The following is a 56,727-nucleotide window of genomic DNA, read 5'->3' as shown; positions in this document are numbered from 1 at the left end:
AACAATGAAGAACTTGCCCACTCTGGGAAAGAACAAGCACAAGAAGGTCAAATCAAGAAAGAGCACGATCAAAAACGAGTCAATGAACTAGATGATCAAAATGATGAGCGTGATGCCCGCAATGATCGAACCACCCCTGAAAATGTCAGCAGCGAAGAACTATTGCGAGCTGAAAATCCCGATGCAAATAAAATTTCTTCGAATGATCGACGGGATGCAGACCAGCTGAAGCATTACACAGGAATTGAAGATAAATTATAAACGACCATGGATGCCTTCGTCTTCTAGACGAGGCATTTTTTGTTAATGAGACCAAAGAGAGGTTGAAAGACAACCACCTGCACAGTTGACAATTGCTCAACCTCTCATTATAATCCATTAAGATCGCATGGAAAGCAGCAAAGAAATTGGGAGGTGGTCATCAAATGCTTATTTATGCATTGTGTACGACTGTCAAGAAAGTAGAACAGCCGCAATAGGAAACGGAAAATTAGAAAGAAGGCTTTTTTATGATCGAACCTTACCAATTTCATTCAATTAAACATCAAATATACCAATTAGTACGAACGTATCAATCGGTCAATGATCCTCGAACGATCAAAACGGTTGAAACGATGACAAAAGACGCCATAGAACAATTTTTTCCTGAAGAAGAAACAGCGCCACGTGAAATCTTAGCTGCTTTCTTTCAACCAGGGATGACGATCAGTCGCAGCGATGAGCTGTTAACAGAGCTCAAAGAGTACGTCCGACCCTTTCAGGTACCGACAACAAAACAAATTGAAAAAATGTTTCGGAAAGTAAAAAAACTAAAAATACCTGATTTTGCTTCCGTTGATTTAAAAGAGACCACCTATCTTTCTTGGGATGATATCGGTAGTCAAAGCAAGTTTATGATCGTTGCCACTGAACAAGGGTTTACAGGACTTCACGGTCATGTCTCAACCGAGGTCAAGAAAGGAATCTGTCCCTTGTGCCAGCATGAGGGGAATGTCTCGATGTTTCTTTCTTTGACGAAAAGCAATGGCGATGGAACGTATACCAAACGGGGGAACTATATTTGCCGGGATAGCCAACGGTGCAATCAGCAGATGGAACAGCCAGCAAATTTGCATGACTTTGTTTCTTTGCTGCAAATGAAAGATAAATAACGAAATGAAACGGCAGAAAAATTTCTGCCGTTTTTTCAAATTCAAAAAAACAGTAGTTATAACATTATTTAAATTTTGTAATAAATGAACAGAATAAACCACTTTGGCTATTGTACCAACGGATTTCATGTTATAATTAATCATAGAAACCGATGACTTTACGTAAATACGTAAGCGCATAAGAGAGAAAATGAGGTGGAACTATGCAATGTCCAAAATGTCATCATAACAATTCTAGGGTAGTTGATAGTCGACAAGCCGATGATGGACGTGTGATTCGCCGCCGTCGTGAATGCGAAAATTGCGGCTATCGCTTTACAACATTTGAACGTATCGAAGAGGCACCCCTACTTGTCATTAAGAAGAATGGTGCCCGTGAAGAATTCAATCGCGAAAAAATCCTACGGGGTTTGATTCGTTCTGCTGAAAAACGACCAGTGACAATGGATCAAATGGAAACGATCGTCGATCATGTGGAAAGTCGTGTCCGTGCTCTTGGTGAAAATGAAATTTCTACAACACAGATTGGTGAGTATGTGATGGAAGATTTAGTTGATTTAGACGAGATCGCTTATATCCGTTTTGCCAGTGTCTATCGCCAGTTTAAAGACATGTCAGTTTTCTTGAAAGAACTACAAGACATCGTCGAAAAAGCGAAAGAACCACAAGAATAGAGGGGGACAACAAGTGGGCAATAGTTTACCGAATCAATCGTACAAAGTGTTCAAAAGCCGTCCACTTACAACGGAAGGGAAAGACGCCCTCATTTATTTGTATCAACCAATTATTGAAAGTGATGCTTTAGCGTTGTATTTAACACTCGCAAGCGATGTCCAAGCCCAAAGCTTTTCTGGCGAGGAGTCGATGACGACCGTGCATCTAGATATCTTGAATGCCATGAATGCGGGAATGCCTCGCTTCATAAAAGCCAAGCAAAACTTAGAGGGCATCGGCTTGCTAAAGTCTTATGAGAAAGCAGATGCTCAAAACGGGAGCTCGTATCTGTATTGGTTGCAAGAACCGGTCCATCCAGCAGCGTTTTTTCAAGATGAATTGTATGCCTATCTGTTGTTGGAAAGAGTCGGAGAGCGTAAATTTGATCAGCTGGTCAAGCTGTATCAACCAAAGCAGTGTTCCTTGACCGATTATCAGGAAGTGACCCAATCCTTCTCAGCAGCCTATGGGTTAAATACCGCACGTTTTGCTTCACATGAAGAAACGTTACAGGTAGTCAGTGATTCTTTTCAAGAAACCAAAGCGAACTTGGTGCTTGACGAAAAGCAGTTGGATTGGGACTTTCTTTTATATGAAGCGCAGCGTCGGTATATCCGTGCCGCTAATTTCACGCCAAGTTTTCGACAAAAGTTAGTTCTATACCATTCTTTATATGGCTATGATGTGTTAGAATTGTTGGATTTGATGGCGGACAATGTTTCTTTGACAACAGGCGAGGTCGACCAGAAGAAGCTGGAACAAGCTATCATGAAGAAATCACGGCAAACATTCACGAAAACATCAAAAAGAGAAGATCCCCAAGCGGAAAGTCAGTTGCGCCGCTTCAATACCTTAAAACAGAATGGTTTTTCAGAAAATGATGTCTTATTGATTCAAGAAAGTGAGAACAATGCACCGATCGCTTTTCTCAAGGCGATCAAAGCGGAGAAGAACAGTTTCATGACGGATTCAGAACAATGGCTGATCAAGAGCCTTGTCGAACGGTCACCATTGCCAAATAGTGTGATCAATGTTCTGGTTCATTATGTCTTGGTGGTCCAAAACAATGCCGCTTTGTCAGGAAATTATGTGAACAATATCGCCGCCCAGTGGTCAGAATTAAAAATTGGTACGGCAGAAGATGCCATCAAACATGTTCGGAGCCTTGTTCGAAGTGCCAAGGAAAAACGCAGCCGACCACAAACCAGCGGCAAAAAAATCATTCGCGAAGAAAAGCTGCCTTCTTGGGCTGAAAAACCAGTGGAAGAGACAGCCCTAACGCCAGAGCGACAAGCAGAATTAGATAAAAAACTGCAAAACTACTTGCATAAGAAAGCTGGTGACAAGTAATGGAAGATGTAGGGAAAAACTTAGGAAAACTATTGGATAAACGCAATTACCGTGATCAGTTTTCAGCAATGATGGCAGAAGTTTTACAAGATCCTGATGTCAAAGCGTTTATTGCCGAAAATGAAGAGGTATTGACCGAAGCAGATATTCAAAAAAGCTATGCGAAACTGTATGAGTTCGTCCAAGAAAAGCGGAAATTCCGCATCAATGATCCATCCATGATCGCACCGGGCTATGAGCCGCGCTTAGCGTTAAATTTTCATTTTATTGACGTCACCTACGTACCAACGAAAGAGCTACTGGCATATCAGAAACAAGAAGAAATTCGCAGTCGCATCAAAGCGATGGATATGCCTAAAGATATACAAGAAGCAAGTTTTGCAGATTATCAGCAAACGCCTGGCCGAATGGAGGCCATCGCAGCTGCCGTTGATTTTATTAGTGAGTTGACAGCCAATCCACAGGAGTTTCATAAAGGACTTTACTTTGTGGGGAGTTTTGGGATCGGAAAAACCTATCTGCTTGGCGCGATCGCCAGAGATTTAGCGGAGGCAGGCTACACGACGACATTGGTTCACTTCCCGACATTTGCAGTAGAGATGAAGCAAGCAATCGGCAAAGATCAGGTGGGGGATAAGCTGAACGCAGTGAAAAAAGCCCCAATCTTAATGATGGACGATATCGGTGCGGATGCGATGAGCAGTTGGATTCGTGACGAAGTCTTCGGTGTGATTCTACAATACCGAATGCAAGAGCAACTCCCGACGTTCTTTACCTCGAATTTTACTATGCATGAGTTGGAGCAGCATCTTTCAGTAACGCAACGCGGCGAATCCGAACCATTGAAAGCCAAACGTATTATGGAACGTATTCGTTACTTGACACAAGAGATCCAAATGACGGGCAAAAATCGACGAAATGATGCCTAAAAAAACCATTACTGGAGGAAGAAGATGATGAAAAAACAAGTGATTCTAGGCTTGTCCTTAGCAGCAGTGCTGCTGTTAACGGCTTGTGGCAGTCCCGAAAACAACAATGCATCAAGTGGCGATAACACGCCTTCTGAATCAAGTGAGAATGCTAGTTCCGTTGCCAATAGTTCTTCAGAGAGCGAAACAGCGACGGTTTTTACTGGTATTATTCAAGAAGATGCCCGAGCAGGTTCAGATGATACCTTTCAATTATTTTTGAAAGACGTAGCGGCAGTTGAAGATGAGGATCAAGTCGTCCAAAGTTTTCAAAATGATGGGGTCATTCTCCATGTCCCTATCGAGGCCTATTCAGGAGAGATCGAGGAGTTAGTTGAAGGAGACAAAGTCCAAGTGTCGCTGCAAGGCGTCCCGATCATGACGATGTCGATCCCACCGCAAATTCCCGGTAACTCGATTCAAAAGGTTGAATTAGTGAACGATTAATGCAATGTGCGCCTTGGCAATGGCACCACAGTCAAGACGCACATTTTTTTCTATTTATGGAAAGCGTGTTATACTACGAAAGAAGGAGTGACAATATGAACGAACATGCATTATCGGATCGTTTGGCTTGCGTGGGCGAACAAATTCCCGACCAAGCACGTATCGCCGACATCGGCTCCGACCATGCTTATTTACCTGTGGCATTGATGCTGCAGAACAAAATCACTTATGCTGTAGCTGGAGAAGTCGTTCAAGGACCTTATGATTCTGCCAGTAAACAAGTACGTAAAAACGGGCTAACAGAGAAGATCGTGGTGCGCTTAGCAGACGGATTGGACGCTATTCAGCCAGCAGATAAGATCGACACGGTTGTTGTTGCTGGAATGGGGGGGACTTTGATTCGCTCTATTTTAGAAGAAGGCAGCAGAAAAAATCGCTTAGCGGGGGTCAAGCGTTTGGTCTTACAACCGAATGTTGGCGAAAGGACCTTGCGGGAATGGCTCGTTGATCACAATTTTACGATCATTCATGAAGTGCTGTTAGAAGAAAATGACAAAAATTATGAAATCATCGTTGCGGAAACTGGAAAAGCGACGTACACGACCCAGCAATTATTTTTTGGTCCCTTTTTATTAAAAGAAAAAAATCAAGTTTTTTATAAAAAATGGCAGCATGAATTGAAGCAGCGTCAACGAGTGGTCAAAGAGTTAGAGAAAGCCAAAGAACCACCTGCTGAGAAAATGAATGAATTGAAAGAACAAATCGAATGGATCAAGGAGGTACTGGCATGATTTCTGGTCAAGAATTTATCAAACGCTTTGAAGCATATTGCCCATTATGGTTGGCAGAAGAAGGCGATCCTGTTGGTCTGCATGTTGGTACATTAAACAAACCCCTCGAGCGAGTCATGATGACCCTTGATGTCCGTCCAGAAGTGGTAACCGAAGCCATCGAGAAAAAGATCGACTTGATCATCGCGAAACATCCACCGATCTTTCGCCCTTTGAACCGCTTACTGACCGATGATCCGCAACAAAAGATGTTGATGGATCTCGTCAAGCATGATATCGCCGTTTACGCCGCCCACACCAATATGGATATTATTGAAGACGGTTTGAACGATTGGTTTTGTGAACTGCTAGAAGTTGAACCAGATACGTACTTGAAGCAAACCCATCAAGTAAAAATGAAGAAACTAGCTGTATTTACACCTGTTGAATCGGCACCAGCATTGCGAAAGGCATTAGGAAAAGCTGGTGCTGGTCAGCAAGGCAATTACCAAAACACCAGCTATTCATTGATTGGCACCGGTCGCTTTACACCACAGCAAGCGGCGCATCCTGCCATCGGTGAGATTGGGAAAGAAGAACAGGTGCAAGAAGCGAAAATCGAAGTCATTTTTCCAGAAACGATCGAGAAAAAGGTCCTTTCGGCAATGATCGCTGCTCATCCTTACGAAGAGCCAGCTTATGATCTGTATGCCTTAGACAACTTGCCGAAGACCTATGGAATCGGACGGGTTGGCAACCTCGCTGAGCCTCTTTCCATTGATCAGTTTGTCGCACGTGTCAAAGAGCGGTTTGGTTTGACTGCTTTACGGGTTGTCAGTTTTCCTAATGCACCTGAAAAAATTCAGCGAATCGCAATTTGTGGCGGCAGTGGTCAATCGTTTTATTCCGATGCCTTACGCCATCAAGCGGATGTGTACATCACTGGCGATATCAGTTACCATTTCGCCCATGACATGCAAGCCAATGGGTTGATCGCGATCGATCCAGGGCACAACATCGAAAAGGAATGTATTCCTCGGTTTATTGAGAAATTCAATCAGTGGAAAGTAGAAGAGAACTGGGCTGTGACCTTTGTTCCTTCCACCACTTCAACAAATCCATTTGACTATAGATAGGAGAATCTTTTATGTACGAAAATTTATTGCCTCGCTTTTTAAAATATGTCAAAACAGAAACTCGCTCAGATGCGACAAGCACCACAACACCTTCCACCCAAACACAGGTCGCGTTTGCTAAAGAACTGCAAAAAGAACTTGAAGAATTAGGATTAAGCGATGTTCATTACAATGAATCCAATGGTTTCGTGATCGCAACATTACCAAGTAACGTCGATCATGACGTGCGCTCCATCGGTTTTATCGCCCATATGGATACCGCCGATTTTAATGCAGAAAATGTTGATCCGCAGATCATCGAAAATTACGATGGCGAATCGACCATTAAATTAGATAAAGAAGGAAAATACACATTAAACACAAAAGATTTTCCGAATTTAAAAAATTATGCTGGCGAAACCTTGATCACTACTGATGGTACCACTTTATTAGGTTCTGATGATAAGTCAGGTATTGCAGAAATCATGACAGCCATGGAAATTTTATTGAAAAACCCAACGATCAAGCATGGGGAAATCAAAGTCGCATTTGGACCTGATGAAGAAATTGGTGTTGGTGCCGATAAATTCGATGTGGAAGATTTCAATGTTGATTTTGCCTATACAATGGATGGCGGTCCAGTAGGAGAATTGCAATACGAAACCTTCAATGCGGCGCAAGCTGAAATTACGATCCAAGGAAAGAATGTCCACCCTGGAACAGCTAAAGACACCATGATCAACGCCTTGCAACTAGCAGTCGATTTTCAAAATGCGCTACCTGCTGATGAAGTTCCTGAGAAAACCGAAGGGACAGAAGGGTTCTTCCATTTGATGAGCCTTAGTGGTTCAGTAGAAGAAGCGAAAATGGCATACATTATTCGAGATCATGACCGGAGTCGTTTCGAAGAAAGAAAAGCACAATTATTAGCGGTTCAAGAAAGCTTGAATGCCCGCTTTGATGAACCACGAGTGCACGTTCATCTATATGATCAATACTACAACATGAAAGAAATCATCGAAAAAGATATGAGCATCATTGATTTAGCGAAAGATGCGATGAAAGCAGTTGGAATCACACCGATGACAGAACCTGTCCGTGGTGGGACGGATGGCTCGAAAATCTCCTATCTAGGGATTCCAACCCCGAATATCTTTGCTGGTGGAGAAAATATGCATGGACGTTATGAGTTCGTCTCACTACAATCAATGATGAAAGCGACCGATGTGATCGTGAAAATCGCCGAACTGAATGCGCAAGCATAGCAGCAGCTTCTTCATTGAAAGAAAAGAACAACTTTAGGGCTGGGAACTCTTCACGCAGGTCTTGCGTAAGGCCCGGCCTTTTATTAGGATGTGAATAGGATGAAAATTCTCGTATTATACAACGATACAGCGGGGAAAAGTGAAGCAAAAGAAACAGCAGAAAAATTCCAAGCCTATGTGAACGAACAAGGCGATGAGCATCAAGTGTTTTTACAAGCCTCAAATCCCGATGTTGACCCTGAGGATGTTAAAGAGGCAGCCAAGAAACATGCGGTCGATACGATTGTTATTATTGGTGGGGATGGAACGATCCATCATGGGCTGCAAACATTCAAAGAAAAGCTGGATGAGCTGAAGATCGGGATCATTCCTGGAGGAACGGTAAATAACTTCGCTCGAATGTTAGGTATACCAGTCAAGCCAGAAGAAGCGTTTGAGAATATTTTAACAGGGGTTGAACGTCCGATCGATTATGGGATGGTCAATGATCAAGTAATGATCTCGACGATGACCATTGGTCTTTTGGCAGATACAGCAGCAGCAACTTCCCAAGAAGAAAAACAACAGTACGGTCCGATGGCGTTTATGAAACGGTTCATTCATCTGTTGATCAAAAAGAAACAATACAAATTGGAAGTCATCGCTGACGAACGGAAATGGCAGGGGAAAAGTCAATTACTGACGATCGTCATGTCGAATTCAGCAGGTGGGTTTAAGAACTTTGATGAAGAAGCAAAACCTGACGATGGCTTGTTCCATGTTATTCTTTTGCCAAAATTGAATATTTTACGGTTTATTTTGTATTTGCCAAGAATTATTCGGGGTAGAATTGCCAAAGTACCAAGTGTTGAATATTTCACTGCCGCAAAGGTCTCGATCAAGGCGAAAGAAAAAACGGTTCATACTCGGACCGACGGCGATCCAACGGATGATCTGCCAATCGAGATGAAAGTCATCAAGCATGGGTTGACGATGTTGGTACCTGAGGAAGCACAAGAATCAAAATAATGGTCCCTACGATCAATCATATGGAGGAAATGGATGGATGCACTGATTTACAATCCATTGTGGTTTTATTTAATTGCAGTCAATCTTTATCTTTTCTGTCTGATGGGTTATGATAAATATCAGGCAGTAAAACAAGGTTGGCGGGTTCCCGAAGCAAATCTCCTTTTTATGGGGGCGATCGGCGGCGGATTAGGCGGTTTGATCGCGCAAAGCGTGTTTCGCCACAAAACAAGAAAGAAGAAGTTTTATTTCTTTTTTGCTTTCGGCACCGTTTTTGCTATCCTGCTGATGGTCTTTTTTGCATAAATTCGGTTTAACAAGCAAGGAGTTAATATGAAAACTAAAGTGAAGTTCGCCCTTAATTTACTTTTACTAGTAGGCATTCTGGGTGTGATGTATTTTTTTGTCCGTAACTCTATGATGGAAATTTTAGCGGGGCTAAGAGAGACCAGCTTTCTCGTCGTCTTACTGGTTATGGGGCTTGGCACATTGTACCTAGTGATTGAAGGACGAACAGTTAAAGAGATCGCAGTGACTTTTCAACCGGAATTCACCACCAAGGCGGGGTTTCTAACCGTCTGTTACAGTGGGTTTTATCGGATCGTGACGTTTGGCGCGGGCACCTTGATCTCAGAGGTGAATTTTTATCGTAAAAATGGTTTGCAGTTGTCACAAGGGGTTGGGGTCACCACCTTACACATGGTGATGTATAAGTTTGCCATATTGACTTATGCGATCGCTGGGTTGATCATTCAATTCTCGTTATTTTATGACAATGCGCCGAATATGATTTGGGTGATATTGGCGGGGATCGTACTCGTCTTTTTGATCATTGCCGCTTTATTGGCACTTTCTGTCAGTATCAACATTCAAGTCTTTTTTGTGATCGTCAGTAATAAGCTGTTCAAAAGTGCGACATTAAGAGGAATCGTTGACAAATGCAACACCCAGATCTATTCTTTGCGAGAAACGGTCAATGCGATCATTACCGACCGCACCGCTTTCTTACGCATCTACCTTTGGAATCTTTTGAAGATGCTGCCTTGGTACGTGATCCCTTATGTGATTCTTGTCGTGCAGCACCCAGAGATCGATTTCTTGTTGACGTTATCCTTCATCAGCTTTGCCGTCGTCTTGTCCGGGGTGATTCCAACACCGGCAGGGATCGGTTCCTTTGAATTTATTTATATGCTGCTTTTTGGTCCATTAGTCGGCACAGTCGATGCAGCATCTTCTATGCTGTTGTATCGCTTAGCGACATTCATTTGGCCCTTCATTATTGGTTTTGCATATGTAATGAAAGAAAAGCGCAAAGACATTAGCCAAGAGCTGACAGAGCTTAGAAAAGAAAAAGTGGAAAGTTAAAAAAACGCTTATCTTCGAGTAGAGGATAAGCGTTTTTTTTAGTCTTTCAAATCAATGATCCGATCAACAAAGGATTCATAGAATTCAGCTTCATGGGAAACGATCAGAACGGTTCCGGGAAAAGCTGCCAGGGTTTCTTCCAAATTGTTTTTCGTGTCTTGATCGATATGGTTGGTCGGTTCATCAAGAATCAAAAAGTTGCTTTTGATCAGCATCATTTCAGCTAACTTCACTTTTGTCTGCTCGCCACCACTTAATAATTTCAATTCCTCTTGAGCAAGCTGGCTAGGTAATCCCGCACGAGAAAGTTGTCGTCGCAATTCTTTGTTGGTTGCCTTTGGGAAAAGATCCTCGAGGTATTGCAGAGGCGTCTGTAATGGATACTCCCAGTCAAGATCTTGAGAAAAGTAATTAAACTTTGTATGCTGTGGGTAAGAAACGGTTCCTTCAATTGCAGGGATCACACCAAGTATTGTTTTGATCAACGTCGATTTACCGATCCCATTAAATCCCCGAATCGCAATTTTTTCGCCATAGCGGATCGTTAGGTTGATTGGCGATAGTAAAGGCTTTTGGTCATAACCGATCACTAGATTGGTCGTCTCTAATGCCAAGGTCGTAACGATCGGTGCCAAATCAAATCCTAGATGCGGTTTAGGGACATCTTGGGGTGGGGTCAAACGTTCGATTTTTGCCAACTGTTTTTCACGACTCTTTGCCATTGTGGAACGAGAACCAGCTTTGTATTTACGGATATAGCTTTCGGTTTTCTTGATATGCTCTTGTTGTGCTTCGTATTGCTTCATATAACTTTCATTTTGCAGCGTTTTTAGCTTTAATGCTTTGTCTAAATTCCCCGTATACTTAGAAAGCTTGCCAAATTCGATATCAATGATATGGGTCGTGATTTCATTCAAAAATTGACGATCATGAGAAACGACTAAGTAGGTACCAGTAAAGTCCTGTAAAAACTCAACCAGCCATTTGATATGCTCATCATCTAAGTGGTTGGTCGGTTCATCTAAAATCAGCATGTCGGGTTTTTCTAGCAGCATTTTTGCTAAGATCAATTTTGAGCGTTGACCACCACTTAAGGAAGCAAGGGGAGTATCCATGCCGAGAACCGAAATACCTAATCCTTCTGCTAAATCATCGATCAATGTATCCATTTGGTAGAAATTTCCTTGATCCAATTGATTTTGCAATTCACCGGCTTTTTCTAAAAGCTTATCGTCAAGACTTTCGCCATAAGCAGTATAAAGATTTGCGATCTGTTGTTCTTTTTCGAAGTCTTCTGCAAAGGCAGAGCGCAAAAAATCACGGATCGATTGCGTTTCATCAACATTGACATATTGATCCAAATAGCCCATTTTCAAATTTTTCGGAAATTGAACAAAGCCATCGTCTGGGAGAATTTCTCCTGTAATGATTTTGATTAAAGTACTTTTGCCGGCGCCGTTCCGTCCAATCAACCCGACTTTTTCTCCACGGTTGATTTGAACGGAAACATCTTCGTAAAGCAATTTGTCGCCAAATTGTTGGCTAATATTTGTTAATGTTAACATCGTTTCCTCCATATAAAAAAGCTGTAAACAGTAGACGTTACAGCTAAGTAGATAATCTTACTGAATAACTATCGCCAAAGAGCGATCAAAAGGATCAGGAAAATCGATTGTTCCTGACCAATCAGGACCTAGCATACCATTGCGGCTTCCTATCTGTCAATTTTCATGAAAGAATACTGAAAAAAATCTTGATCTTCGAGGGAAATCTTTTGACCATTACTGACCAATATTGTATAATAGAAGAGTAGAAAAAAGGATGCTGCTTGCAGTGTACTAATTTTTCTGACTACCATTTTGGGAGGGAAAAGTATGAACCCAGAAAAAATGACGACTACATTACAGAGTGCCATCGCGGAAGCACAGCAGATTGCCATGACGCGTCACCACCAAGAAATCGATATTCCGCATTTATGGAAGATTTTATTGCAAGCCAATCAATTCGGCCGCAATTTTTATACGGATACAGGTCTTGATGTCGATGCATTTGAAAGAGAAGTCGACCAGCTACTAGATGAACTGCCTTCGGTTGAAGGAGGAAATGTTCGTTATGGTCAATCCATGAGTCAAAATCTGTTTCATCTTTTGTCTGAGGCAGATCAATTAAAAAATGAATTTCAAGACGAGTATCTTTCCACAGAAATCGTCCTTTATGCGTTGATGAAATTGAAAAATCATCCATTGACGGTGTATTTAAAGAAACAAGGAATCACCGCGAAAGAAATCAAGCAAACGATCGAAACATTAAGAGGAGGGGATCGTGTGACCTCACAAAATCAAGAAGAACAATACAAAGCATTAGAAAAATACGGCGTTGACTTGGTCCAACAAGTCCGCAGCGGAAAAATGGACCCCATTATCGGACGAGACGAAGAAATTCGCGACGTGATTCGCATCCTTTCTCGGAAAACAAAAAACAATCCCGTTTTGATTGGTGAACCGGGGGTTGGTAAAACAGCCATTGTTGAAGGATTGGCTCAACGGATCGTGCGAAAAGACGTCCCAGAAAACCTAAAAGACAAAACGATCTTTTCTCTGGATATGGGTGCCTTGATCGCAGGTGCCAAGTTCCGAGGTGAATTCGAAGAGCGTTTGAAAGCCGTCTTACAAGAAGTGAAAAAAGCCGATGGACGGATCATTCTCTTTATTGATGAGATCCACAATATTGTAGGTGCTGGTAAGACGGAAGGCAGCATGGATGCTGGAAACTTACTAAAACCAATGCTGGCAAGGGGAGAATTGCATACGATTGGCGCAACCACCCTTGATGAATACCGTCAATACATGGAAAAGGACAAAGCCTTGGAACGTCGTTTCCAAAAAGTGTTGGTACAGGAACCAACCGTTCAAGATACGATTTCGATTTTACGTGGCTTGAAAGAACGGTTCGAGATCCATCATGGCGTCAATATCCATGACAATGCGCTTGTTGCTGCTGCGACCTTATCTGATCGGTATATCACGGACCGCTTTTTACCAGACAAAGCCATCGATTTGATCGACGAAGCAAGTGCCACGATTCGGGTAGAAATGAATTCGATGCCTACCGAGCTCGATCAGGTCACTCGACGTTTGATGCAATTGGAGATCGAAGAAGCCGCACTGAAAAAAGAATCTGATGATGCATCGAAAAAACGTTTAGGCATTTTACAAGAAGAATTGGCGGAATTGCGTGAAGAAGTCAATACCATGAAAATGCAGTGGGAAACGGAAAAAGAAGAAGTCAATGCAGTTTCCAATAAACGGGCAGAGATCGATAAAGCCAAGCATGAGTTGGAAGATGCTGAAAATAACTATGATTTGGAACGGGCAGCTGTTCTTCGTCATGGGACGATTCCACAACTGGAAAAAGAACTCGCTGAATTGGAAGAAAAAAACCAAGACGAAGGCATTCGGATGGTTCAAGAGTCAGTGACAGAAAATGAGATCGCCTTAGTCGTGGGCCGCTTGACAGGAATCCCTGTTGCGAAATTAGTGGAGGGCGAACGAGAAAAACTGTTGAAATTAAATGAGACCTTGCATCAACGAGTGATTGGACAAGACGAGGCAGTCGATGCCGTCAGTGACGCAGTCATTCGTTCCCGAGCTGGTCTGCAAGATCCAAATCGACCATTAGGTTCCTTCTTGTTCTTAGGACCGACCGGCGTCGGTAAGACCGAATTAGCGAAAGCGTTAGCGGTCAACCTCTTTGACTCTGAAGAGCATATGGTTCGGATCGATATGAGCGAATACATGGAAAAACATTCGGTGTCTCGTTTGGTCGGTGCCCCTCCAGGCTATGTTGGATTTGAAGAAGGCGGACAATTGACCGAAGCCGTTCGACGCAATCCATACACGATCGTCTTATTGGATGAGATCGAAAAAGCCCATCCAGATGTATTCAATATCTTATTGCAAGTGCTTGATGATGGCCGTTTGACAGACTCAAAAGGACGCGTCGTTGATTTCAAAAATACTGTCTTGATCATGACTAGCAACATTGGCTCTCAAGTCTTGCTAGATGGCGTGACTGCAGAAGGGACGATCCCAGAAACTGTTGCAGAAACTGTCCGTAATCTCTTGAGAGGCCATTTCAAACCAGAATTCTTAAATCGGATCGACGATACGATTTTATTCACACCGCTTAGTCTAAGCGATGTGACAGGCATCGTCGACAAGATCATCGCACAGCTTTCACAACGACTGGAAGTCCAAGATATACTGTTGACGATCACTGAAGAAGCCAAACGCTGGATCGCTGAAAATGCTTATGAGCCAGCGTATGGTGCGCGACCTCTCCGTCGGTTTATCACAAGAGAAGTCGAAACCCCATTGGCAAAAGAAATCGTTGCTGGCAGAGTCTTACCAAAGACCCAAGTCACGATCGAATTATTGAACGATCAGCTGGTTTTTGAAAATACGCCAATGACCGAGTAATAAAAAGAGAACAAATGAATAAATACAAAACGATGGTTGCCATTTCATTGGCAGCCATCGTTTTTTTGTCTCTCAACATATGACAAAAAAGTTCTCCTTGCTTGTTGTTTGGAGGAAATTCGCACTTCGATTATACTGTTCTTATGGAGTAGGAGAGGAATGAAAAGATGAATACTTTTTTTGAAACGTTGAATGAGCGAAAAGGGGAATTGCTGACAGCTGTCTTTGAACATTTGTCATTGTCGATCATTGCGCTGCTCGTGGCGATCGTTATTGCTGTTCCTTTAGCTATTTGGCTGGTTAATCATAAACGGGCAGCGGAAGTCGGCCTACAAATAACGAGTGTGTTACAGACGATTCCATCACTGGCACTGTTAGGTTTATTGATCCCATTCGTGGGGATCGGAACGCCACCTGCATTGATCGCACTAGTTATTTATGCGTTATTGCCGATCTTTCAAAATACCTATATTGGCCTTTCGGAGATCGATCCATCAATCGAAGAAGCTGCTGCGGCATTTGGTATGTCTCGGATGCGCCGATTGATCAAAGTCGAGTTGCCGATTGCTTTGCCTGTCATAATTTCTGGGATTCGCACGGCGCTGGTCTTGATCATCGGAACAGCGACCTTAGCCGCTTTGATTGGCGCTGGCGGGTTAGGTTCCTTTATTTTGTTAGGGATCGATCGAAATGCGCCTGAGTTAACGTTGATTGGTGCGATCGGGTCTGCCTTGTTGGCGATTGTTTTCAGTACCCTGATCCGTTACCTGCAACATTTAAAACCGCGCTATACCTTGATCACGTTGGCAGCAATCATCTTGCTGATTGGTGGGGTTTCCTTTTCACAAAGCGGATTTTTCGCTCCCAAAACCATTACCATCGCAGGAAAACTAGGATCTGAACCAGATATCTTGATCAACATGTACAAAGAATTGATTGAACAAGAAGACCCTGATGCCCAAGTTGAACTAGAGCCAAATTTTGGAAAAACCTTTTCTTATTCAGCGCATTGGACAATGGTCAAGTTGATATATATCCAGAGTTTACTGGTACCGTGTTGGAGAGCTTAGTTGAGGTACCAGAAGAGCTTGCGAGTCAAAACCTTGACTCCGACGAAACCTATACCGAAGCAGTCAATCTATTGAAGGATCAGTTTGAGATGACCTTGCTTCAGCCGATGGCGTATCAAAATACCTATGCATTGGCTGTCAAAAAAGAATTTGCTGAGGAAAATGGACTAACCACGATCTCTGATTTGAAGAAAATCGAAAATCAAATCAAAGCTGGCTTCACCCTCGAATTCATTGATCGGACGGACGGATATGCGGGGATCCAAGAACTTTATGGGCTAGATTTTCCAAGTGTCCAAAGTATGGAACCAGCATTGCGTTACCAAGCCATCAATAATGGTGATATCAATCTACTGGATGCCTATTCCACGGACAGTGAATTGCGTCAATATGGCTTAGTTATTCTAGAAGACGATCAGGAATTATTTCCACCTTATCAAGGAGCGCCTTTGATGAAAGAAGCCTTTGCCGAGGAACATCCAGAAGTCGTCCGTGCATTGGAAAAGTTGGCAGGGAAAATCACCGAAGAACAAATGAGTGAAATGAATTATCAGGTCAATGTCGAAGGAAAAAATCCAGCAGAAGTCGCACGTACCTTCCTGATAGATGAAGGATTAATTAAGGAGGGACAAGAATGACACCAATTATTGAATTTAAAAACGTCAGTAAAAAGTTTGATCAAAAACTAGTGATCGATCAATTAGATCTGAGTATCAATAAAGGAGAAATCTTTGTTTTGGTTGGTCCTTCTGGGAGTGGGAAAACGACGACTTTGAAGATGATCAACGCGTTGTCAGAACCGACAGATGGTGATATTTATTTCAAAGAAAAACGCATCAAAGAATACAATATTCAAAAGATGCGTTGGCAAATGGGGTATGTTCTCCAACAAATCGCTCTGTTTCCGACGATGGATGTCAAACAAAATATCGAAGTGATCCCAGAGATGTTAGGGTGGTCAAAAAAAGATCGCTCAGAAGCCGTGGATCGTTTGCTGACACAGGTCAAACTTGACCCAGAGCAGTACCGTCATCGAATGCCGAAAGAATTGTCTGGTGGAGAACAGCAACGGATCGGGATCTTGCGCGCGTTAGCTGCCAATTCCGAAATCATTCTGATGGACGAACCCTTTAGTGCCCTTGATCCAATTTCTCGTAATTCTTTACAGGATCTAGTCCTCGATCTGCACAAAGAGCTTGGGACGACGATTATTTTTGTCACGCATAACATGAAAGAAGCGGTAAAACTAGGGACGCGCATCGCTGTGATGAATCAAGGGAAGATCGTTCAATGCGATACACCAGAAGTCATCGTTTCACAACCGAAGACCGCTTTTGTGAAAAGCTTCTTTGAAGAAACCGGGGAAGATGAAGCGAAACTGGTCACAGCAGGAGATTTGATACGGATGAACTTTTTCAGCAATGACATCAATCAAGCTGACCCTAAAATTGCGGCATCTACGCCATTAAATGAGTTGTATACCTTATTTGCGCGTCATGATACGCTTGTAATCGAAGAAAACCAACAACTGATAGGGAGTTTACGTCGAAAAGATGTGTTTGCTTTCTTGAGTCGTGATCGAATGTAAACGATTCTTTTCTCAACGAGAAATATCATAAATTTTATAAAATCGATGATTTCTCTTGCTCAAAGCAAAAATTCCACGTAAGATTGAGGAAGATATCTTTTGTCAAAATGGCAGAACAAGCTTTCGCTGATGACAAAAGATGCAGTAAAGGAGCGAAAGAGCAGCTATGGTAAAAATCCTCAAAGAAAATTGGTTACTGCTTTTCTTTATCGTCGCCGTGGTTCTCATCCGTCTGTTTGTCCTGACCCCTGTTCAAGTCAGTGGCCATTCTATGGACCCGACGTTGGCAGATAAACAGCGTTTGATTGCATCAAAAATCTCCTCCTATGACCGACAAGACATCGTAATATGTGTTGAACCAGATGATCCAAGTAAAATCGCTGTCAAGCGGTTGATTGGTTTACCCGGTGATACCATCGAGATGAAAGATGATGTCCTAACGATCAATGGAGAAGTATACGAAGAACCCTATTTAGATGAGTTTAAAGAGAAATTTGCAGACGATCAATTACAAGACGAATATTCTTATCGCGAAATGTTTCAGCAAATCGCGGCTGGTGCCGAACACTTTACCGATGATTTTACGGTAACGGTTCCTGAAGGCAGCTATTTTGTGATGGGAGACAATCGTTTGATCTCTAGAGACAGTCGCAGTTTCGGGGTTGTAACGGAAGATCAAATGGAAGGGAAAGTGCTGCTGCGCTTTTGGCCATTGAATCAAATCAAACTATTTTAATCAAAAGAAAAAACATTCTTGCCAGTGCAGCGAAAACGATCGCAACTGGCAAGAATGTTTTTTAGATGACCCAAGCGACAAATGCAACCATAGAAAAGAACATTGTCCAAACCGCAATAATAGCTGATGCAATAAAAATAATTTTGATTGATAAAGGTTGGACAAATTTTCGGGCATCTTTAGAGAACGCATAGGTGATCGATGAAAAAATCAAGCAGCATAAAATAAAAAACACTGTTAGAACCATAAGCCTCTCCTTTACTGACGCAACGTCAAATGAATAATGTAATTATAACAGACCATGGTTTTTTGGGGAAATAAAAATGATTAAACGAGGGAATTTTTTTGTAGTTGTAATCGTTTTACAGGGAAATGTAAGAAAGGTCAAACCTTGATAGACAGCGAATCTATAAAAATAAGATGTGTTATTTAAGTATTTTTATAAATTTTTCTTTATGAATAAAAGAACAAAAGAAAAAAGCTGGTTGAAAAACGCTGGTTTCAACAAGCTCTTAAAGGTCGTTTATGATAATTTTTTAATCCGATAACTTTCAAAGTAATCAGGTTTGCCTCGACCTTGCACATACGCGATCACGCCCATCAAGGCAGCACCAATCGTGTTGGTCAGTAAATCACCCATCGTATCCATCAATGCTTCACGACCGATAAACGGGGTGCCATCTAAGGTTGCATAACGTTGGAGATTCATTCCACCAACGGAATCGCAGATAAATTCCCAAAACTCCCAGAAGATACCACACAAGCCGGCAAAAGCAAAGCCCATCAATAAGAATAACCAGGGAGAGACGTTTGAAACTTTGACTTCTTTCAGTAGCAGACAGATCAATCCATAGCCGACAGCCGTCAAGACCATTGGACTTACCGCATGCAGAATTTTATCCCAGAAAGCAATGGTTTCGATCAAATGTAAGATCGTCCCCATAAATACAGAGATCAGCAAGAAAAACCAATAAAAGTAGACGGTGGCATTTGGTAGCTGGATTTTCAAGAACTTTTTACTCATTTCTGGGACAAAGATCAATAAAATCCCAAGCAAGGCTTGGGCGAGGAAAATCAATCCTTGTGTTTGCGGATAGACCCCACGGAAGAATTCCCACAAAGAAAAACAAAACACGAGAACACCGAAAATAGTGAATACCTTTTGCAGTCGCTGATAATTTTGCCCCATTTAGTTGTCCTCCGAAAGATAGTCGGCTAAGCCAGCTAAAAGGGCTGCTTCAGAGGAGTAAATCTCCCCGTTTAGCTTGATCAAACCCACCGTATAAAGATTGACATAGTGGAATTGGTTTTCCGCAACGGTTTGTAATGCTGCCAGCTTTTGCTGATTGTCGGCACCTTGTTGGCGACTATCCGTATAAAGCCCTAAAACAGGAATGCCTTTTGCATAAGCGACACCGATCTCAGAGGCAACCCCAGCATCGATGGTCAAACCATCCAGCAATGCGATCATCAAATCACTTTCCAGCACTTTTTCAGTATCTGCCAAAGCGATCATTTTGCTATCCGCATAGGCGGATTTATCATTGATCGCGGCATTTTCTTGAGGTAAATAAATCTCCAGCTGCGGATACTGCTGACGAATCGACGCAACAAGTTCGGCGTTGTAGCGCAGGTCACTAGCAGCAAACAGGGGAGCAGCAAAATATAGTTTCATTCAAAAACACTCCTTAATCATTCATAGTTGTACATTTTGTTGATTCGTTGTTTAGAAATAATCGCTGAAATAGGCTTCCATATCAGGGATGATCGATTCCAGTAATGCCAGTGTTTCTGAATCGGTATTTAGCCGTTCCACACGCTCTAAGTAAGCTGGGCGGCGGTAATTCATCAACAGACAAGACAATGTCTGAATATCCAGCTGGACCGCTTTTCCGATAGCTTCTCTTGAAACCACGATCTCCCCGTGATTGTATTGGACACCGAAGATCCCGTTGTTCCAATCGGCAACTGGGTCGGAAACAACAAAGTGAAAAGGTGTTTGGAAGGCTTCAAATGGGAAGTTTTTCAAAAACTGTTCAACATCGACGATCCGCGCCATGTAATAAGGCTCTATGGTTTCTTTGATTTGGCTATCGTCCAAGTAGAAGGACAGGGGTTCATTTGAATATATGTCTCCTTTGACCCAATAAACCATTGAGAAATGGGCAGAGATAAAATTCCAAAGACCATTGCGGGCTTCTTGATTCAAGTAGAACATTTCCTTTACATGGAAGACTTCTTCGGCTACCCAATAAAAAAGTACACCAGTCGGATGACCACTGGCATTGTAATAAACAGCCGCGGTGCGCTCTTCTTCATTTTCATAGCGCCAATACTCTTCCCAGTGAAAAGAGGTCCGCTGCAAGGCACCATGGTTGTCGCGGGAGAATTGGTTGTAGACAGTAAAGACATCAGGATCATCCACTTCTTTGCGCTCTACGATCCCAGGGACTTCTTTGGTTTTCGGAAGCTGGGTATCACGAATTTTGAAGGTCAGCTTGTCGGACATGATCTCCCAGCCTTTGCGACGATAGTAGGGCACATTATAAGGGTAAAGGTAGGAGATCCATTGCTGATCTTCCCGCATCGTTTCTAAGGCAAGCTTGATCAAGTCTTTCATCAGGCCATGTCCGGCATATTCTGGGTAGGTCCCAACACCGGTCACTCCGCCCATTTTGATCAATTTGCCGTGTATATTGACTTCACAAGGATAAACGGCGATTTGCGAGATCAACTTGTCTTCATTGAACCAGCCAAAGACCTTGGAAAGCTCTAAGATCGGGCGCTTAGATTTGATCATTTCCCGTTTGCTCTCATAGCCGCTTTCTTCAATATCCGATTCAGTGATCTGAAAAACATAGCTTAACAGTTCGTTGAACTGATCAACGTCTTTTTCTTCCACCGCTCGAATATGTAGATTTTGATGAAAATTATTGTCCATTCTTTCAACTCCAATTTATTTGCTAGCTCTAGTATAGCAAAACCTGAATGAATATGTCTAAATAACGGTTAAGAAAAATACTTTATCTATTGGCGTTTCGTTGGTATAATAGAAAAGCTGACTAAAAGAAATGAGGAACGTATCCATGAACATAGAAGAAATGAAAAAACGACAGGAGAAGATTCGTAATTTCTCCATTATCGCCCATATCGACCATGGGAAATCAACATTGGCGGACCGTATTTTGGAACAAACCCATACGGTGACGTCACGAGAAATGCAAAACCAACTATTAGACTCCATGGATCTTGAACGTGAACGAGGAATAACAATCAAATTAAATGCCGTGGAACTTAACTATACCGCCAAAGACGGCGAAACCTACATCTTCCATTTGATCGACACCCCAGGGCACGTCGATTTCACCTATGAAGTTTCCCGCAGTTTGGCTGCTTGTGAAGGCGCCGTGCTCGTCGTTGATGCAGCTCAAGGGATCGAAGCACAGACATTGGCAAACGTCTACTTGGCGTTAGACAATGATTTAGAGATCCTACCAGTCATTAATAAAATAGACTTGCCAGCTGCCGATCCTGAGCGAGTACGAACAGAGATCGAAGATGTGATCGGTATCGATGCCAGTGAAGCTGTTTTAGCAAGTGCCAAAGCAGGTATTGGGATCGAAGACATTTTGGAACAAATTGTTGAGTATGTCCCAGCTCCAGCAGGTGATATTGAAGCACCGCTAAAAGCGTTGATCTTTGACTCCGTGTACGATTCCTATCGTGGGGTGGTCTTAAACGTCCGCATCATGGACGGGATGGTCAAACCTGGAGATAAAATCAAAATGATGAGCAATGGCAAGACCTTTGATGTTACGGAAGTTGGTGTCTTTTCACCAAAAGCCATTCAACGAGATGCGTTGATGGTGGGCGATGTTGGGTATATCACTGCTGCCATCAAGACCGTTAAAGATACCCAAGTCGGGGATACGGTGACATTAGCCAACAATCCAGCAGAAGAAGCCTTAGCTGGTTATCGTCAAATGAATCCGATGGTTTATTGCGGATTGTACCCAATCGATACTTCACGCTACAACGACCTTCGAGAAGCATTGGAAAAATTACAATTGAATGATGCAGCATTGCAATTTGAACCAGAAACCTCTCAAGCATTAGGATTTGGGTTCCGTTGCGGCTTCTTAGGCCTATTACACATGGATGTCGTGCAAGAACGGCTAGAACGTGAATTTAACCTTGAGTTGATTACGACTGCACCATCCGTAATCTATCATGTCAACAAGACAGATGGCTCAATGGTCGTCGTTGATAACCCGGCAGAATTTCCTGAACCAGTCACGATCGAAAACGTACAAGAACCTTACGTCAAAGCACAAATCATGGTGCCTAATGATTACGTCGGTGCTGTAATGGAATTGTCCCAACGCAAACGGGGAGACTTTGTCACAATGGATTACTTGGATGATTATCGTGTAAACGTCGTTTATGAGATCCCACTATCGGAAATCGTCTTTGATTTCTTTGATAAATTGAAATCCAGCACCAAAGGCTACGCATCACTGGATTACGAAATGTCTGGTTACCGCACCAGCAAGCTAGTGAAGATGGACATCTTGCTGAATACTGAAAAAGTCGATGCGTTAAGCTTTATCGTTCACCGTGACTTTGCTTATGAACGCGGTAAAGCCATCGTTGAAAAACTGAAAAAACTGATCCCACGACAACAATTTGAAGTACCGATCCAAGCAGCCATCGGACAAAAAATCGTTGCGCGTTCTGACATCAAAGCCTTGCGTAAAAACGTATTGGCGAAATGTTACGGCGGTGACGTTTCTCGAAAACGCAAACTCCTAGAGAAACAAAAAGAAGGGAAGAAGCGGATGAAACAAATCGGCTCCGTCGAAGTACCGCAAGAAGCCTTCATGGCTGTTCTGAAAATGGATGAGGATGAACCGAAGAAGTAATAAGGGTTTGTTTGAAAATATTTGATAATAAAATCTAATTTTCATTTTTTATTCGCCCATTTGTCGCCCTAATTTATTTTAGGGCGACATTTTTTATGAAAACTAAATTCTAATTTGATGATCTTCTTAGTCTTTGGGCGAATATATCGACAGCTTCTGTTCTCATTTTTTTCGTTACATGGACGTATTTATCCATGGTAGTTGAAATTCTGGAATGGCCAAGTCTTTCTTGTACTATTTTAGGCTTTACACCATCCTCCAAAAGCATAGTGGCATGTGTGTGTCTAAGGGAATGAAAGTTGAAATCGAATCCTAATTCTTTTTTTACTTTTCCACTATGCCATTTGATTGAATTCGGTGTGACAGGTTCACCGTTTTCCTTAGTGCAAACAAATTGACTATCAAAATAGTATTTTCCATGACGGAGTTTATTCTCAGACTGACGCTTGCGAACTCTCTTTAATTCTTGGAGCAAAATATCATCTATTGCTATTGTTCGAAAACTAGATTGCGTTTTTGGTGTTCCTAACTGTATGCCATGTTTATCTTGAAGCATGATGCGATCCACAGTCAGTGTTTGATCCTCAAATGAAATATCGGACCATTGGAGACCGCAAACCTCACCGCGGCGTAATCCAGTATGAAACCCGATCATTAGTGGTAGATGAAAGGGGCTAGAAGGTGGATTGCTATCCAATATAGCCTGATACTGCTCCATGGTTATTATTTTCATATCATCCCGATTTTGCTTAGGTTTATTTTCAAAAGCTGGCATCTCAACGTAGATCATGGGATTGCTATTGATTGCTTGCCAAGGATAAACGGCTCTCTTAAAGGCACCTTTCAAAACAGTAAAGATAATTTCAACTGAATGTTTAGCAAGTGGAGTACTAAACCCATTTGGTAATTTATTTACCAATTCTTGTAATCTTGCGGGCCCAATAGAACTGAGATAATACTTACCAATTTCTGGTTTTATGTATTTGTTAACCGCATTCTGATAATTTTTCTGAGTATTGTATTTTAACTTCTTTTCAACATAGTTTTCCATCCAGTAGTCAAAGTAATCAGAAACACTCATTTCCTTAATATCAACTTTTCCTCCATCTTTATAAAGGTTTAAAGCCTCTCTTAGTTTTTCTTGTGCTTCTGTTTTTGTATTCCATCCGCCTTTTTGTATACGTTGGCGTTTGCCCCCAACTTTTGCCATTTCTATTACATAATGCCATTTACCACCGATTTTTCGTACATGTCCATTCATAACAAGTCCTCCTTAAAACCTGATTTGTATATAAATACGCTAGAAATATACAAACATATGTTCTTTTGTGTTGAAAAAGAAAAGCCCGAAGGCGATTGTGTTAATATCTAGCAATAACTTGATAAAAAAAATATTTCGTGATAATATAATGAAAAAATAAGGAGCACTGTCACTATCTAAGTATTAGGTACGGAGACAGCGCTCTATTTTTTATATTTCGCCATGTGTTAAAACATCCCACATAATAAAGAGTTTTCTATAAGATGACTTTATCAACCCATCTTTGGTTTTTCGTGCTTTATAAAATTTTATAAAATTTGGTAGTGCTTCTGTTTTTACATAGTTTGAAAACTCATCATAATTAAATTGATCAGCATTGAAAGTTATTAAATCTATCTTTTTGTTCAAAGGACCTGAAAGATCCATGATTGAATCAATTGAATCAAAATATTTTCTGTTAGAATTATTAATTGTTTTTTTTATAGAGTCCATCTTTGTGTGTTTCAATTCGTTTATTTTGTCATTAATTCTATCAATTTCCCAGTTTTCAAGATTCGAAGTTTCTAAATCTATTTGATTATAATGCTTTATAAAAGGGTTTTTCGTGATTTTTCCTTCTTTTGCAACAAATCTGATGGCATTTTCAGGTAAAATTTCATTTTTTTGAAGAATATAATCTTCCAGGTATGTTATCGGCGTAGGATTAACAAAAACATGTTTAGTATCTCCTAACGCTAAGACGATAGGTTTTCCTTGATCTATTTGATCAGAGATATTGTCAAGTTCTAATGGAGAAAGTAGAACAGCATCTAAAGAACCTTTTTGACCAGAAGCTAAAACTAATTTCTTAATTACTGAGTTGAATTTTCTTACCTCATAAGGGGTTAGACCTTCATCAATTTGTGCTAGATTTTTAAAAATCTCTTTAAAATTATCCGTCAGTATGTGAGTGTAAGACATATTACTATCTCTATCTAATATTTGTTTCTCATCTAATGATTTTTCATCTTTTTTAAACTCTATAACTAGGATTCTATTAGCAGTTTTTCTTAAATCTTCATTAGGTATTTGAGAAGAAAAATCTGAAAGCAGCTTAACGATATTTCTATCTGTAAGAGAATAACCCAAGAAAATTATAGGAGAATGAATCATATTACTTAGTAATTTTGCGCTAATCAATATAGAGTTTTTGTCATACTCGTTATAGTCATCTTTATCAATAATCAAAGACGATGAATCTGATAAGCTACCGTGTACTTTATACAATTCTCCCCAATCTTCATAAGGATCAAAAAAACCTTTTTGACCAATAAAAACTTTGGCAGGACTATTTCTTTTATATAAAATATCCTCTATAAAAGTGTCGTAATTAGTAGTTACTATTATTTTAGAATTTACTAACAAGTCACAGAAATAATCAAATTCCTCCTGATCTATATCGTCGGATAATTCATAGTTTGAAAATTTATTTGCTATCGCGTATTTAAATGGATCAATCGTTTTTTCAAATACATCTTTAGAACTTAAATTCGGTATAGTAATTGATCCATCTCTAAAAGCTTTGTTATATAAAGTATGTATTTCCTTTGCAACTGTAACGTTTACAATGAAATTTTTATCTGCTTCTTTTAAATTAGTAGATAGATTATCTTTAATGCCATTCAAGTGATTATAAAACTCTTCTTTTAAATCTAGTTGAAGCCAAAAAATTTCAAGTAATTCTAACCATGATGGAAAATTTTTCAAATATCTTTTGGATATACCAGACCCAACAAAAATAATAGGATAAGTGTTTTCTTCAATGAACGTTTCAAAAATAGACATAGTGCACCTCATTTCTTGTTATGCTCTATTCCCCTAGACGGAATCGAACCGTCGCCACCAGTAGGGGGGAGAATAAAATGTTGGAAAATTTACATCTTCCTAAAAACTATTAAATGATTTTAAAACTGCTACGGTCCCATCCGCTTGGAATAGGAGAGTGTAGTTGTTTTCTGTTTTAATTCCGTTCCATTTCCTAGCGTACCATTTTACTGCATCTTTAAATGTTACTTCAGATACTTGCAAATGTTCAGCGCATTCCCAAATAGAAACACATCCCGCCTCAAAACAATCTATGATGTCATAAGGTGACACTAGCATCACAGCGCCAATATCACGAGCTTTTTTCTCTTGTTTTTGATTGGTAGGGTTATCTAGATCCGTTATATCACCAACTGAGGTAAGGTAGTGAGCAATTTCTTCAGAAATTGTGGCTGCTAATTCAATTGCTGATTGTCCTGGTCTCAAATATATCGTTTTCCCAATAATTAGCCCATCCTGATGATCTGGCATGCCTTTTTCAAATTTATACGTGAGTTCATCATATTCAGCCATCAAACGTTCAGAAATATTCAAATACATCACCTACTCTTTGTCATGGTCTCTCATCTTAATAAATTTGATGAAGTCTTGTACTTCTTGTTTTTGTTTTTCAGTCAAATCATCATCAACGTGAGTTGCAATTAGGAGATTAGGATCTTTTTTAGTACTCATTGAATCGGTTCTACCGTGCAAGTAGTCAAGGCTGACCTTAAAATAATCTGCTATTTTATTTTGAATATCAACATCAGGGGTACGTCTACCTTGTTCATATGATGAATATGTAGTACGTGCAACTCCCAAAATATCGGCCATTTCAGCTTGGGTTAATTTTTTTTTCTTTCTTAAATCCATAAGTCTATGACCAAACATCTAAGCACCTCCAATGCTTCAATATGTAATAATGATACTACGCAATGCGCGTATGTTAAAACAAAAAATTGAAATGTGTCAAAAAGAATAATTATTTTTTGACATGTGTCAAAATGCGTAGTAATATAAGAGTACGCAATACGACACATTGAAAGGAGAATCATTTTTATGGAAAATTGGTTAACTAAATTGCGTTTGGAAAAAGATCTAACACAAGATGAAGTTGCTCAGTTATCAAACATTCCAAGAACGACTTATTCATCTATAGAGCAAGGGAGGCGGAGACCATCTGTTGAAAAAGCTATGAAAATAGCAGATGCTTTAGATTTTGAATGGACTCTTTTTTTTGAACCTAAACTACGCGAAACGACACGTAAGGAGGTGACGAAATGAAGGACAAACCACAAATGATCAAAGTGAATGTCGACTCGGGATTTCTACCACGCTATGTAGAAATGATTATTCCTGCAATTAAACGCAAGTTTAGTATTTCAATTGGTATTGAAGGCGAACTGTTCATAAACCCTGGCGGTGTCGAAGAAATCATCATTCGTTTTTTAGCTACCGATGAAGTAGCACAGGACATTTATTCCTATATTGACGAAAAATGGCAGTTCGCCTCAACACCAGAACTTGTTGCTTAAGTACATTTTATGGCAGTTCAACTGCTACGAAAATAAATAACTAAATACAAAGGAGATGAAGATATGAGCGTAAATGCCATTGAACAGAACATTGCGGCTATCTATCGAAAGGAGGTAGACAAGCAAGCTCTTAATCAAAGGATGATGGCTCAGGATATAAATATTTCTCCACAATTACTGAGTCATGTTTTGAATGGACGTAGATCCATGGGGATTGAGAAGGTTGTAGATATTGCTGAATACTTACAAGATCCAAATGTTGACTTTGAGGTTGCAGCAACGCTATTCCACACACCTAAACCATTAAACAGAAAAAGAAGAGATAATCACCCTTTATCCAAAATGGTTGGGCAAGACAAGGAAGAAATGGAACGAATTGAAGTTGAGAAAAAATTTGAAGTTTGGGATTTGCTTACTATCGAACCGGATGAACTTTCAGATATTGAGATCGATCATCTGAAACTATATTGGTTTGAGCTTAGTGATGAAGTTAGATTGGAATTATCTGTTTTATCATCAATGTGCAATAGATTCGGTTGGGATATGCGAGATATGACTAGGCAGTCAGAAACAAGAGAAAGGAATGATTAGAAATGTTGGTTTACACATTGCCAGAACTAGCCGCTGAGTTTAAGACTAGCAAAGATAATATATACGCTTTAGTAAATCTCGGTGCAATTCAAAGTATTCAATTTAGTACAAATAAAGTGGTCAGCATATATGAAGCTGAAAGGTTCTTAAGGGAAAGTGCTGGAAAGCAGTTTGATCAAGTTATTAAGGAAGCCAAGAGACGAAAAAACTTGGAAAAAATTAGCAATGTAGTAAATCTTAAGGAGGCTTAAACATGAAAAGATCAATCAAAAATACATTCATCGTAACAACTTTATTACTATTTGTAGTAGCATTCTCAGCTATTCACATTGCTGCAGGTTTGACATTAGTTTTCTTATGGGGCTTCGCTAATGTTGTTTATGATTTAGCTGCTAAAGATTACCAAGACAAAGAAAAAAGACTTGCTAGCCGACCAAAGCAATAGCAAGTCAATAAAATATTTGGATAAATATCTTTGTCTCCATTTTAAAACAGAAAAGGAGAAATGACAATGAATTCTTTTGAACAAGCGTTAGACGAGTATTTGACAACTCCCGGATGGGGTCAACCAATTTCAGTTGAGGAGATGACAGATGATGAGTAAATCAACTCTTGAAATGACTCATGACGAATGGTTATTAGATCGCCGAAAGGGTATAGGCGGCTCAGATGTCGCTACAATCCTTGGGTTAAACAAATGGAAGTCACCTTATCAATTATGGCTGGAAAAGACTGGTCAAATCGATTTAGAACACACTGAGAGCGAACCAGCGTATTGGGGAAATGTTCTAGAGGAAGTTGTTGCTAAAGAATTTCAAGAACGAACAGGCAAAAAAGTTCGCCGACGAAATCAGGTATTCGAGCATCCGTTACATCCGTTCCTGCGAGCGAACATCGACAGAGATGTTGTTGGGGAAAATGCTATTTTGGAGTGTAAAACAGCAAATGCCTTTCTAGGTAAGGAATGGGAAGGCGAAGAAGTTCCTCTGAGTTACTTGTGCCAGGTTCAGCATTACATGAATGTTTTAAATAAAAAATATTGTTACATTGCCGTTTTGGTTGGTGGACAAAAGTTCATTTGGAAACGAGTTGATCGTGATCAAGAACTGATTGACATGATCACCGAACGATTAGTTAGTTTCTGGGAGGCAAATGTTTTAGCTGGCAAAGAACCAGAAATAGATGGTAGCGAAGCAACGTCAGACTTTTTAAAAGATCGGTATTCGGAACTTGATGAAACAGAAACCACATTGCCATCTTCATTTGATGATTTAGTTGACCAAAAAAGGGAACTTAAGAAAGCAAAAAAAGAGATTGAAACAGCCATTCGCCAGGTGGATAACGAAATCATAAACGAACTTGGCAAAAGAAATGCGAGTATCGGTATCGCTCCAAAAAACATCGTTTCTTGGAAGTTAGTATCCACTAGAAGAATGAACAGTAAGAAACTTGCTGAAAAATATCCCGAAGTAGCTAAAGACGAAGAAATCTATAACGTTACTGAATCACGAAGACTTACAGAAAAGGAGATCAAATAATATGGCCACAAATGATGCATTAAAGAATCAGTTAGCAGAGAAAAACACCCAGTTAGTCGATCCTTCGAAATTAGGATTCAAAGCACTGATGAGCACGCCTCAAATGAAGAAGAAGTTCACAGATATCCTTCACGAAAAATCAGATTCATTCATGGGATCACTCATGACACTTGTTGGTGGTGATAATTATCTTTCTCAAGCGGAACCAATGACAATTATTGCATCAGCGCTAAAGGCAGCTACTATGGACCTGCCGATTGATAAGAACCTTGGTTATGCATATGTAGTTCCGTTTAATCGATATGAGAAAAAAGGTAAGAATTGGATCACGCACAACGAAGCCCAATTCATTCTTGGATACAAAGGATATATTCAGCTAGCACAAAGAAGTGGGCAATACAAAGCATTGAATGCTTTGGCAATTTATGAAGGTCAACTAATTGACTGGAATCCGCTGACCGAAGAATTTACCTTTGATTATAAAGGTAAGGTATCCGATGAAGTTATAGGTTATGTAGGATTCTTTGAATTACTGAACGGCTTTAAAAAGACAGTTTACTGGACCAAGCAAGAAATTGAGAGTCATCGTATTAAGAATTCAAAAAATAAGGACAAAGAGAAATTAAGCGGGGCATGGGTTGATAATTACGATTCAATGGCCATTAAGACTGTACTGCGAAATCTTTTATCAAAATGGGGATTACTTTCAGTTGAAATGCAAACAGCAATCACTTCAGATGAGAAAGTCTTTCGAGTGGACGAAAACAACGATTTAATTGAAGAAACTGATCTATCGGATATGGAGCCGATGCCACAGGATCTTAAAGAAGCAGAAAAAGTTGTTGATGATCCGGTAACAGATGAAGGACAAGAATCATTGTTTGATACATCAAATCCACCACTAAACCAATAATGAGGGAGTTAAACTCCCTCTGATTAGGAGGAATAAGCGTGGCAAGACCAACGAAGAAAGGTCTTGATTATTTTCCTCTGGATGTCGATTTTTTATCAGATTTAAAAGTTCGAAGAATTATTAAAGCATGCGGTAAAGAAGCCGTTCATATACTGGTCGCCCTGCTGGCTAATATTTATCGTGATGAGGGGTATTACGTTTTGTGGGATGACGACCTTGCGTTCTTAGTGGCTGACGAAGTTGGTACGAAGGAGGGCACAGTTGAAGAACTGGTTAGAAAAGCCGTGCAAGTAAAATTCTTTGATAAAGATATTTTTGATAAATACTCCGTATTAACTTCTAAAGGAATTCAAAACAGATACATTCTAGCCACTAAGGAACGTAAAAAAGTTGAGCTTGAATTTAAGTATTTGCTGACAAATGAAGTTAATCGGTCGAATATCTCGATTAATGGGCGGAATAACTCAGTTAATCAGGGGAATAATCAACAAAGTAAAGTAAAGGAAAGTAAAGAAAAGGAAATAAAAGAAGATGCTACTGCGGGCGAGAGTGCGTCCCTTGAAACTTTCCAAAAATTATGGCTTTTTCCAAATGTTGTACAGGTTGAAGATCTGCTTAATCTGGTGAATATCTATGGCGATGAACTTGTAGAAGCTGCCATTAAACTTGCTGGGAGTAAAGACGTCCCTAAGAATAGAGCTATTAGCTTTTTAACGGCATCTTTGCAGGAATGGGCAGATGCTAACGTTAAAACGATCGATCAAGCGAGGGATTATCAACGAACTAGAGGCGCTAAGAAACAAGGCTATAATCAAAAGCTACTACGTGAGGAAAAACTACCTGATTGGGCTGTAAACGAACAGGGGGAAGAACAGTTATCACCTGAGCGCCAAGCAGAGCTTGATGCAAAACTAGCATTATATCTAAATAAAACGAAGCATTGAAAGGAGCAGATTGCTTGAAAATCGTCATACCGATCACACCAAAGCCTCAATCAAGGCCGAGGTTCACCAAGCATCGTAAGACTCCCTATGAGGAATCAGCGATGAAAGCATACAAAAATGCAGTCAAATACCATGCTATGTCAACAAGGCCGCTGTTAATTGAAAAAGGACCAGTAATTGTTGATGTCTGCTTCTTCGTATATCCACCAGCTTATATCTCAAAAGTAAAGAAAAACAGGACTTTGCTTCAGGACGAGACAATGTACTGCGATAAAAAGCCAGACATTGATAATTATTTCAAAGCAGTGACGGATGCGGTAAACGGCATTTTGTACAAGGACGACGGTCAGATAGCAGTTAGCATCTGCCGTAAAGTATACAGCTTCAATCCTCGAACAGAAATTGAAATTAATCCACTTTAGGAGGGACCATCAATGAGAAGCAGAAGCATTAAAGCGCCATTCGAAGATTTTGGAGAATATGAATCAGCAAATGTTCATGAAAAAGGATCTGTAAAAGTTGGTGAAAGCTACATCTGCACTCCGGGAAGACCTTTTTCAGGTCAGATAAGAGCGCAAGTAAGTCGTATCTACAAGAATTCAGCACGAGTAAGGATCCTCAGCTGTATTGAAGAAAAAGATGATGAAATACAACGAAATCTTAACGATGTGACTGTAGTAAGTCTTAAGAAAATCCACGAAGTCTGCTAGAAACTCAGAAATTTGTTAGTTGAGAATCGGGAGAAAGAAGGCACCTTATGGGAGAAATGGTTGAATACTGGAAAGATGCGAAGCCTTACCTGAAAGAGCGTAGAAAGCAGCATGTTAAGCGCATGGGCGATTCAGCGATAAAAAATATCAAGTCTTTGGGTTTTGAGTTTACCCATTATCCAAATAATCATCAATTTGCGATCAATACGCCAAAAGGCATGATTGATTATTGGGGAACAACTGGTACTTGGATTGATCGGAAATCGAAAAGACGTGGCAGAGGTCTGCATAGTCTGAGGAAATTCGTTAGCGGTCGTTAGTCAGCAATCGGAAGAAATTACCAACTAGGAGGATCATTATGAAAATAGAAAACTCAGCACTACCAGAGAGCGGATACATTGAAAAAGTAATCGATGTTGAAAAATTAGAGAGTGGAAATTATCAAGTGACCGCTCGTGCTTTTCCTACAAGAAAAAGGAAAGTCCAAATTATTACTATGGAATTTTCTCAAAATGGGTTTAATGCATTGGTTGGCTCATTGATGGCTATGTCGCAAGGAAGAGATTAATTCCACTATCCACCAAAATTGTGGAAATAAAAAAACTACCCTAAAAGAGTAGCAACAGAATCATAAATTATTTTTTTTGGAATCTGAAATTCCGTGTTTAACTGCCAATCTGATGATTCCATAAAGCATAAATCCTATAAAAATATACCAAATAAAAGCTAAAAAAGTTCCCAAAGCAATACCCCCTTTTAGGTATTGTAACATATTTTACATTTTACTAAGTCAGTTATCCGACGAAATAGCAGAAAGCGAGGAATGAATGTGAGTGAAAAATCAGAAGTATTTGAGATTATTGATGACAGAATCGAAGCCGTCAAACGAAAAATAGAATACTTTGAACAATTCGGAAATAAATCGAATCAGCAGGAACTTATAAAACATGCTATCAACCTTTCTTGTAAAGAAGTGTTGATATCGTTGAAAAGCGATTTAAATTACGGAGTTTGCTGGAGAATAGAGTAATAAAATTAATTCCGCAATCGTCAGCGATAACGAAAAAAAGATACCTAAGTATCTAATCTTTTAGGAAAGCAACTAATAAAAATAAAACAGCTGGAATCCAATAGAACTTTGAGCCTAGTCCTAGTATAAAAAAAGCTACAGCTATACCAAGGTAAGTTTTATCTGCATCATTATAATTATGAAATTTCATACGATCGCCTCCTATGGCGATTATATCATGAACGGAGGGATAAGATGGAAACTGATTCAAAAAAGGAGCAAGATCGGAAGAAAAATTCGCTCCAAAGTACTTGCGGTAAGAAGGAGCGAAAATGTGTAGTGTGCAAATCAAGTGCCGAACTAGAATTAGAAGATGGAATCTTTATTTGTGAGAATTGTGCTCAAATTCAAGGGGAGCTGTCTGAAATGTAGTGCTATCAGACCCGGTTCCAAGTTGTTACAAAGTTTTGAGCATCAACTTCTAGTTCAAGAACATCTTCACTTTTCAATGGACCAGCTTCGATAATTTTACCATTTTGCAAATTTAGAACAGCAAAATTCGAATCTGGTTCCATTTGAAAATCTTTTTCTGCCAGTTGCATTAATGTGAGTGATGATTGTATGTTACGTTTTGTCAGTTTTGCATCAGAAGATTTTTTCTTGTAATAAACCTTAACGTAAAGTTTTTTACCGTTAACTATAAGGCCTAATTCAGGTGAGGCACCTACAAATAAATCATCAGTAAGTTTCCAAAAAGATTTACCAGTTTTGAAGTAAGCTACATCGTTCTTTTTAATAAATTGAATGTAGGTATTTATGGCACCGGTGTAATTTTTAACTTTTTTCTCATTAATGCTGAGTAAGAGATTATTCAAGTTTTCAATTGGTAGATTATTTTCGTGTAACCTTTTAATCTCATCTCTTAAAGGCTTCCAATAATCAATCGATGGATGATAGCCAGGCGAATTTTTAATATCTCTCACAGCCTTTATTTTGGCGCTTGTACTCACTTTTGATGTGTATGTTAAGAATTGAGTTAATGAAACATTAATAGACATGGGTGTGCTCCTTTCATTTATTTCAGCGGACCACTCGCTGATAAGAAAATTATATCAAAATAAATAAAAAAGTAATCAGCAAATTTATGGAGGTGTCAGAGAAATGATGATAAAAGCATGTTTTATATTCGTTTTGTCTGTTTTAGCTATTTCATCATCCTATACAATAATCAACCAACAAAAGCAAATTGAGCAGTTACAAGAACAACTGCAGCATGAGCAGATGAAGTACAAGATTATTATTAATGATCCGTTAGTGCGAGATGCGATGGAAGCGGGGGGATGAAGATGACAGTTGCAGTACTAGGTACAACGGCTTTTGTTGTGATTATGTTTCTATGCGTTGTGATAGGGAAGGCTACTGACAAAAAGGAGCAAGATTATGGAGGAAGCTATTTTATGGAACAAGATGGCTTTGATCATCGAAGTGATCGTCAAAGAGCAGTTAAAAGAGATCGAAAGTAAAGCACAATAAAAAGCATTAAGCAATCGCCCAATGCCCCCAAAATAATGATTTTGTCCCCGCCAAGGTAACTTCATTATACCAAATAAAGGGGCGATTGAGCAATGATGCTATTACTAAGAGAAGTTGATTTCTCGCAAACGAGAAAGAATGCACGATATGTTTTGAAGAACTACCGTCGGTTGGAGCGGATTGCAGGTCGTTCAAAGATCGATGTCCGCTCACCAATTATTACTGATATGCCTAGAACACCTAGTAATGGAAATAAGTCTGAGGATGCTTTTATTCAAAGATTGGATGCAGAAACAGAAAGAGATGCAATAATTGTGGCACTTATGGCTTTGAAGCTAACAAGCAGACAGATACTTCATTATAGCTTCTGCTTACAAGATCAGTATTCTAATCTAAGGATCGCAGATGAGATGGGCTATTCAGTACGGCAAATTGAGCGAATGAAATCAGATGCATTGGTTGAATTTGCTGAAAGTTATCGTCGTGGCAAGCTTGTCGCTTATCGTTGAAAAATGGCGGTTTTTTGGCGGTATAATGGCGGTTTAATGCCAATAATCCATATTAAGATAGTATTATCAATTATTGTAAATAACAGGGCGCACTCCTTTAAGATGCGTTGGCAGACCTCCTTTCTGAAAATTATTCCCAGCGCCCTGTATTTAACTAAGACGGCGACAAAAAATCTATTATGAATGGAGTTGAACACACTCCTTATCTTCATTCGCTAGCCGTCTTTTTATTATGTCACTGTGGCGGAAGTAGAAGACGCAACTCGCAAGGGTAAACCTATTTGGTTGGTGCTGTGAAAGACGCAAGGCTTTGATTATTGAGTGAACACGCCTTGGAGAAATAATCGTGAGTGGAGCATTACCACTCCAGTGGCTTTGGGAGTTGTCAGTTAGATTACTCACATGATCTTTGATACTTCCTACTAGGCAGTCCTTCGGGACTGTTTTTTTATTGGTTATCACTCTGTTTCTTGATATGATATAGGAAAAGGAGTGGAAATCTTGAATAGTGAAATAACCGATTTTTTCAAAATGCAAATTGAGCATGCAAATTTTGTGTCTGACTCCATGATAGCTATAGCAGGTATAATGCTTACACTGTCAGTATTTGTCGTTACGTATCAGTTAGTTTTAAACAAAAAAACAATAGATACGTTGAAGAAAGATAATCAAAAATTAGTCAAGGATATAACAAAATACACTTTTATAATGGGAATTAGGAATCAAGCCGAAACTTCATCAAGACTAGAAAATGTAAAAGACACCATTGAATATTTTAATAAATATTTTTCTAATGACTTAGATGTAATTAATGAAATGAAAAAGTACAGATTACAAATACTAAAAAATGAACTTTCAAGTTATTCTGTGTCCGAAAGTTTAACATCGGAAAATAATCACGACGAGGTAAATAAAATATTTGAGAAAGAATTTGATGAAATAGAGTCATCAGGTAAAGGTGATGTGAATACTGATGCTAGGATAAAAAATACTCGAGAGATAATTAATTTTTTTAAGGATTTTTATTAATTAGCTAGGACCTCAACTGAGGTCTTTTTTTTAAATAGAATTACAAAACAAACACAGATTGTGAGGTGGTGGAGAATGGATGGCTAGAAAACGTAATCCAATGCGAGATGAAGCATATCGTATTTGGATAGAATCAAATAAACAGAAGCCTCTCAAAGATATTGCCGAAGAATTAGGTGTATCTGCTTCTACTGTCCGTAAATGGAAATCTGAAGATAAATGGGACGGCGAAGCGAAACGGAGCGCTCCGAATGAAAAAGAGCGTTACGATTCAATGCGTGGGAATCAAAATGCCAAGGGTAATCCCGGAGGCAAGCCACCACCTGACAATAAGAATGCTGTTAGCCATGGACTATTTGCCAACTGGCTTCCCGATGATACACGCCAAATAATTCAAGAACTTTATACTTCTGAACCAAGCGATATTCTTTGGAACAATATTATGATCCAATACACCGCAATCATACGATCGCAGAAAATCATGAACGTTCAAAGTGAATTTGATCATACAGAAGATGTTGTTAGTGCGGAAGTAAATCCGATGTTTGTTGATAAAGAAACAGGCAAATCAGTCCAAACGAAGGTCACACGTCAGTTTCAGTATGCTTGGGATAAACAAGCCAGTTTCCTAAATGCTCAATCAAGGGCTATGGGTACGTTGTCTAATCTAATTAAGCAATTTATAGCTGTTTCTGATGAGCAAGATGAAAGAAGACTTAAATTACAATTAATGAGTGCTCAAATTGATAATCTGCGTGCCAAGAATAAGGATGGCAGTGAAGAGTTTGATATGGAAGACGATGGTTTCATGGCAGCATTGGAATCTGAAGGTGAAGAACTATGGCCAGAAGAGTAAAGCAGGCAGTATTTAAGTTCAAGCCTTTCAGTAAAAAGCAGAAGATGATTCTTACATGGTGGACTAAAAAGTCTGCTGTCAAAGATAAAGATGGAATCATTGCAGATGGGGCTATTCGTTCTGGAAAGACTATTTCAATGTGTTTGTCTTACGTCATGTGGGCTATGTCAACATTTGACAGCAAAAACCTTGGAATGGCTGGTAAAACTATCGGATCATTTAGAAGGAACGTGCTTTTTTGGCTAAAGCTAATGCTTCTATCGAGAGGTTATCGTTACAAAGACCATCGTGCTGACAATATGTTAGAAGTCACAAAAAAAGGTAAGACCAATTACTTCTATATTTTCGGTGGTAAAGATGAACGATCGCAAGACTTGATTCAAGGTATTACATTAGCTGGCATGTTCTTCGATGAAGTAGCGCTTATGCCAGAATCATTTGTAAACCAAGCGACTGGGCGTTGTTCCGAGAAAGGTTCCAAGTTTTGGTTTAACTGCAACCCAGATGGTCCATATCATTGGTTCAAACTGAATTGGATCGATAAGCTCAAAGAAAAGAATCTGGTATATCTCCATTTCACCATGGATGACAACCTTAGTTTGGATGAAACAATAAAGCAAAGATATCGAAATATGTATTCTGGCGTATTCTACCAACGATATATTTTAGGTCTTTGGACGGTCGCTGAAGGTATTATTTACGATATGTTTGATCAAGCAAAACATGTATATCAAAAATTTATTGACCTTGCGACTGGTGAAACCTATGTCAGTGTTGACTATGGTACGCAAAATGCCACTGTCTTTTTAATGTGGCAAAAAAGCAAAGACGGAAAATGGGTATGTGTCAAAGAATACTACTATTCTGGTAGAGATAAGAAAAAACAAAAAACTGATAGTGAGTTTGCTGCTGATTTAGTTGAGTTTCTTGGTGGCATAAAGACAAAAGCAATCATCATTGACCCATCAGCGGCTTCCTTTATTGCTGAATTAAGAAAATATGGATACTTCATCAGAAAAGCCAATAACGATGTTCTTGACGGAATAAGATTCGTTGGTTCTCTTTTGAATGAAGATAAAATAGCTTTCGCACCGAATTGTATTAACACTCTGAAAGAGTTTAGTGCCTATATTTGGGATGTGAAGGCTGTTAATCGTGGGGAAGATAAACCTACCAAGCAAAATGACCATGCTATGGATGCTGTTAGGTATTTCTGCTATACGGTACTCAAACCAGATGGCTGGTTATATTAGAGGAAAGGAGTGATTCTTCATTGGATCCAAAATATTTTTTATCTCAGGAACCTAAGACGTTAGCATCTGCAGTGCAACAAGCAGTGAATTCAGATCGCACAGCAAGCTATAAGCGCAAAATGCGTAAGGGTGTAGATTATTACCAATACAAACATGACATTTTACACTTCCGATTGTTCTATATGGACAATGAAGGCAAAGTACATGAAGAAACTTCCAGAAGCAATATCAAAATACCTCATGGCTATTTGACAGAGCTTATTGATCAAAAGGTCCAATACTTGTTGTCAAATCCTGTTGAAATCAAGACGGAACAAAAAGGACTGCAAGAATTACTTGATCAATACATTGACGAAGACTTCCAGCTGATGCTGCAAGAATTAGTCGAAGGGGGAAGTCAAAAGGGCTATGAGTTCGTTTATACAAAGCTAGGTGAGGATCGCTTGTCTTTCCAAGTGGCTGATAGTCTAAAAGTAATTGAAATCTATGATGCAGATTACAATTTGATTGCTATTATTCGCTATTACGATACCGACATCTACCAAGATGGCAAGACGGTTCGTGTCACTCGTTCGGAGTTATGGGATAGTGAGAAAGTCTGGTACTTCATTAGCGAAGGCGGCTATTTACAAAGCTTTAAGCTTGATCCTAAGGTGGAGGTCAATCCTTTGTATCATGACACCAGATTGAACCCTGAGACCAAAGAAGCATATGGGCGATCGATTGGGAATGCGCTTGGCGTTGCTGATTTTATTCCCTTTTTACGGTATGACAACAATAAATACCAAACTACTGATTTAGATCCAATCAAACCACTGATAGATGACTACGATTTAATGGCTTGCGCATTGTCCAATAACTTACAGGACTTTGATCAGCCATTTTTTGCTGTCAAAGGCTTTAATGGTGACGGTTATGAACAATTGATCAATAACCTACGATCGCGTGGAGCAGTTGGTGTTGGTGATACCGGTGGTCTTGATGTCCATACTGTCAATATACCAGTGGAGGCCCGCAAAGCCAAACTGACGGTTGATAAAGAGGGTATCTACAAATTCGGCATGGGATTTGATTCCTCGCAAGTCGGTGATGGCAATGTGACCAATGTGGTTATCCAGTCCAGATACACCTTGTTAGATCTAAAGTGTAATAAAGCAGAAATCCGATTGCGTAAGATCATCAAACAAATGCTTGAACTGATCGTTGCGGATATTAATCAACGTAACAATACTGCTTATGATACATCTGACCTTGAAATCATAATCACTCGTGACACTATGATCGATGAAACAGAAGTCGAGGAACGTGAGAAGACCAAGGCAGAGCGCAAACAAATCGAAATTGACAATATCTTGAATGCTGCAGTCCGCTTGGATGATGAAACAGTACTCAAATACATTTGCGAAGTCTTTGATCTTGATTATGAAGAGATCAAGAAGCTGATGGATGAACAAGACTATGAAGAGGATGTGATTCCTGATGTCGAAGTACCAGAAGGAAATAGAATCTCTACTCAATAAGTCCGAATCAAATATCAATCAAGAGCTGCAAGCATTGTATAAAGAGTTGGCAAACGAAATGACAAAGGAAATCATTGAACTGAATGATCAGATTGAAAAAGATGATAATTTTAGTAAAAAGCTTCAAAAGGAGCTCCTTGAGTTCATTCGTAGTCAAATGTATGCCAAAGCCAATCAACTTGAAGAAAACCAGCGAAAAATTATGTACGATTTTTTAAAACGCAACGCTAGTACATCATATAACGAACTCTTTTATGAGTTTGAAATGAGTGAGGAAATACCTCTTTCCTTTGCTTTGCTGACCGATAAGCAAATAGCTACCATAATCAATACCCCGGTTGCGGGCAGGAAGCTTTCAACTCGTCTAAAAGGGAATTCTTCCAAGATGAAGAAAAACCTTAACAGAGTGCTTACAAGGGGTTTTAGTAAAGGGTGGTCAACTCAGAAAATGGCTGCTCAAATAGCTGAAATCGGTGGTGCCAATTATCGAAGAGCCATGAATATCGCTCGAACGGAATCAGGGCGTGTCACAAGTGTCACTCGCCAGCAGTCACAACAGCATGCCAAAGAACTTGGAATAAAAGCTGAGAAAAAGTGGGTATCAACACTAGACGGCGATACACGTAATAATCATCGGAAATTGGATGGTCAAATCCGAGTAATCGATGAATATTTTGAAGTTGGCGGTTTGAAAACTTTGCAGCCACATATGTTCGGTATTGCTAGAGAGGATTGCAACTGTCGGTGCCGTACAATCAATGTGATTAAAGGTTATGAGCCAAAACTGCGGCGTGACAATGCAACTGGTAAAGTTTCTGCTTATAAGAATTATCAAGAATGGATAAATAGTAAGAGGGAGGAATAAGCATGAAGAACTTTCATGAAGCGGTTTTAACTTTAAAAGTTCCAACAAGCCTTGCAAATGCGTATAAAAAAGCTATTGAAGATGAAAATAGTCGATACTTTGTTAAAAATGAACTGAAAGACTCAAACGGCGATGTCACACTTTCGGAGATCAAACCTGTATGGAACAGCAACCATGTTAGTGTGGAAATTGTCGAATCTTTACAGGAACCGGAATCGACTTTGAAAATTGCTATGATCAGCCACACGTTGCCCAACCTGCAGCAATCAGTCAAATGGTATGCGACGAACGGCGCTACAGTGGTTCACAAGAGTTGGGAGGAAGGGAAATGAGTCTAGTCAAGGCAGATATGATAGAAAAGAAACAAACATTTTCTATCAATGGCAATCCTGTCACAGCGGGCAAACCATTTGAACCAACATTTATCATTGGAAAACACACAGTAGATATACAGACATTGGAAAAGCTAATCGAGTTTGCCCAAAGCGGTAAATTAGATGAAATTATGTCATCAGAAGATTAAGGACCTGAATGGGTCTTTTTATTTTGTCCTGAATCATGACACTAAACTGATTCACACTGAATTCGGCAGTATATCCGAAAATCCTAAGCGGAACCGACCGCTATATAAATGGTATGGGAGGAAAAGAACATGGAATGGATCAAAAGTATTTTAGAAAAGCATCGTAAGGAAGATGGCACTGTTGATTTAGACGCAGCTAATAAGGAAATTGATCAAGAATTTCCCAAAAATGCTGTTCCTAAGGATCAATACAACAATCTTTCTGACAGTTTGAAGACAGCCAAGGACACAATCAAAAGTTTAGAAGACAAGACAAAGGATAATCCGGATATCCAGAAAGAGCTTGATACTTATAAAACAAAGGCGCAAACTCTTGAAACTGAAAATAACCAACTGAAAATTGATTCCCAAGTGGAATCTGCACTACGTTCTGCTGGTACTAAGGATTTAGACTATGCCAAATTTAAACTAGGTTCCTTGGAATTAGACAAAGATGGTAAGGTCAAAGATCTAGATAGTCGAGTAAAAGATTTACAAAAATCTATGCCTGACTACTTTCAAGCCAAGTCTGATGACAAAGATAAAGATGCTGCTAAGGACAAACTAGGCGGGTTCCAACGGATTGATGCAAAACCGGGAGACGGTCATCAATCTAAAAATGAGCCTACATCTATTCGTGAAGCAATGGAACAAACAATGGAAGAACAACAAAACTAATTAAGGGAGGGCATACATTATGCCAGTTACATTAGAGCAAGCAAAAGCAACTATGCAAGACAAAATTATTCAATCAGCAATTGACGAATTCCGTCGTAGTTCATTTCTGTTAGATCAGTTGACGTTCGATGATGCTGTATCCCCTGGTACTGGTGGATCTACACTGGTTTATGGATACACTCAATTGAAAACACCATCAACTGCAGGCTTCCGTAAAATCAATACGGAGTACACACCAAATGAAGCAGATCGCCAAGACAAATCTGTTAAATTGAAAATCTTTGGCGGATCGTATGAAGTTGACCGTGTGATTCAAAATACATCTGGTCAATTAAATGAATCAGCCTTCCAAATGGAACAAAAAATTAAAGGTGCTGCAAACCTGTTCCACTACACTGCAATCAACGGTGACTCTGCAGTTGATGCGGATAGCTTTGATGGTTTAGACAAAATGTTGACAGGTTCATCTACAGAATTGGGAACTGATGCAGTGACTGACTTAACAGATGTAACCATGACTAAATACAAAATTTTAGAAACATTGGATGATTTCTTGTCAGAATTAGATGGCAAACCAACAATGTTGCTTGGAAATAACAAATTGATCAACATGATTCAGTCTGTTGCACGTCAAGCGGGTTATTATACACGCACTGAAGATGCTTTTGGTAACAAAGTTGGCGGATATGACAATATCCCATTGGTCGACTTAGGGTATTTCTACAATGCCTCTACCAAGAAAACGGATCCTATCGTTGAAATCGTTGAGCGCACGATCGGCGAAGATACAGTTGGCGGCTTGACTGACCTATATGCCGTATCATTAGGTTTAGATGGTTTCCACGGTGTTACACCACTTGGAAGTGCTGGTATTACAGCCTATATGCCTAATTTCACAACGCCTGGTGCAGTTAAAAAAGGCGAAGTAGAAATGGTTGCTGGTGTAGCATTGAAGCAAACACGAAAAGCTGGCGTGTTGCGTAACTTGAAGGTTAGATAGGAGGATAAATCATGCAAATCAAAGCGCCTAATAAATCCTATACAGGTGAATCTTTTGGTGTCATGTTTCAACATGGCATCGGCAAAACTGATGATCCGTGGTTGATTTCTAGATTCAAAGAAAAAGGCTTCATCGTTGAAGAAGAGCCTGAGGAAGTCAATACAGCTGATCTGGAAAAGCAAATTGCCAAATTGGAAGCTGAAAACAAAGCATTGAAAAAGCAGGTCAAAGAATCAAAGAAAGATACAACTGATGCTGCTGCAAAAAAAGAGGATGGCAAATAAGCTGTCCTCTTTCCTTTAGAGAGGAGACAGACTTATGATCATATCCTTGGAAGATGCAAAGAAGATTTATCCTGATGCGACGCAAGAGGATCTAGATGGTATCGAAAAATCAATTCGAATGCTGACTAATAATCCTTTTCAGAATCGGAAGGTTCGTTTTAAACAAATACGATTTGAAAATGAAACAACTATTGCTGTCTTGGGTGATATCCAAGGCCTTAGGGCAGAAGATACTATTCAAGTTTCAGGTAGTAAGTGGAACGATGGTCTGTATGTTGTGAGCAATATCGATGGGCAACTTATTAATCTAGAAAGAAACCCTAGATTGTTCACGGGGACAGATCCAGATGCGTTTTTGACCAAAGTTGAGTATCCGGCAGATATATTGTCAGGGGTTAGAAAACTTTTGACCTATGATGCTAAAATGCGCGATAAAGTTGGATTGAAATCCAAGACTGTTTCTCGAATGTCTGAGACTTACTATGATCAGAACAGCGGCGAGTCAGTCAATGGCTATCCAGCTGCTTTAATGTCGTTCATTAACAAATACAAGCTATTGAAATGGTAGGTGATTCGATGTTTCCCTTTGAAATCAGACGTGAACAGGAAACTGGTGAAAAAGATGAATTGAATCAGCCTATCGTTGAATGGCAGACGGTATACAAGCCTTTAGGTTGGTTGGATATGATCACTGGTTCTGATGAACAGACATATCAGAATAGCCTTCTGGCAACGTCTAGTCATGTGTTTTTAACGGAAGACACAAGCTTTGAAATCTTATCTACCGACCGCATCCTCAACCCAAGATCAGGCATTGAATACGAAATAACCTATGTCGATGATGTAATGGAATTATCTGATCACCTTGAGATTTATTGCAAGAGGTGGGCTTGATGAAATTTCTTGATCACTCCGATGAAGCCAAAGAAGTTTTGAAACAAGCAACAATCCAATGGCTGTTTCAAGCATGCATGCTAGTTGAAGGTCAAGCCGTAGCATTAGCGGCTGTTCATACATCTAGACTAAGGAATTCCATTGATTATGTTGTTGATGAGGCGGAATTGATCGGTTATGTAGGAACAAACGTTGAGTATGCCATTTATGTAGAAATGGGCACTGGTGAATTTGCTGAAAATTGGATGGGTCGTAAAGGTGGTTGGGTGTATCAAGATCCAAGCGGGGAATGGTTCTTCACTTGGGGGCAAGAACCCCAACCCTATTTACGTCCAGCTTTTCGTAAAAACAAATCACAAATAGAAGCGTTAGCAAAAGAAATATTCGGAGGAATTTAGCTGATGAGCCAACGTATTGATGTAATTAACTATTTAACGGGGCTTTTCAGTAGGATTGTCCCCGAAACACATTACCTAAAGAACAAAAAAAAAAATGTTGTGTATCCTTATCAAACCTTTTCTCTGACTGGTGAGCCGACTCACTTTGCAGGACAAGGATTCTTTATTGATATTGATCTGTTTGATAACAACAAGAGCGACGTAGCAATCGCAAAAGCATTATCAGCGATGATGGAATCATTTAACAATGAGCCTTTTTATCAAGTGACTGATAAATTTTTGGTGCAGATACAGTATGACGCAGACAACGATGTGCCAACTGGATCAGACACTTTGCAACGTCGGAATATAAGGCTTTATGCCAAATTTGATTGGAGGATTTAGAATGGCAATTACTAGCGAGACTTTACCTAAAAGCGGCTATACTGCTGATACACCCAAGCGCTACCTTTTAAATGCAGGTGCGTTAGTTCGGAACTTAACCTGGGATGCTACGGATAAAAAGTGGACCTATGATCTCCTGGGCGCTACAAGCGGCGGATCTAAGTTGTCACTTAAAAATAATCTACGCCAAGTGGAAGTTGATGGTGTATTCACCACACCAGTAGGCGGTGACATGATCGAATCAAGCGAAGGAACCTTTGAAGTGAATGTCATTGAACACACACGTGACAACGTCAAGATGGCCCTTTTTGCTGATGTGGAAGAATCGGATGAAACAGAATATCCAGCCGGATACGATGTGATCACTCCTAAGCAGAAAATTGAAGAATCGGATTACATTGAAAATCTTGGTTATATCGGCACAATTAGCGGATCGGATAAGCCAGTTATTATCATCATGGATTTTGCTATCTGCACTTCTGGATTGGAATTTGAAGTGAAAGACAAAGCAGAAGCGATTTATCCGCTGACATTTGCTGCTCGTACGCCAATGGACGATGTGACTACTACCTCCTTACCAGTCAAGATCCTAATGCCCAAAGAGCCTGAATTAGAGCCGTAGAAAGGATGAGTACATTTGAAATATAAAGTAGTTTATCCATTTATTGAAAAAGGGGTCAAATATTGGTCAGGTGATATTTATACCAATGAAGACAAAAAACGAATCAAAGAATTATCTACTGAGAATAACAAACTGAAAAAAGTGTTAATTAAACCAATCGATGCCGATGGATCAAAAAAAGCGACAGTTGAAACAACAAAAAAAGTAGATGGTGCGCCAGAGGAGGAAAAAGCTAAATGAGTGAAGCAAATGATCAATTAAGCGTTGAACAGATTGAAGCCGCGAAAAAAGCTGCTGAGGTCAAAGCGGCTGAAAAGAACAATAAAATCAAAGAACGGTTGTTGGGGTATTCCATGCGTGAACTCGAAGCCAATGATTTGTTCAAAGTGATCGAAATTGTTCAAATTTTGAATGTCACTGAATTAGTGACTGACTTCCTAAAACAAAAAGATGCTGCCAAAATCCAAACTCAAAAAGCGCAAGGCTTGGCACTTGTAGCTAGCAAAAAATCTGAGGGTGAGCAAGAATCGCTTGCAGAACAAGTGAAAGCTATCCAATCAGATATCTCAGCTCAAAGCTTTGATTTAGTAGCTAAGGCAGCAAAATTCATCATGAGTCATTCTAGTGAAATCAAAGCTGAACTAAATGGCCTTTTAGCAGATTTGACTGGTAAAACAACTGATGAAATTGGAAAAACCAATATTGTAACCTACGGATTGCTGGTGAAGGATTTTTTCTTAAAGCCGGAATTACGAGAAGCGTTAGAATTGCTCTTTTAATTCAAAATCATGGTGGCATGCATAAGTTTAGGGACACGTTATTCAAAAGATATAACGATGTCTCTTTTTTGTTGTCCACGATCAAGTGGAAAGACTTGCCCGAATTTCTATCCGTGCTATTCGATGGTGAATTTGATGATCAACTGTGGCAAATCTATCTATCTAATCCGTTTCGTACTGATTCATTTGGTGATTTTAAACAAAAAATCATTGAAAGTGCTAAACCAAAAGAGCAGGTAGAAACAGAGGCTCAAAAAGCCGCTAAAAATGCATTAGCAATGCTAGAAGACATGGGAGGTGATGGCTTTGGCGTTTAATGTCTTTGAAATGTTTGGGACCATTGATGCTGATAACCAAAAAGCAAATGATGCCATTGACGAAATAACAGGCAAAGCCGAAAAATCAACCTCCATGTTCAGCAAAATTGGCGGCGGTCTGAAAGTAATCGGTACTGGTATGGCGGTTGCAGCTGGTGTAGCAGGAGCGGCTGCAGTCGGCCTAAGTCAAAAGGTTATATCTGCATATGCCGATTATGAACAGCTTGTAGGCGGGGTAGATACGTTGTTTGGTGATGCATCTAAAAAGGTGCAACAATTCGCTGATGATGCATTTCTAACAGCAGGGCTATCAGCAAATGAGTACATGGAAACCGTCACAGGCTTTAGTGCCAGTTTGCTACAATCACTAGGTGGAGACACCTCAAAAGCAGCAGACGTGGCGAATCAAGCTGTAACTGATATGTCCGATAACGCCAATAAAATGGGTTCAGACATAGGCAGTATCCAAAATGCTTACCAAGGTTTCGCTAAGCAAAACTACACCATGCTTGATAACCTAAAACTCGGTTATGGTGGTACTCAAGAAGAAATGAAACGCCTCTTAGCCGACGCTGAAAAGATTTCCGGCATTAAATATGACCTTTCTAGTTTTGCTGATGTCACAGAAGCCATCCACGTGATGCAAACTGAAATGGGTATTACTGGAACTACTGCATTAGAAGCTACAGAAACTATCAGCGGATCACTTGCTGGTATGGGATCAGCGTGGCAAAATCTCCTAGCTGGAATGGGGAATGCAGATGCTGACGTAGGTAAACTGGTTGATAACCTAGTTGAACAGTTCGGTTATGTTGTAAAAAATATTACACCCGTTCTGGGAAATATTGTATCTGCTTTACCTGGACTTTTGAATGGATTACTCACGGCGGTAGCTGATTTATTGCCAACTTTACTATCCGCGGTTACAGATCTGTTTAATCAAGTATTGCAAACATTGTTAACATTACTACCAGGATTGATTCCTGTTGTAATTGATGCTTTATTGAGTCTTGTGCAGACGATTGTTGACAATCTACCATTGTTTATTGATGTAGCCATGCAAATTATTACAGCGTTGGTTACAGGTATCGCGCAAGCTTTACCTACCTTGATACCTGCAGCAGTTCAAGCATTGATAACAATCGTGCAAGGATTGATCAATAACTTGCCTATGCTGTTGGATGCAGCGTTGCAATTGATTGTTGGACTAGCTCAAGGATTACTGACGGCATTACCGATGCTGATACAAAGCTTGCCAGCAATTATAACGGCATTAGTCAGTTTCTTGATCGGATCTATTCCTTTGATTATTGATGCAGGAATTCAATTATTAATATCATTGGTTGCTGAACTACCTACGATTATCACTGCTATCGTAGAGGCTATCCCATTTATCATTACCGCTGTAATATCGGCTCTTAATGATGCAATTCCTCAATTGATTGAGGCGGGGGTTATGCTTTTCATTGCGTTGGTAGAGAATTTGCCTCAGATCATTATTGCAATTGTGGGAGCAATACCACACATAATGGTTGCTTTGATAGACGGATTTTTGAGTTACATCGGAATTCTGGCAAAAACAGGAGGCAATCTAATATCAAGTCTTAAAGATGCTTTCTTCGATATTGATTGGGCTGAAGTAGGGTCTAATATTATTGCTGGTATTGGATCAGGTATAACAAATGCTGCAAGTGGACTTTGGAATGCAGCCAAAGGTGTTTTTGGTGGATTCAAGGATAATGTTCTTGGATTCTTCGGCATTCACTCGCCATCTAGGTGGGGACGTGATGCAGTTGGTAAATGGATCCCTCGAGGAATTGCAGGAGGGATTGAAGAGGATGCCTATACAATGCAAGACGCCTTAACGGATGCCGCAAATCAACTTACTCTTGATACAAGCAGTCTAGGGGCTAATGTAGATCTGAATCAAATTAAGCCAACTGTTACGAACCAAGATGAACTTTCAGATGTCGTTACAGGAAACCACAAAGGCAAGTCCGGTGATATTTTCAATATTACGTTGCAAGCATTAGGCGAACTAACTGATCTGCAATTGATGGGTATGGCCAAGAAACTCGTTACATTTATCAAAGAACTTAAAGATCGAGAAGATGCACCAAAGGGAGGCGTATTAGGTGGTATATAAACCTGGGCAATTTAAGATTAACGGTTTGGACAGTGAAGAATTCAACGCTTATTTGCGGTCAAGACCACAACGCCTCTCTGCGGGGCGTGTAATAGAGCTTAAACCAAGACCCGGAAATGATTCGGTCGTGGTAGATTTCGCCTATTACAAAAATGTTGAATGGAAAATCCAATGTACTGCAAAAGCAGAAAGTTTGGATCATGTACCGCATTTAGAAGACCGAATACGATCTTGGTTAGACATGTCAAATTACTCTGATTTCACTTACAGCTTTGATGCACATTACATTTATCAGGCAATCGTAGTTAGTCCACCTGTATTTACAGGTACACACAAGGATGCTGATTGGGTACCATTTGAATTCACGATTAGTTTGCGGCCATTTAAGCAGTCAAGGACTGGTCTAAGATGGTTGAATAATGAAAAAAAGATCCATAACATTGAACGCTATCCTTCGAAACCTAAGATTCAAATTTTAGGTTCGGGGGATATTTCTTTTTGGATCAATGATGACGAATTCGAATTGACCAATGTTGGCAATGAAATAATCATTGATTCTCAGCTAGAAGAATCCTATCGCATTGTTGATGGAGTCCTTGAAAGCCAAGATAGCAAAACGAAATTTATAGATTTCCCTATTCTACCAGTAGATTTCACAACAATTAGATGGCAAGGGAACGTACAGGAATTTAATTTGATGCCAAGGTGGTGGACAAAAATTTGAAACCTAGAATTTATGATCCAACCGAAAAAGACTTTAGTCACAATGGCTTAGGCATCATGATTGATACTACTCGATGTGATGTAACTGAAGAAGCAAATGGCAAATATGAAGTTGAAATTGAGCATCCATTGATTAGTCGATTTGCTAAGTATTTTGAAAACGGATATCAGATCAAAGCGAAGCCTAATGATCAGGAAGATTATCATATCTTTGAGATCAAGAATACGTACGAAGATACAATCAGTAACACCATATTGATTTATGGCCAGTCACGAACCTATAAAATCGGGAATCGTGAAGTACAGCATGTGGCAATCGATTCTAAAAACGGCGCTGAAGCAATGGCAGCTATCGAAAATGGAATGGATGAACCAAGTGATGTGAAACTATATTCTGATATCCAAACTACTTCCAGCACTGTTTTTGAAGCCCGTAATGTATTGAGTTGCATTGCTGGTGAGCAAGGAAGCATGTTGCAATACTGGGGTGGAGAGATCAAGCGGGAGCCGTTTAAACTCTCATTACTGAGAAGGCGAGGCCGTGACAATGTCGGGACTGTTCGCTACGGGAAAGATCTAGTTGGTCTAAAGGTCAAATTTGATTGGTCCAGTATTGTAACCAAAGTTTTGCCATACGCTGATCTCCAAAACAGTGAGGACGGAACGACTAATCGCATTTATGGAAATGCAGTTTTATCTGATTTAGCAACAAACTATCCAGATGTCTATGCTAAGCATATTCAATTCACAGAAGAGCAAGGGGTAAAGGACCTAGCAAGCTTGAATCGAGTCGCTGCTAATTACTTTAAATCTATCAACGTGGGATCTGATAAGCCCAAAATCAGCATTGAGTTAGAAATTGAAAACCTGACTGATTCCGAAGAGGCGAAAGAGTTTGCCAAAATTAGGAACTATGGATTATTTGATACTTTTTCTGTATATCATAAACTTTACGATATTTACATTGATACGAAGATAAATAGCGTTGTCTATGATTCATTAACAGAAAAGAACAAGAAAATCTATTCTGGGGATGCTCAAATGGCTTTTTACACCAAGCAAAGTTATGAATTGCAAGAAACTATCAAAACTTTGACTAAGAAGGGTTATATGTCTGAATTTGTGGACTACGTAACCAATCTGATTAATGGTGTTGAAGGTGGAAGTGTTTTGCAATATCCAAAAAATAAACCTCATACAACCTACTATATGGATACAGATTCACGGGATACCGCTAAGGATGTAATTGCAATAAACAACCAAGGTTTAGGATTTTCTCGAACTGGTTGGCTTGGGCCTTTTGTTAACGCATGGAGCATTGACGGTACCTTGAATGCAGACTTTATTCGTGCTGGGAAAATTCGTACGGATATTATGGAAGTCTCATTCAACGGTATGGGTGATTTGTTGCGAATGGTATCTGGAACGTTGCAACTATGGAATGGTGATCTCAAAATCATGGAGCTAACCAAGAAGGGATTGCAATTTTGGAGTGGAGATAAGTCATTAGGAACTATTGGTACTGCTGGCGAACCATTTCCCGACTTGATGGATCAAGATGGACCTGTTTCAATGGACGGAAAAGCCTTGATGATTCGGGGTGATGTGGATAATGATTACATTGCCTTATCTGCCAAAACAGGAACCGGACTAATCTTGGGGAATGGAAAAGGCATTTATCTGATTGATCCAGATATAAGAATTATCGGAAATATCACTTTATCTGGCGATATGGATATACGTGGTGAGTTGAAAATCAACGGTCAAAAAGTCATACCTGGTCAAAATGGCGGCCCTGGTCCTGGTGAAGGCGGAACATTGTCTGATGTATTTGTTAGAGTCCTTGCGTTAACTGCAAAATACGAAATGGGTGATCGTGGTTCTGGCTATTATCATCCACCATTAGATGATGGTGCGGGTTGGAACTATGGTAAATATTCGTTTACCCAAGTTTATGAAATGGATAACTTTTTAGCGTGGCTGGCGCAATACTATCCAGACGCACGTGCTGCACTAACAGGATCCGTAGGGAGTACAGAATTTAACAACTCTTGGGCAGCGTATGGCCAGGCGAATGATACGCAGTTTACCCGTATTCAAGCAGAATATTTCTGCCGCACCAAGCTGAAACCAGCGATCGAGGCATTAGAAGCAAGTACGGGTGTAAACATGAATGATGGTCAGAAATTGCTAGGCACACTAAGTTTAATGGCATCGATTCAAAACTGGTATCCAGCTGCCGTTTCAAATGGTTTTTTCAAGAGCTTCGTCCAACAATATGCTAGTAATTGGAGTGACGCCGGGTTTATTACGTCTGTTTGTGATTACATCGTGGCCAATGCAGCATCTATGGTTGCACCTGCTTATGTAGAGGGGATTCAAAATCGTTTCCGTAATGAAAAAGCTGATGCCTTACAACTGATCGATAAAACTTATATTCCTTTCGATGGTGTGACATCAAATCGTGGATTGGAACACTTAGAAGATTTGCTTGGACAGCGTGTAGGCAATGGGCAATGTTATGGATTATCCGCAGAGTATTCTGGCTATATGGGTGGCTGTGGATTAGGTGCCGGCACAAAATACGGCATGAGTCATTTAACAGGGCAAGGCAGTACGTCGGCCGCTAGCGATATCGGTATAGCCTATGATTGGGCAGCTGTTGGCTGGACTGTGATCAAGAACCCAACATATGCGCAATTGCAAGTGGGGGCAATCATTAATATCACTCGTGGAGCCTTATGGGCGAACTGGCCAACAGTAGATGATACCTATGGCCACACTGGTGTAATTCGTGGATTAGAAAATGGGCGCATTCAAACGTATGAACAAAATACGGAACAAGGAATGATTATAGGAAAATTCGATCGACAGTACACAAGCCCTGCCGGAATTTCATCTATCGTTATTCCACCGAATTAATTCATATGTTTGATATAATTTAAAAAAGGAGTGATAGCTTTGGCAGTTAGATACCCAATTACACTTAACGTAAGTGAGCCCAACAATAACATTGGGTTACTAAAAATCAGGCAAGCAGATGAAGAAACACAAACTCTTGTTGTGCAAATTTTAGAAGATGCGATCCCTAAATCCTACGAGGGGCTACAAGTTTTCTTCTGTGCGAAGATTGGACAAACAAACGGACTAGGCATTATCGAACAAAAATTAAATCTGGAAGAAATGACTGATCCGAAAAACGGAAAACTAGAATACACCATGCGAGCGCAAGATTGGCAAATATTAGGAAGGCAGCTGGCTTATTTTAGTTTCCGAAAAATGACGGATGATCACACCTTCGTCCAACAATTTACTACACGTGATTTCACCTATGAGGTCACAAAAAATGTATTTAGTGATGGAACCAGACAGATCATTAGTGATGGTTCTACATACATTTGGACAATTGAAGATTTAAAAAGATTATACGAAGAATATATAGCTTCTGGAAAGTCTGACTGGGAAGAATTCGTTGAACAAAACAAAGAAATAATTGAATCAGTTGATCCAGGTGGAGTTGTTTTAAGTGAATTGATTCGTTCGAGAAAACCTGCGGACGCTGAAGCTCCATATCCCGACTTGCCCACTAGGCTCGACCAACAAATCGGCTTAAGCTCTGAGTTTCGTTCGTTTGAAAACGATAAATCATTTGTCCTTAGGACGCACAACGAATTCTTGGAACGCGGCGCTAATCCTTATTGGTTCGGGGCAAAAGGAGATGGAACCACAGACGATTATCAGGCATTACAAGACTGGCTAGATTTTGCGTTCGAAAATAGACTGCATACTGTGGTACTTCCTAAAGGGAGATTCGTATTTTCCAAACCGCTTATTTTGAAAACGAGAGTTGAAGATAATGATCATTGGTGGTTTGGCCAAGGGATAAATATTCGTGGAACTCATATGCATGAATCAAGGTTGATAAAAATTGGAAATGATACATTAGTTTCTGATAGTCCAAACATTAGCGGTGTAGATAGTGCAATGATTTTGCATACACAAGAACGAGAAAATATTCTTAGTCCTGGAACACAATCAACGGGGATTCAGCTGAGTAATTTATGGATTGAGAATCAATCGACCAATCCAGAATCGATGCTGGTTACCGGCGAAGCATGCGAGCGAATGAATGTCGAACATATCAATGGGATAAACCTCGTTGGTCGAGGATTAATCTTTGACGTTTGCTATTCAAGTTCTTTTATAAATCTTGTTATCAGATGTAAGAAAAATGCTTTGAACGTTAACAGCGGGACATCAAATACCTTCGGGTTCATATATGCACCATCTTGTCAGGATCCATACAATATCCACTGTGCTTATAGTACGTTAGATACTGTTTGTTGCGACAAAGGGACTGGAACAATCTTTAATATTGGCGGTCGAGGAATGGTCGCTAATATCGGTACTGAATCACCAAAGGCAAAACATATTGTTCAAACAGATTTATTCGGTGTGAATATTACTTCATTAGCAATCCATAGGCAGCAAGGAGATAATGATTTGGATATTAATGACACCTATGTGATTCGAGCGAATGGGCCTACAATCATTGAGCAACTACACGTCTTGGAGATGGCTACATTGCCAAGCGGGAAAACCGGATATTTAATAGATAATTCAGGAAGTTCAACAGAAAATTCAGTAAAATTGGGTATTGTGAAGTACACACAGCAAGGTTACTCAAACGCTAATATGAAATACTCTAAATCTAAGACAACTTCTCCTATTCCAAGTTCACGCATTGATCAAAACGGGCAAAGTGTTTCAATGAGAAGAAACCAATTTATGCCGTTTATTGGAACAAGAACCGCTCTTAGCGATTTGGGGATTGCAGCACCTGATAAAGCAATCTATTTCGATTCATCCGGACCAAGAACATTAGGCGACGGTACCTCAACACAAAATGAATTAGCTTATAATATCGGTGATTTATTGTTGGAGAATGATCCTAAAGGGAAAAATGCTTTAGGTTATGTTGTTACAGAAAAGACTGGTCAGTTTGTCGGAAATAACGAGTTTGCTACAATACCAATCGTTTCAGCTGGTTCTACTGCGAATAGACCAACGTCGAATTTATATGCAGGCCAACAATATTTTGATACCACGATAGGAAAGCCTATTTGGTGCAGATATCCTGCATCAAAAATTTGGGTTGATGCTTCTGGAGCAACGGTATAAGGAGGGATAACATGGGACAAGATATTAATCAAGCAGGAGAAATCTCAACTCAAGTAAAGAAAAGTGTTATATTCAATCGTCGAGAGTTACGAGATATTGTTATTACAGAAAATGATAACGTAACTATTCGGTATATAAACATTTCAAGTGAAGGTGAAAAGCAGGAAATGTTAGTCATACCGTTCGAAGATTACTTTGACAAAATAGAGAAATCTATCTGGGATTTGATTGACAGTGCATTAAGCGATCAAAAAGAATAGTTAATAAAGGCAGTCGATAAACAAATCGATTGTCTTTTTATTTTGGAAAGTAGGTGGCATATGTTCAGTTGGGGGAAATTAGAATGAAAGAATTTTTGGAACTTGAACTTTGTTTAAAAATTAGAAAAGGTGGTAAATATGGTGATTATTGATAACGGGATGTTACTAAATGAATTTCGGGGGTTACTGACAAATGGATATGTGCAGCTGTTCTTGTGGGTAGTAGTTGGGGATATTGTGACAGGTTTGTGCAAAGGGGTGTTCATTAAGGACGCCAACAGCACAAAAGGTTTGCTTGGCATTGTTAAGCATATGCTAGTTGTATGCTTAGTGATCATTGCTTATCCGTACTTGAAAATCATGAACCTTGAGACGTTTGCCACGGCATTCGTCTTTTTCTATATCGCAGTTTATGGGATCTCGATCATTGAGAATCTTGGACAATTGGGGATTCCAATTCCAAACTGGGTGAAAGAAAGACTGACAAAATTACAAGATAGCACCGAGAATCCAAAACCTAAAGTAACTGAAATCAAAATCGATTATGGTGATGGTCAATCTGAAACCCAAGCATTAGATAGCAAAGATGCTGCAGATTACGGTGTTGGCCAAGAATTTACAGACAAGAAAGAGTAGCCAATCGGCTGCTCTTTTTATTTAGAAAGGAAGATAATCATGAGTATTGAACAAATGATCAAATGGATGACTGACCGCGAAGGCAAGGTAACCTATTCTATGACTAACCGAATGGGTCCTAAAAGTTACGATTGTTCTTCATCTGTATTTTTCGCTATGGTAGCAGGTGGTTACTTGCCATCGGGATCCATGGGTAATACAGAAACACTGTTTGGTATGTCGGGATCTAAACTGCAACAAATCAGCAGAAGTGAAGCCAAACGTGGCGATATCTTTATCGCAGGCACTCCTGGTCAATCAAGCGGTTCGGGTGGCCATACGGGTATCTTTTTGGCCAACAATAAATTTATCCACTGTTCATACTACTGGGATGGCATTCACACAGATACGAACGACATCTATATGAGTACAAGATTGCAACACCAGTTTTATCGTATTGCTGCAGAATCATCGATCACAGTTGGTGGTAAATCGATCGATACAGTTGCTAAAGAAGTGATTAGTGGCTTGTGGGGGAACGGTGATCAACGGAACAAAGCGTTGAAGGCTGCCGGGTATGATGTGACTCAGGTACAAAACAAAGTGAACAGCTTGCTATCTGGTAATACATCATCAAATATCGTTGAGCAATTTACCAAATTGTCAGTTGATGGTAAGTGGGGTCCAGCAGTAACCACACGTCTGCAAGAGTATCACGATACCTACAAAGATGGTGAAGTAAGCCACCAATATAAAGAAGCTTGTAATGCTAATTTGCATTCAGCTCAATTTGATACTACATTGATCGGATCTGACTTGATTCGGGTGATCCAGAAAGGCTTGAAAGCCAAAGGATACTACAACGGTGGTATCGATGGATTGTGCGGAAAGAACACGATCAAAGCAATGCAGAAAGCTTTGGGAACAACTCAAGACGGTATTATCAGCTCAACGTCTGAAATGGTTAAAGCTTTGCAACGAGCACTTAACAACAACAAGCTTCCATGGTAAAGAAATACCCCTTACTGT

Annotated in this window: 67 protein-coding genes and 2 pseudogenes (1 of these 69 only partly in view); 58 read left to right on the top strand and 11 right to left on the bottom strand. The window is 39.9% G+C overall.

Features of this window, described 5'->3' with window-relative positions; genetic code table 11:
- The 12 genes from ECA1_RS06725 to ECA1_RS06670 all read left to right on the top strand — a co-directional run.
- Window positions 1-261, top strand: partial view of a hypothetical protein gene (locus ECA1_RS06725; protein ID WP_016609515.1) — the 3' portion only. Its footprint begins 78 nt before the window's first position; only the last 261 of its 339 coding nucleotides appear in the window; its start codon lies beyond the left edge, outside the window; it ends in the stop codon at window positions 259-261.
- Between the two features lie 248 nt (window positions 262-509).
- Entirely contained in the window at window positions 510-1,151 is a 642-nt protein-coding gene (locus ECA1_RS06720) for a FusB/FusC family EF-G-binding protein (protein WP_060792044.1), read from the top strand.
- A gap of 203 nt (window positions 1,152-1,354) precedes the next feature.
- A complete protein-coding gene (gene nrdR, locus ECA1_RS06715) occupies window positions 1,355-1,825 on the top strand; it encodes a transcriptional regulator NrdR (RefSeq protein ID WP_005226004.1) in 471 nt (156 codons plus the stop codon).
- A gap of 13 nt (window positions 1,826-1,838) precedes the next feature.
- The gene (locus tag ECA1_RS06710; RefSeq protein WP_060792043.1) at window positions 1,839-3,215 is read left to right on the top strand and encodes a replication initiation and membrane attachment family protein; all 1,377 of its coding nucleotides are present in this window, start codon (window positions 1,839-1,841) and stop codon (window positions 3,213-3,215) included.
- Window positions 3,215-4,144, top strand: coding sequence for a primosomal protein DnaI (dnaI, locus tag ECA1_RS06705; protein WP_005226006.1), 930 nt, complete (start codon window positions 3,215-3,217; stop codon window positions 4,142-4,144). Before ECA1_RS06710 ends, dnaI begins: the two co-directional genes overlap by 1 nt.
- Before the next feature lie 24 nt (window positions 4,145-4,168).
- Window positions 4,169-4,630 carry a hypothetical protein gene (locus ECA1_RS06700; protein WP_010748202.1) on the top strand — a complete coding sequence of 154 codons (462 nt, stop codon included), beginning with the start codon at window positions 4,169-4,171 and terminating at the stop codon, window positions 4,628-4,630.
- Window positions 4,631-4,725: 95 nt separating this feature from the next.
- On the top strand, window positions 4,726-5,421 hold the full coding sequence (locus tag ECA1_RS06695; RefSeq protein WP_060792042.1) for a tRNA (adenine(22)-N(1))-methyltransferase: 696 nt from the start codon (window positions 4,726-4,728) through the stop codon (window positions 5,419-5,421).
- A complete protein-coding gene (locus ECA1_RS06690) occupies window positions 5,418-6,536 on the top strand; it encodes a Nif3-like dinuclear metal center hexameric protein (RefSeq protein ID WP_282956821.1) in 1,119 nt (372 codons plus the stop codon). Before ECA1_RS06695 ends, ECA1_RS06690 begins: the two co-directional genes overlap by 4 nt.
- A gap of 11 nt (window positions 6,537-6,547) precedes the next feature.
- Complete coding sequence (gene pepT / locus ECA1_RS06685) at window positions 6,548-7,780, top strand: peptidase T (protein ID WP_005226010.1); 1,233 nt, start codon at window positions 6,548-6,550, stop codon at window positions 7,778-7,780.
- 99 nt (window positions 7,781-7,879) lie between these two features.
- A complete protein-coding gene (locus ECA1_RS06680) occupies window positions 7,880-8,788 on the top strand; it encodes a diacylglycerol/lipid kinase family protein (protein WP_060792040.1) in 909 nt (302 codons plus the stop codon).
- 33 nt (window positions 8,789-8,821) lie between these two features.
- Window positions 8,822-9,094, top strand: a complete 273-nt coding sequence (locus tag ECA1_RS06675) for a DUF1294 domain-containing protein (protein WP_060792039.1) — start codon at window positions 8,822-8,824, stop codon at window positions 9,092-9,094.
- 27 nt (window positions 9,095-9,121) lie between these two features.
- The gene (locus ECA1_RS06670; RefSeq protein WP_005231344.1) at window positions 9,122-10,153 is read left to right on the top strand and encodes a lysylphosphatidylglycerol synthase transmembrane domain-containing protein; all 1,032 of its coding nucleotides are present in this window, start codon (window positions 9,122-9,124) and stop codon (window positions 10,151-10,153) included.
- Between the two features lie 38 nt (window positions 10,154-10,191).
- Here the strand turns inward: ECA1_RS06670 and ECA1_RS06665 are convergent, their stop codons facing one another.
- Complete coding sequence (locus ECA1_RS06665; protein ID WP_034857779.1) at window positions 10,192-11,718, bottom strand: ABC-F family ATP-binding cassette domain-containing protein; 1,527 nt, start codon at window positions 11,716-11,718, stop codon at window positions 10,192-10,194.
- A gap of 309 nt (window positions 11,719-12,027) precedes the next feature.
- Between ECA1_RS06665 and clpB the strand changes: the two genes are divergently transcribed.
- The 4 genes and pseudogenes from clpB (at window position 12,028) to lepB (ending at window position 18,025) form a co-directional block, all read left to right on the top strand.
- Window positions 12,028-14,631, top strand: a complete 2,604-nt coding sequence (clpB, locus tag ECA1_RS06660; RefSeq protein WP_060792038.1) for an ATP-dependent chaperone ClpB — start codon at window positions 12,028-12,030, stop codon at window positions 14,629-14,631.
- Between the two features lie 167 nt (window positions 14,632-14,798).
- A pseudogene (locus ECA1_RS06655) lies at window positions 14,799-16,339 on the top strand (ABC transporter permease/substrate-binding protein).
- Window positions 16,336-17,289, top strand: coding sequence for an ABC transporter ATP-binding protein (locus ECA1_RS06650; RefSeq protein WP_060792037.1), 954 nt, complete (start codon window positions 16,336-16,338; stop codon window positions 17,287-17,289). The pseudogene ECA1_RS06655 and the gene ECA1_RS06650 overlap by 4 nt, the downstream one beginning before the upstream one ends.
- A 166-nt stretch (window positions 17,290-17,455) precedes the next feature.
- Window positions 17,456-18,025, top strand: coding sequence for a signal peptidase I (lepB, locus tag ECA1_RS06645; protein WP_060792036.1), 570 nt, complete (start codon window positions 17,456-17,458; stop codon window positions 18,023-18,025).
- Window positions 18,026-18,086: 61 nt separating this feature from the next.
- On the opposite strand, the gene ECA1_RS06640 is transcribed toward lepB, so the two are convergent.
- From ECA1_RS06640 to ECA1_RS06625, 4 genes are all read right to left on the bottom strand, one after another.
- Entirely contained in the window at window positions 18,087-18,272 is a 186-nt protein-coding gene (locus tag ECA1_RS06640) for a hypothetical protein (protein WP_005226019.1), read from the bottom strand.
- A gap of 276 nt (window positions 18,273-18,548) precedes the next feature.
- On the bottom strand, window positions 18,549-19,214 hold the full coding sequence (locus tag ECA1_RS06635) for a DUF2238 domain-containing protein (protein ID WP_016609503.1): 666 nt from the start codon (window positions 19,212-19,214) through the stop codon (window positions 18,549-18,551).
- Complete coding sequence (locus tag ECA1_RS06630; RefSeq protein WP_010748216.1) at window positions 19,215-19,700, bottom strand: nucleoside 2-deoxyribosyltransferase; 486 nt, start codon at window positions 19,698-19,700, stop codon at window positions 19,215-19,217. It abuts the gene before it with no gap.
- Between the two features lie 51 nt (window positions 19,701-19,751).
- Window positions 19,752-20,966 carry a GNAT family N-acetyltransferase gene (locus ECA1_RS06625; protein ID WP_005226022.1) on the bottom strand — a complete coding sequence of 405 codons (1,215 nt, stop codon included), beginning with the start codon at window positions 20,964-20,966 and terminating at the stop codon, window positions 19,752-19,754.
- 145 nt (window positions 20,967-21,111) lie between these two features.
- On the opposite strand from ECA1_RS06625, the gene lepA reads away from it, so the two are divergent.
- Window positions 21,112-22,947 (top strand): translation elongation factor 4, encoded by a 1,836-nt coding sequence (gene lepA, locus ECA1_RS06620; protein WP_005226023.1) that lies wholly within the window; start codon window positions 21,112-21,114, stop codon window positions 22,945-22,947.
- 109 nt (window positions 22,948-23,056) lie between these two features.
- On the opposite strand, the gene ECA1_RS06615 is transcribed toward lepA, so the two are convergent.
- From ECA1_RS06615 to ECA1_RS06600, 4 genes are all read right to left on the bottom strand, one after another.
- Complete coding sequence (locus ECA1_RS06615) at window positions 23,057-24,208, bottom strand: site-specific integrase (protein ID WP_060792035.1); 1,152 nt, start codon at window positions 24,206-24,208, stop codon at window positions 23,057-23,059.
- Between the two features lie 210 nt (window positions 24,209-24,418).
- On the bottom strand, window positions 24,419-26,032 hold the full coding sequence (locus ECA1_RS06610) for an SIR2 family protein (protein ID WP_060792034.1): 1,614 nt from the start codon (window positions 26,030-26,032) through the stop codon (window positions 24,419-24,421).
- Window positions 26,033-26,131: 99 nt separating this feature from the next.
- Entirely contained in the window at window positions 26,132-26,611 is a 480-nt protein-coding gene (locus ECA1_RS06605; RefSeq protein ID WP_370447893.1) for an ImmA/IrrE family metallo-endopeptidase, read from the bottom strand.
- Between the two features lie 3 nt (window positions 26,612-26,614).
- Window positions 26,615-26,941: a helix-turn-helix domain-containing protein gene (locus ECA1_RS06600; RefSeq protein WP_060792033.1), complete on the bottom strand. Its 327-nt coding sequence runs from the start codon at window positions 26,939-26,941 to the stop codon at window positions 26,615-26,617.
- A gap of 168 nt (window positions 26,942-27,109) precedes the next feature.
- Here ECA1_RS06600 and ECA1_RS06595 point away from each other — a divergent pair, with 168 nt between their 5' ends.
- The 13 genes from ECA1_RS06595 to ECA1_RS06535 all read left to right on the top strand — a co-directional run bounded on the left by ECA1_RS06595 (window position 27,110) and on the right by ECA1_RS06535 (window position 33,311).
- Window positions 27,110-27,334, top strand: coding sequence for a helix-turn-helix transcriptional regulator (locus ECA1_RS06595; RefSeq protein ID WP_060792032.1), 225 nt, complete (start codon window positions 27,110-27,112; stop codon window positions 27,332-27,334).
- A complete protein-coding gene (locus ECA1_RS06590) occupies window positions 27,331-27,585 on the top strand; it encodes a hypothetical protein (RefSeq protein WP_060792031.1) in 255 nt (84 codons plus the stop codon). The genes ECA1_RS06595 and ECA1_RS06590 overlap by 4 nt, the downstream gene beginning before the upstream one ends.
- 63 nt (window positions 27,586-27,648) lie before the next feature.
- Complete coding sequence (locus ECA1_RS06585) at window positions 27,649-28,176, top strand: helix-turn-helix domain-containing protein (RefSeq protein ID WP_060792030.1); 528 nt, start codon at window positions 27,649-27,651, stop codon at window positions 28,174-28,176.
- A gap of 2 nt (window positions 28,177-28,178) precedes the next feature.
- Complete coding sequence (locus ECA1_RS06580) at window positions 28,179-28,427, top strand: hypothetical protein (RefSeq protein WP_060792029.1); 249 nt, start codon at window positions 28,179-28,181, stop codon at window positions 28,425-28,427.
- 2 nt (window positions 28,428-28,429) lie between these two features.
- The gene (locus ECA1_RS06575) at window positions 28,430-28,621 is read left to right on the top strand and encodes a hypothetical protein (protein WP_060792028.1); all 192 of its coding nucleotides are present in this window, start codon (window positions 28,430-28,432) and stop codon (window positions 28,619-28,621) included.
- Window positions 28,622-28,772: 151 nt separating this feature from the next.
- On the top strand, window positions 28,773-29,714 hold the full coding sequence (locus ECA1_RS06570) for a YqaJ viral recombinase family nuclease (RefSeq protein ID WP_060792104.1): 942 nt from the start codon (window positions 28,773-28,775) through the stop codon (window positions 29,712-29,714).
- 1 nt (window position 29,715) lies between these two features.
- Window positions 29,716-30,627, top strand: coding sequence for a recombinase RecT (locus ECA1_RS06565; RefSeq protein ID WP_060792027.1), 912 nt, complete (start codon window positions 29,716-29,718; stop codon window positions 30,625-30,627).
- A 38-nt stretch (window positions 30,628-30,665) separates the two neighbouring features.
- Window positions 30,666-31,571: a Lin1244/Lin1753 domain-containing protein gene (locus ECA1_RS06560; RefSeq protein WP_060792026.1), complete on the top strand. Its 906-nt coding sequence runs from the start codon at window positions 30,666-30,668 to the stop codon at window positions 31,569-31,571.
- Window positions 31,568-31,993, top strand: coding sequence for a RusA family crossover junction endodeoxyribonuclease (locus tag ECA1_RS06555; RefSeq protein WP_172462572.1), 426 nt, complete (start codon window positions 31,568-31,570; stop codon window positions 31,991-31,993). Before ECA1_RS06560 ends, ECA1_RS06555 begins: the two co-directional genes overlap by 4 nt.
- Window positions 31,994-32,005: 12 nt before the next feature.
- Window positions 32,006-32,281 carry a hypothetical protein gene (locus ECA1_RS06550; RefSeq protein WP_060792024.1) on the top strand — a complete coding sequence of 92 codons (276 nt, stop codon included), beginning with the start codon at window positions 32,006-32,008 and terminating at the stop codon, window positions 32,279-32,281.
- 47 nt (window positions 32,282-32,328) lie between these two features.
- Window positions 32,329-32,601, top strand: coding sequence for a hypothetical protein (locus tag ECA1_RS17560; protein WP_060792023.1), 273 nt, complete (start codon window positions 32,329-32,331; stop codon window positions 32,599-32,601).
- A gap of 38 nt (window positions 32,602-32,639) precedes the next feature.
- Window positions 32,640-32,849, top strand: coding sequence for a hypothetical protein (locus tag ECA1_RS06540; RefSeq protein WP_060792022.1), 210 nt, complete (start codon window positions 32,640-32,642; stop codon window positions 32,847-32,849).
- 261 nt (window positions 32,850-33,110) lie between these two features.
- Window positions 33,111-33,311, top strand: coding sequence for a hypothetical protein (locus tag ECA1_RS06535; RefSeq protein ID WP_034872015.1), 201 nt, complete (start codon window positions 33,111-33,113; stop codon window positions 33,309-33,311).
- Window positions 33,312-33,363: 52 nt separating this feature from the next.
- On the opposite strand, the gene ECA1_RS17450 is transcribed toward ECA1_RS06535, so the two are convergent.
- Window positions 33,364-33,501 carry a hypothetical protein gene (locus ECA1_RS17450; protein ID WP_155642942.1) on the bottom strand — a complete coding sequence of 46 codons (138 nt, stop codon included), beginning with the start codon at window positions 33,499-33,501 and terminating at the stop codon, window positions 33,364-33,366.
- Between the two features lie 44 nt (window positions 33,502-33,545).
- Here ECA1_RS17450 and ECA1_RS17445 point away from each other — a divergent pair, with 44 nt between their 5' ends.
- Entirely contained in the window at window positions 33,546-33,722 is a 177-nt protein-coding gene (locus ECA1_RS17445) for a hypothetical protein (protein WP_155642941.1), read from the top strand.
- 5 nt (window positions 33,723-33,727) lie between these two features.
- On the opposite strand, the gene ECA1_RS06530 is transcribed toward ECA1_RS17445, so the two are convergent.
- Window positions 33,728-34,348, bottom strand: coding sequence for a hypothetical protein (locus ECA1_RS06530; RefSeq protein WP_060792021.1), 621 nt, complete (start codon window positions 34,346-34,348; stop codon window positions 33,728-33,730).
- A gap of 103 nt (window positions 34,349-34,451) precedes the next feature.
- Here ECA1_RS06530 and ECA1_RS06525 point away from each other — a divergent pair, with 103 nt between their 5' ends.
- The 27 genes and pseudogenes from ECA1_RS06525 (at window position 34,452) to ECA1_RS06395 (ending at window position 56,709) form a co-directional block, all read left to right on the top strand.
- On the top strand, window positions 34,452-34,634 hold the full coding sequence (locus tag ECA1_RS06525; protein ID WP_060792020.1) for a hypothetical protein: 183 nt from the start codon (window positions 34,452-34,454) through the stop codon (window positions 34,632-34,634).
- Window positions 34,635-34,915: 281 nt separating this feature from the next.
- On the top strand, window positions 34,916-35,332 hold the full coding sequence (locus ECA1_RS06520; protein WP_016608639.1) for an ArpU family phage packaging/lysis transcriptional regulator: 417 nt from the start codon (window positions 34,916-34,918) through the stop codon (window positions 35,330-35,332).
- A 501-nt stretch (window positions 35,333-35,833) separates the two neighbouring features.
- Complete coding sequence (locus ECA1_RS06515) at window positions 35,834-36,361, top strand: hypothetical protein (protein WP_060792019.1); 528 nt, start codon at window positions 35,834-35,836, stop codon at window positions 36,359-36,361.
- Window positions 36,362-36,440: 79 nt separating this feature from the next.
- On the top strand, window positions 36,441-37,217 hold the full coding sequence (terS, locus tag ECA1_RS06510) for a phage terminase small subunit (RefSeq protein ID WP_060792018.1): 777 nt from the start codon (window positions 36,441-36,443) through the stop codon (window positions 37,215-37,217).
- Window positions 37,202-38,470 (top strand): PBSX family phage terminase large subunit, encoded by a 1,269-nt coding sequence (locus tag ECA1_RS06505; protein ID WP_060792017.1) that lies wholly within the window; start codon window positions 37,202-37,204, stop codon window positions 38,468-38,470. Before terS ends, ECA1_RS06505 begins: the two co-directional genes overlap by 16 nt.
- A 20-nt stretch (window positions 38,471-38,490) precedes the next feature.
- Window positions 38,491-39,990 carry a phage portal protein gene (locus ECA1_RS06500; protein ID WP_060792016.1) on the top strand — a complete coding sequence of 500 codons (1,500 nt, stop codon included), beginning with the start codon at window positions 38,491-38,493 and terminating at the stop codon, window positions 39,988-39,990.
- On the top strand, window positions 39,950-40,855 hold the full coding sequence (locus ECA1_RS06495) for a phage head morphogenesis protein (protein ID WP_060792015.1): 906 nt from the start codon (window positions 39,950-39,952) through the stop codon (window positions 40,853-40,855). The genes ECA1_RS06500 and ECA1_RS06495 overlap by 41 nt, the downstream gene beginning before the upstream one ends.
- Window positions 40,856-40,857: 2 nt before the next feature.
- Complete coding sequence (locus ECA1_RS06490) at window positions 40,858-41,187, top strand: hypothetical protein (RefSeq protein ID WP_060792014.1); 330 nt, start codon at window positions 40,858-40,860, stop codon at window positions 41,185-41,187.
- Complete coding sequence (locus ECA1_RS06485) at window positions 41,184-41,378, top strand: hypothetical protein (RefSeq protein ID WP_060792013.1); 195 nt, start codon at window positions 41,184-41,186, stop codon at window positions 41,376-41,378. The genes ECA1_RS06490 and ECA1_RS06485 overlap by 4 nt, the downstream gene beginning before the upstream one ends.
- Before the next feature lie 129 nt (window positions 41,379-41,507).
- Window positions 41,508-42,095 (top strand): phage scaffolding protein, encoded by a 588-nt coding sequence (locus tag ECA1_RS06480; RefSeq protein ID WP_060792012.1) that lies wholly within the window; start codon window positions 41,508-41,510, stop codon window positions 42,093-42,095.
- A gap of 19 nt (window positions 42,096-42,114) precedes the next feature.
- On the top strand, window positions 42,115-43,095 hold the full coding sequence (locus ECA1_RS06475) for a major capsid protein (protein WP_060792011.1): 981 nt from the start codon (window positions 42,115-42,117) through the stop codon (window positions 43,093-43,095).
- Window positions 43,096-43,106: 11 nt separating this feature from the next.
- Window positions 43,107-43,379, top strand: a complete 273-nt coding sequence (locus ECA1_RS06470) for a hypothetical protein (protein ID WP_051661462.1) — start codon at window positions 43,107-43,109, stop codon at window positions 43,377-43,379.
- A 34-nt stretch (window positions 43,380-43,413) separates the two neighbouring features.
- Complete coding sequence (locus ECA1_RS06465) at window positions 43,414-43,947, top strand: hypothetical protein (protein WP_060792010.1); 534 nt, start codon at window positions 43,414-43,416, stop codon at window positions 43,945-43,947.
- 8 nt (window positions 43,948-43,955) lie between these two features.
- Complete coding sequence (locus ECA1_RS06460) at window positions 43,956-44,273, top strand: head-tail adaptor protein (protein ID WP_071859255.1); 318 nt, start codon at window positions 43,956-43,958, stop codon at window positions 44,271-44,273.
- Window positions 44,273-44,671: an HK97-gp10 family putative phage morphogenesis protein gene (locus ECA1_RS06455; RefSeq protein WP_060792008.1), complete on the top strand. Its 399-nt coding sequence runs from the start codon at window positions 44,273-44,275 to the stop codon at window positions 44,669-44,671. Before ECA1_RS06460 ends, ECA1_RS06455 begins: the two co-directional genes overlap by 1 nt.
- A gap of 3 nt (window positions 44,672-44,674) precedes the next feature.
- Entirely contained in the window at window positions 44,675-45,055 is a 381-nt protein-coding gene (locus ECA1_RS06450) for a hypothetical protein (RefSeq protein ID WP_060792007.1), read from the top strand.
- A 1-nt stretch (window position 45,056) separates the two neighbouring features.
- Complete coding sequence (locus tag ECA1_RS06445) at window positions 45,057-45,677, top strand: hypothetical protein (protein ID WP_236596051.1); 621 nt, start codon at window positions 45,057-45,059, stop codon at window positions 45,675-45,677.
- Window positions 45,678-45,692: 15 nt separating this feature from the next.
- Complete coding sequence (locus tag ECA1_RS06440; RefSeq protein WP_060792005.1) at window positions 45,693-45,917, top strand: hypothetical protein; 225 nt, start codon at window positions 45,693-45,695, stop codon at window positions 45,915-45,917.
- Window positions 45,914-46,456, top strand: a complete 543-nt coding sequence (locus tag ECA1_RS06435) for a hypothetical protein (protein WP_060792004.1) — start codon at window positions 45,914-45,916, stop codon at window positions 46,454-46,456. The genes ECA1_RS06440 and ECA1_RS06435 overlap by 4 nt, the downstream gene beginning before the upstream one ends.
- 17 nt (window positions 46,457-46,473) lie before the next feature.
- On the top strand, window positions 46,474-46,773 hold the full coding sequence (locus tag ECA1_RS06430; RefSeq protein WP_016608621.1) for a hypothetical protein: 300 nt from the start codon (window positions 46,474-46,476) through the stop codon (window positions 46,771-46,773).
- Window positions 46,763-48,919, top strand: a complete 2,157-nt coding sequence (locus tag ECA1_RS06425; protein WP_060792003.1) for a phage tail protein — start codon at window positions 46,763-46,765, stop codon at window positions 48,917-48,919. Before ECA1_RS06430 ends, ECA1_RS06425 begins: the two co-directional genes overlap by 11 nt.
- Entirely contained in the window at window positions 48,909-49,643 is a 735-nt protein-coding gene (locus ECA1_RS06420; RefSeq protein ID WP_060792002.1) for a phage tail protein, read from the top strand. Before ECA1_RS06425 ends, ECA1_RS06420 begins: the two co-directional genes overlap by 11 nt.
- A 56-nt stretch (window positions 49,644-49,699) precedes the next feature.
- Window positions 49,700-52,564: a phage tail spike protein gene (locus tag ECA1_RS06415; RefSeq protein WP_425552838.1), complete on the top strand. Its 2,865-nt coding sequence runs from the start codon at window positions 49,700-49,702 to the stop codon at window positions 52,562-52,564.
- Between the two features lie 39 nt (window positions 52,565-52,603).
- Entirely contained in the window at window positions 52,604-54,823 is a 2,220-nt protein-coding gene (locus tag ECA1_RS06410; protein WP_060792000.1) for a phage baseplate upper protein, read from the top strand.
- Window positions 54,824-54,834: 11 nt separating this feature from the next.
- Window positions 54,835-55,083, top strand: a complete 249-nt coding sequence (locus ECA1_RS06405; protein ID WP_060791999.1) for a hypothetical protein — start codon at window positions 54,835-54,837, stop codon at window positions 55,081-55,083.
- A 138-nt stretch (window positions 55,084-55,221) separates the two neighbouring features.
- Window positions 55,222-55,590: pseudogene (locus tag ECA1_RS06400) on the top strand (phage holin family protein); the annotation flags it as partial.
- A gap of 165 nt (window positions 55,591-55,755) precedes the next feature.
- Window positions 55,756-56,709 carry a peptidoglycan amidohydrolase family protein gene (locus tag ECA1_RS06395; protein WP_060791997.1) on the top strand — a complete coding sequence of 318 codons (954 nt, stop codon included), beginning with the start codon at window positions 55,756-55,758 and terminating at the stop codon, window positions 56,707-56,709.
- Window positions 56,710-56,727 lie beyond the last annotated feature (18 nt).

It is taken from the genome of Enterococcus casseliflavus NBRC 100478, from assembly GCF_001544095.1.
GTDB lineage: Bacteria > Bacillota > Bacilli > Lactobacillales > Enterococcaceae > Enterococcus_D > Enterococcus_D casseliflavus.
The sequence above is the reverse complement of the archived record's forward strand: the minus strand, read 5'-3'. Positions and strand labels throughout refer to the sequence as shown.

Excerpts from the sequence above, each read along its gene's own strand:
- clpB (WP_060792038.1), top strand. The coding sequence starts at position 12,028 with ATGAACCCAGAAAAAATGACGACTACATTACAGAGTGCCATCGCGGAA.
- ECA1_RS06700 (WP_010748202.1), top strand. The coding sequence starts at position 4,169 with ATGATGAAAAAACAAGTGATTCTAGGCTTGTCCTTAGCAGCAGTGCTG.
- lepA (WP_005226023.1), top strand. The coding sequence starts at position 21,112 with ATGAACATAGAAGAAATGAAAAAACGACAGGAGAAGATTCGTAATTTC.
- ECA1_RS06455 (WP_060792008.1), top strand. The coding sequence starts at position 44,273 with ATGAAATTTCTTGATCACTCCGATGAAGCCAAAGAAGTTTTGAAACAA.
- ECA1_RS06520 (WP_016608639.1), top strand. The coding sequence starts at position 34,916 with ATGATGCTATTACTAAGAGAAGTTGATTTCTCGCAAACGAGAAAGAAT.
- ECA1_RS06640 (WP_005226019.1), bottom strand. The coding sequence starts at position 18,272 with ATGGTTCTAACAGTGTTTTTTATTTTATGCTGCTTGATTTTTTCATCG.
- ECA1_RS06600 (WP_060792033.1), bottom strand. The coding sequence starts at position 26,941 with ATGTTTGGTCATAGACTTATGGATTTAAGAAAGAAAAAAAAATTAACC.
- ECA1_RS06695 (WP_060792042.1), top strand. The coding sequence starts at position 4,726 with ATGAACGAACATGCATTATCGGATCGTTTGGCTTGCGTGGGCGAACAA.
- ECA1_RS06470 (WP_051661462.1), top strand. The coding sequence starts at position 43,107 with ATGCAAATCAAAGCGCCTAATAAATCCTATACAGGTGAATCTTTTGGT.
- ECA1_RS06445 (WP_236596051.1), top strand. The coding sequence starts at position 45,057 with ATGGCAATTACTAGCGAGACTTTACCTAAAAGCGGCTATACTGCTGAT.
- ECA1_RS06405 (WP_060791999.1), top strand. The coding sequence starts at position 54,835 with ATGGGACAAGATATTAATCAAGCAGGAGAAATCTCAACTCAAGTAAAG.
- ECA1_RS06480 (WP_060792012.1), top strand. The coding sequence starts at position 41,508 with ATGGAATGGATCAAAAGTATTTTAGAAAAGCATCGTAAGGAAGATGGC.
- ECA1_RS06575 (WP_060792028.1), top strand. The coding sequence starts at position 28,430 with ATGAAAAGATCAATCAAAAATACATTCATCGTAACAACTTTATTACTA.
- ECA1_RS06630 (WP_010748216.1), bottom strand. The coding sequence starts at position 19,700 with ATGAAACTATATTTTGCTGCTCCCCTGTTTGCTGCTAGTGACCTGCGC.
- ECA1_RS06605 (WP_370447893.1), bottom strand. The coding sequence starts at position 26,611 with ATGTATTTGAATATTTCTGAACGTTTGATGGCTGAATATGATGAACTC.
- lepB (WP_060792036.1), top strand. The coding sequence starts at position 17,456 with ATGGTAAAAATCCTCAAAGAAAATTGGTTACTGCTTTTCTTTATCGTC.
- ECA1_RS17560 (WP_060792023.1), top strand. The coding sequence starts at position 32,329 with ATGGGAGAAATGGTTGAATACTGGAAAGATGCGAAGCCTTACCTGAAA.
- ECA1_RS06460 (WP_071859255.1), top strand. The coding sequence starts at position 43,956 with ATGTTTCCCTTTGAAATCAGACGTGAACAGGAAACTGGTGAAAAAGAT.
- ECA1_RS06415 (WP_425552838.1), top strand. The coding sequence starts at position 49,700 with ATGATTGATACTACTCGATGTGATGTAACTGAAGAAGCAAATGGCAAA.
- ECA1_RS06495 (WP_060792015.1), top strand. The coding sequence starts at position 39,950 with ATGTCGAAGTACCAGAAGGAAATAGAATCTCTACTCAATAAGTCCGAA.
- ECA1_RS06505 (WP_060792017.1), top strand. The coding sequence starts at position 37,202 with ATGGCCAGAAGAGTAAAGCAGGCAGTATTTAAGTTCAAGCCTTTCAGT.
- ECA1_RS06665 (WP_034857779.1), bottom strand. The coding sequence starts at position 11,718 with ATGTTAACATTAACAAATATTAGCCAACAATTTGGCGACAAATTGCTT.
- ECA1_RS17445 (WP_155642941.1), top strand. The coding sequence starts at position 33,546 with ATGGAAACTGATTCAAAAAAGGAGCAAGATCGGAAGAAAAATTCGCTC.
- ECA1_RS06450 (WP_060792007.1), top strand. The coding sequence starts at position 44,675 with ATGAGCCAACGTATTGATGTAATTAACTATTTAACGGGGCTTTTCAGT.
- dnaI (WP_005226006.1), top strand. The coding sequence starts at position 3,215 with ATGGAAGATGTAGGGAAAAACTTAGGAAAACTATTGGATAAACGCAAT.
- ECA1_RS06680 (WP_060792040.1), top strand. The coding sequence starts at position 7,880 with ATGAAAATTCTCGTATTATACAACGATACAGCGGGGAAAAGTGAAGCA.
- ECA1_RS06720 (WP_060792044.1), top strand. The coding sequence starts at position 510 with ATGATCGAACCTTACCAATTTCATTCAATTAAACATCAAATATACCAA.
- terS (WP_060792018.1), top strand. The coding sequence starts at position 36,441 with ATGGCTAGAAAACGTAATCCAATGCGAGATGAAGCATATCGTATTTGG.
- ECA1_RS06675 (WP_060792039.1), top strand. The coding sequence starts at position 8,822 with ATGGATGCACTGATTTACAATCCATTGTGGTTTTATTTAATTGCAGTC.
- ECA1_RS06525 (WP_060792020.1), top strand. The coding sequence starts at position 34,452 with ATGATGATAAAAGCATGTTTTATATTCGTTTTGTCTGTTTTAGCTATT.
- ECA1_RS06670 (WP_005231344.1), top strand. The coding sequence starts at position 9,122 with ATGAAAACTAAAGTGAAGTTCGCCCTTAATTTACTTTTACTAGTAGGC.
- ECA1_RS06585 (WP_060792030.1), top strand. The coding sequence starts at position 27,649 with ATGAGCGTAAATGCCATTGAACAGAACATTGCGGCTATCTATCGAAAG.
- ECA1_RS06650 (WP_060792037.1), top strand. The coding sequence starts at position 16,336 with ATGACACCAATTATTGAATTTAAAAACGTCAGTAAAAAGTTTGATCAA.
- ECA1_RS06485 (WP_060792013.1), top strand. The coding sequence starts at position 41,184 with ATGAGTCTAGTCAAGGCAGATATGATAGAAAAGAAACAAACATTTTCT.
- ECA1_RS06580 (WP_060792029.1), top strand. The coding sequence starts at position 28,179 with ATGTTGGTTTACACATTGCCAGAACTAGCCGCTGAGTTTAAGACTAGC.
- ECA1_RS06435 (WP_060792004.1), top strand. The coding sequence starts at position 45,914 with ATGAGTGAAGCAAATGATCAATTAAGCGTTGAACAGATTGAAGCCGCG.
- ECA1_RS06590 (WP_060792031.1), top strand. The coding sequence starts at position 27,331 with ATGAAGGACAAACCACAAATGATCAAAGTGAATGTCGACTCGGGATTT.
- ECA1_RS06430 (WP_016608621.1), top strand. The coding sequence starts at position 46,474 with ATGCATAAGTTTAGGGACACGTTATTCAAAAGATATAACGATGTCTCT.
- ECA1_RS06690 (WP_282956821.1), top strand. The coding sequence starts at position 5,418 with ATGATTTCTGGTCAAGAATTTATCAAACGCTTTGAAGCATATTGCCCA.
- ECA1_RS06540 (WP_060792022.1), top strand. The coding sequence starts at position 32,640 with ATGAAAATAGAAAACTCAGCACTACCAGAGAGCGGATACATTGAAAAA.
- ECA1_RS17450 (WP_155642942.1), bottom strand. The coding sequence starts at position 33,501 with ATGAAATTTCATAATTATAATGATGCAGATAAAACTTACCTTGGTATA.
- ECA1_RS06615 (WP_060792035.1), bottom strand. The coding sequence starts at position 24,208 with ATGAATGGACATGTACGAAAAATCGGTGGTAAATGGCATTATGTAATA.
- nrdR (WP_005226004.1), top strand. The coding sequence starts at position 1,355 with ATGCAATGTCCAAAATGTCATCATAACAATTCTAGGGTAGTTGATAGT.
- ECA1_RS06465 (WP_060792010.1), top strand. The coding sequence starts at position 43,414 with ATGATCATATCCTTGGAAGATGCAAAGAAGATTTATCCTGATGCGACG.
- ECA1_RS06550 (WP_060792024.1), top strand. The coding sequence starts at position 32,006 with ATGAGAAGCAGAAGCATTAAAGCGCCATTCGAAGATTTTGGAGAATAT.
- ECA1_RS06625 (WP_005226022.1), bottom strand. The coding sequence starts at position 20,966 with ATGGACAATAATTTTCATCAAAATCTACATATTCGAGCGGTGGAAGAA.
- ECA1_RS06570 (WP_060792104.1), top strand. The coding sequence starts at position 28,773 with ATGAGTAAATCAACTCTTGAAATGACTCATGACGAATGGTTATTAGAT.
- ECA1_RS06595 (WP_060792032.1), top strand. The coding sequence starts at position 27,110 with ATGGAAAATTGGTTAACTAAATTGCGTTTGGAAAAAGATCTAACACAA.
- ECA1_RS06565 (WP_060792027.1), top strand. The coding sequence starts at position 29,716 with ATGGCCACAAATGATGCATTAAAGAATCAGTTAGCAGAGAAAAACACC.
- ECA1_RS06475 (WP_060792011.1), top strand. The coding sequence starts at position 42,115 with ATGCCAGTTACATTAGAGCAAGCAAAAGCAACTATGCAAGACAAAATT.
- ECA1_RS06490 (WP_060792014.1), top strand. The coding sequence starts at position 40,858 with ATGAAGAACTTTCATGAAGCGGTTTTAACTTTAAAAGTTCCAACAAGC.
- ECA1_RS06610 (WP_060792034.1), bottom strand. The coding sequence starts at position 26,032 with ATGTCTATTTTTGAAACGTTCATTGAAGAAAACACTTATCCTATTATT.
- pepT (WP_005226010.1), top strand. The coding sequence starts at position 6,548 with ATGTACGAAAATTTATTGCCTCGCTTTTTAAAATATGTCAAAACAGAA.
- ECA1_RS06530 (WP_060792021.1), bottom strand. The coding sequence starts at position 34,348 with ATGTCTATTAATGTTTCATTAACTCAATTCTTAACATACACATCAAAA.
- ECA1_RS06635 (WP_016609503.1), bottom strand. The coding sequence starts at position 19,214 with ATGGGGCAAAATTATCAGCGACTGCAAAAGGTATTCACTATTTTCGGT.